The organism is Escherichia sp. HH26CH, from assembly GCF_009820205.1.
GTDB lineage: Bacteria > Pseudomonadota > Gammaproteobacteria > Enterobacterales > Enterobacteriaceae > Escherichia > Escherichia coli_F.
Genome location: NZ_VNXM01000066.1, coordinates 57,672 through 115,342 on the forward strand (window position 1 = coordinate 57,672; position 57,671 = coordinate 115,342).

49 protein-coding genes and 3 pseudogenes (2 of these 52 cut by a window edge) are annotated in these 57,671 nt (G+C 50.9%); 27 read left to right on the plus strand and 25 right to left on the minus strand.

Annotated features, from left to right (window positions below; genetic code table 11):
• Nucleotides 1-938, plus strand: the 3' portion of a protein-coding gene (locus FQ015_RS21385; protein ID WP_160524473.1) for a phosphoadenosine phosphosulfate reductase. 283 nt of this gene lie to the left of the window's left edge; 938 of the gene's 1,221 nt are visible here — the last part of the coding sequence; its start codon lies off the left edge, out of view; the stop codon is at nt 936-938.
• On the plus strand, nt 911-1,540 hold the full coding sequence (locus FQ015_RS21390) for an IbrB-like domain-containing protein (protein ID WP_000528558.1): 630 nt from the start codon (nt 911-913) through the stop codon (nt 1,538-1,540). The genes FQ015_RS21385 and FQ015_RS21390 overlap by 28 nt, the downstream gene beginning before the upstream one ends.
• On the opposite strand, the gene ybdL is transcribed toward FQ015_RS21390, so the two are convergent.
• Nucleotides 1,541-2,701, minus strand: a complete 1,161-nt coding sequence (gene ybdL, locus FQ015_RS21395; RefSeq protein WP_039021068.1) for a methionine-oxo-acid transaminase — start codon at nt 2,699-2,701, stop codon at nt 1,541-1,543.
• Between the two features lie 108 nt (nt 2,702-2,809).
• Between ybdL and hcxA the strand changes: the two genes are divergently transcribed.
• Entirely contained in the window at nt 2,810-3,898 is a 1,089-nt protein-coding gene (gene hcxA, locus FQ015_RS21400) for a hydroxycarboxylate dehydrogenase HcxA (RefSeq protein ID WP_160524474.1), read from the plus strand.
• Between the two features lie 9 nt (nt 3,899-3,907).
• Here the strand turns inward: hcxA and FQ015_RS21405 are convergent, their stop codons facing one another.
• The 7 genes from FQ015_RS21405 to entC all read right to left on the minus strand — a co-directional run bounded on the left by FQ015_RS21405 (nt 3,908) and on the right by entC (nt 11,353).
• The gene (locus FQ015_RS21405) at nt 3,908-4,105 is read right to left on the minus strand and encodes a YbdD/YjiX family protein (protein WP_000460431.1); all 198 of its coding nucleotides are present in this window, start codon (nt 4,103-4,105) and stop codon (nt 3,908-3,910) included.
• Nucleotides 4,106-4,238: 133 nt separating this feature from the next.
• The gene (gene cstA, locus FQ015_RS21410) at nt 4,239-6,344 is read right to left on the minus strand and encodes a pyruvate/proton symporter CstA (RefSeq protein WP_001043157.1); all 2,106 of its coding nucleotides are present in this window, start codon (nt 6,342-6,344) and stop codon (nt 4,239-4,241) included.
• A gap of 180 nt (nt 6,345-6,524) precedes the next feature.
• Nucleotides 6,525-6,938: a proofreading thioesterase EntH gene (gene entH / locus FQ015_RS21415; RefSeq protein ID WP_160524475.1), complete on the minus strand. Its 414-nt coding sequence runs from the start codon at nt 6,936-6,938 to the stop codon at nt 6,525-6,527.
• Between the two features lie 2 nt (nt 6,939-6,940).
• On the minus strand, nt 6,941-7,687 hold the full coding sequence (gene entA / locus FQ015_RS21420) for a 2,3-dihydro-2,3-dihydroxybenzoate dehydrogenase EntA (RefSeq protein ID WP_160524527.1): 747 nt from the start codon (nt 7,685-7,687) through the stop codon (nt 6,941-6,943).
• Nucleotides 7,687-8,544 (minus strand): enterobactin biosynthesis bifunctional isochorismatase/aryl carrier protein EntB, encoded by an 858-nt coding sequence (gene entB / locus FQ015_RS21425; protein ID WP_160524476.1) that lies wholly within the window; start codon nt 8,542-8,544, stop codon nt 7,687-7,689. The genes entA and entB overlap by 1 nt, the downstream gene beginning before the upstream one ends.
• A 13-nt stretch (nt 8,545-8,557) precedes the next feature.
• The gene (gene entE / locus FQ015_RS21430; RefSeq protein ID WP_160524477.1) at nt 8,558-10,168 is read right to left on the minus strand and encodes a (2,3-dihydroxybenzoyl)adenylate synthase EntE; all 1,611 of its coding nucleotides are present in this window, start codon (nt 10,166-10,168) and stop codon (nt 8,558-8,560) included.
• A gap of 9 nt (nt 10,169-10,177) precedes the next feature.
• A complete protein-coding gene (gene entC, locus FQ015_RS21435) occupies nt 10,178-11,353 on the minus strand; it encodes an isochorismate synthase EntC (protein WP_160524478.1) in 1,176 nt (391 codons plus the stop codon).
• Between the two features lie 188 nt (nt 11,354-11,541).
• Between entC and fepB the strand changes: the two genes are divergently transcribed.
• The gene (gene fepB, locus FQ015_RS21440; RefSeq protein WP_160524479.1) at nt 11,542-12,498 is read left to right on the plus strand and encodes a Fe2+-enterobactin ABC transporter substrate-binding protein; all 957 of its coding nucleotides are present in this window, start codon (nt 11,542-11,544) and stop codon (nt 12,496-12,498) included.
• Nucleotides 12,499-12,501: 3 nt separating this feature from the next.
• Here the strand turns inward: fepB and entS are convergent, their stop codons facing one another.
• Nucleotides 12,502-13,752, minus strand: a complete 1,251-nt coding sequence (gene entS / locus FQ015_RS21445; RefSeq protein ID WP_001041789.1) for an enterobactin transporter EntS — start codon at nt 13,750-13,752, stop codon at nt 12,502-12,504.
• A gap of 110 nt (nt 13,753-13,862) precedes the next feature.
• Here entS and fepD point away from each other — a divergent pair, with 110 nt between their 5' ends.
• From fepD to fepC, 3 genes are read left to right on the plus strand one after another with little or no spacing between them, the layout of a single operon-like run.
• Nucleotides 13,863-14,867: a Fe(3+)-siderophore ABC transporter permease gene (fepD, locus tag FQ015_RS21450; protein ID WP_160524480.1), complete on the plus strand. Its 1,005-nt coding sequence runs from the start codon at nt 13,863-13,865 to the stop codon at nt 14,865-14,867.
• Entirely contained in the window at nt 14,864-15,856 is a 993-nt protein-coding gene (gene fepG / locus FQ015_RS21455) for an iron-enterobactin ABC transporter permease (RefSeq protein ID WP_000640941.1), read from the plus strand. The genes fepD and fepG overlap by 4 nt, the downstream gene beginning before the upstream one ends.
• Nucleotides 15,853-16,668: an iron-enterobactin ABC transporter ATP-binding protein gene (fepC, locus tag FQ015_RS21460; RefSeq protein ID WP_039021062.1), complete on the plus strand. Its 816-nt coding sequence runs from the start codon at nt 15,853-15,855 to the stop codon at nt 16,666-16,668. Before fepG ends, fepC begins: the two co-directional genes overlap by 4 nt.
• Here the strand turns inward: fepC and wzz(fepE) are convergent.
• The 4 genes from wzz(fepE) to fes form a co-directional block, all read right to left on the minus strand.
• Nucleotides 16,665-17,798, minus strand: a complete 1,134-nt coding sequence (wzz(fepE), locus tag FQ015_RS21465) for an LPS O-antigen length regulator Wzz(fepE) (RefSeq protein WP_160524481.1) — start codon at nt 17,796-17,798, stop codon at nt 16,665-16,667. The genes fepC and wzz(fepE) overlap by 4 nt on opposite strands.
• Nucleotides 17,799-18,013: 215 nt before the next feature.
• Entirely contained in the window at nt 18,014-21,895 is a 3,882-nt protein-coding gene (entF, locus tag FQ015_RS21470) for an enterobactin non-ribosomal peptide synthetase EntF (RefSeq protein ID WP_160524482.1), read from the minus strand.
• Nucleotides 21,892-22,110: an MbtH family protein gene (locus tag FQ015_RS21475; RefSeq protein WP_000885808.1), complete on the minus strand. Its 219-nt coding sequence runs from the start codon at nt 22,108-22,110 to the stop codon at nt 21,892-21,894. The genes entF and FQ015_RS21475 overlap by 4 nt, the downstream gene beginning before the upstream one ends.
• A gap of 2 nt (nt 22,111-22,112) precedes the next feature.
• Nucleotides 22,113-23,315 carry an enterochelin esterase gene (gene fes / locus FQ015_RS21480; RefSeq protein ID WP_160524483.1) on the minus strand — a complete coding sequence of 401 codons (1,203 nt, stop codon included), beginning with the start codon at nt 23,313-23,315 and terminating at the stop codon, nt 22,113-22,115.
• Between the two features lie 242 nt (nt 23,316-23,557).
• Between fes and fepA the strand changes: the two genes are divergently transcribed.
• Together fepA and entD are read left to right on the plus strand one after the other, a co-directional pair.
• Nucleotides 23,558-25,798, plus strand: coding sequence for a siderophore enterobactin receptor FepA (gene fepA / locus FQ015_RS21485; RefSeq protein WP_001034939.1), 2,241 nt, complete (start codon nt 23,558-23,560; stop codon nt 25,796-25,798).
• Nucleotides 25,799-25,972: 174 nt separating this feature from the next.
• Nucleotides 25,973-26,593 (plus strand): enterobactin synthase subunit EntD, encoded by a 621-nt coding sequence (entD, locus tag FQ015_RS21490; protein ID WP_160524484.1) that lies wholly within the window; start codon nt 25,973-25,975, stop codon nt 26,591-26,593.
• A gap of 121 nt (nt 26,594-26,714) precedes the next feature.
• Here entD and hokE (FQ015_RS21495) read toward each other — a convergent pair whose 3' ends face one another.
• Nucleotides 26,715-26,867 carry a type I toxin-antitoxin system toxin HokE gene (gene hokE / locus FQ015_RS21495; protein WP_000956467.1) on the minus strand — a complete coding sequence of 51 codons (153 nt, stop codon included), beginning with the start codon at nt 26,865-26,867 and terminating at the stop codon, nt 26,715-26,717.
• Here hokE (FQ015_RS21495) and FQ015_RS24660 point away from each other — a divergent pair.
• A pseudogene (locus FQ015_RS24660) lies at nt 26,836-27,109 on the plus strand (hypothetical protein). The gene hokE (FQ015_RS21495) and the pseudogene FQ015_RS24660 sit on opposite strands and share 32 nt — an antisense overlap.
• Before the next feature lie 107 nt (nt 27,110-27,216).
• On the opposite strand, the gene hokE (FQ015_RS24005) reads toward FQ015_RS24660, so the two are convergent.
• Complete coding sequence (gene hokE / locus FQ015_RS24005; RefSeq protein WP_000956467.1) at nt 27,217-27,369, minus strand: type I toxin-antitoxin system toxin HokE; 153 nt, start codon at nt 27,367-27,369, stop codon at nt 27,217-27,219.
• Between hokE (FQ015_RS24005) and FQ015_RS24665 the strand changes: the two are divergent.
• The 6 genes and pseudogenes from FQ015_RS24665 to ybdG all read left to right on the plus strand — a co-directional run bounded on the left by FQ015_RS24665 (nt 27,338) and on the right by ybdG (nt 31,788).
• Nucleotides 27,338-27,596, plus strand: a pseudogene (locus FQ015_RS24665) (hypothetical protein). The gene hokE (FQ015_RS24005) and the pseudogene FQ015_RS24665 sit on opposite strands and share 32 nt — an antisense overlap.
• A 223-nt stretch (nt 27,597-27,819) precedes the next feature.
• Nucleotides 27,820-28,938: a YbdK family carboxylate-amine ligase gene (locus FQ015_RS21505; RefSeq protein WP_160524486.1), complete on the plus strand. Its 1,119-nt coding sequence runs from the start codon at nt 27,820-27,822 to the stop codon at nt 28,936-28,938.
• A 65-nt stretch (nt 28,939-29,003) separates the two neighbouring features.
• Nucleotides 29,004-29,252 carry a DUF1158 domain-containing protein gene (locus tag FQ015_RS21510; RefSeq protein WP_000682518.1) on the plus strand — a complete coding sequence of 83 codons (249 nt, stop codon included), beginning with the start codon at nt 29,004-29,006 and terminating at the stop codon, nt 29,250-29,252.
• A gap of 64 nt (nt 29,253-29,316) precedes the next feature.
• Nucleotides 29,317-29,685, plus strand: coding sequence for an MmcQ/YjbR family DNA-binding protein (locus FQ015_RS21515; protein ID WP_160524487.1), 369 nt, complete (start codon nt 29,317-29,319; stop codon nt 29,683-29,685).
• Nucleotides 29,686-29,779: 94 nt separating this feature from the next.
• On the plus strand, nt 29,780-30,433 hold the full coding sequence (gene nfsB / locus FQ015_RS21520) for an oxygen-insensitive NAD(P)H nitroreductase (RefSeq protein ID WP_000351455.1): 654 nt from the start codon (nt 29,780-29,782) through the stop codon (nt 30,431-30,433).
• Between the two features lie 107 nt (nt 30,434-30,540).
• A complete protein-coding gene (gene ybdG / locus FQ015_RS21525) occupies nt 30,541-31,788 on the plus strand; it encodes a mechanosensitive ion channel YbdG (protein WP_001153126.1) in 1,248 nt (415 codons plus the stop codon).
• Between the two features lie 80 nt (nt 31,789-31,868).
• Here the strand turns inward: ybdG and pheP are convergent, their stop codons facing one another.
• From pheP to cusC, 5 genes are all read right to left on the minus strand, one after another.
• Entirely contained in the window at nt 31,869-33,245 is a 1,377-nt protein-coding gene (gene pheP / locus FQ015_RS21530; protein ID WP_032183580.1) for a phenylalanine transporter, read from the minus strand.
• A gap of 101 nt (nt 33,246-33,346) precedes the next feature.
• Nucleotides 33,347-36,490: a Cu(+)/Ag(+) efflux RND transporter permease subunit CusA gene (gene cusA / locus FQ015_RS21535; RefSeq protein ID WP_160524488.1), complete on the minus strand. Its 3,144-nt coding sequence runs from the start codon at nt 36,488-36,490 to the stop codon at nt 33,347-33,349.
• Between the two features lie 11 nt (nt 36,491-36,501).
• Nucleotides 36,502-37,725, minus strand: a complete 1,224-nt coding sequence (gene cusB / locus FQ015_RS21540; RefSeq protein WP_039021587.1) for a Cu(+)/Ag(+) efflux RND transporter periplasmic adaptor subunit CusB — start codon at nt 37,723-37,725, stop codon at nt 36,502-36,504.
• Between the two features lie 15 nt (nt 37,726-37,740).
• Nucleotides 37,741-38,073: a Cu(+)/Ag(+) efflux RND transporter periplasmic metallochaperone CusF gene (gene cusF / locus FQ015_RS21545; protein ID WP_000709873.1), complete on the minus strand. Its 333-nt coding sequence runs from the start codon at nt 38,071-38,073 to the stop codon at nt 37,741-37,743.
• Nucleotides 38,074-38,096: 23 nt separating this feature from the next.
• A complete protein-coding gene (gene cusC / locus FQ015_RS21550) occupies nt 38,097-39,479 on the minus strand; it encodes a Cu(+)/Ag(+) efflux RND transporter outer membrane channel CusC (protein ID WP_039021586.1) in 1,383 nt (460 codons plus the stop codon).
• A gap of 156 nt (nt 39,480-39,635) precedes the next feature.
• On the opposite strand from cusC, the gene cusR reads away from it, so the two are divergent.
• The 10 genes from cusR (at nt 39,636) to ompT (ending at nt 52,542) form a co-directional block, all read left to right on the plus strand.
• Nucleotides 39,636-40,319 (plus strand): copper response regulator transcription factor CusR, encoded by a 684-nt coding sequence (gene cusR / locus FQ015_RS21555; protein WP_000770953.1) that lies wholly within the window; start codon nt 39,636-39,638, stop codon nt 40,317-40,319.
• Complete coding sequence (gene cusS / locus FQ015_RS21560) at nt 40,309-41,757, plus strand: Cu(+)/Ag(+) sensor histidine kinase CusS (RefSeq protein WP_039021585.1); 1,449 nt, start codon at nt 40,309-40,311, stop codon at nt 41,755-41,757. Before cusR ends, cusS begins: the two co-directional genes overlap by 11 nt.
• A 263-nt stretch (nt 41,758-42,020) precedes the next feature.
• Entirely contained in the window at nt 42,021-42,452 is a 432-nt protein-coding gene (locus FQ015_RS21565; protein WP_237710163.1) for an SMI1/KNR4 family protein, read from the plus strand.
• 308 nt (nt 42,453-42,760) lie between these two features.
• Nucleotides 42,761-43,129, plus strand: coding sequence for a hypothetical protein (locus tag FQ015_RS21575; RefSeq protein WP_236474927.1), 369 nt, complete (start codon nt 42,761-42,763; stop codon nt 43,127-43,129).
• A gap of 33 nt (nt 43,130-43,162) precedes the next feature.
• Nucleotides 43,163-43,603, plus strand: a complete 441-nt coding sequence (locus tag FQ015_RS21580) for a hypothetical protein (RefSeq protein WP_039021593.1) — start codon at nt 43,163-43,165, stop codon at nt 43,601-43,603.
• A 441-nt stretch (nt 43,604-44,044) separates the two neighbouring features.
• Nucleotides 44,045-46,282, plus strand: a complete 2,238-nt coding sequence (gene nfrB, locus FQ015_RS21585) for a cyclic di-3',5'-guanylate-activated glycosyltransferase NfrB (protein ID WP_000383913.1) — start codon at nt 44,045-44,047, stop codon at nt 46,280-46,282.
• Nucleotides 46,269-49,241 carry a bacteriophage adsorption protein NfrA gene (gene nfrA / locus FQ015_RS21590; protein WP_160524489.1) on the plus strand — a complete coding sequence of 991 codons (2,973 nt, stop codon included), beginning with the start codon at nt 46,269-46,271 and terminating at the stop codon, nt 49,239-49,241. Before nfrB ends, nfrA begins: the two co-directional genes overlap by 14 nt.
• Nucleotides 49,242-50,132: a DUF4434 family protein gene (locus tag FQ015_RS21595; RefSeq protein ID WP_039021583.1), complete on the plus strand. Its 891-nt coding sequence runs from the start codon at nt 49,242-49,244 to the stop codon at nt 50,130-50,132. It begins immediately after the preceding gene.
• Between the two features lie 182 nt (nt 50,133-50,314).
• Complete coding sequence (gene envY, locus FQ015_RS21600) at nt 50,315-51,076, plus strand: DNA-binding transcriptional regulator EnvY (RefSeq protein ID WP_001177464.1); 762 nt, start codon at nt 50,315-50,317, stop codon at nt 51,074-51,076.
• A 512-nt stretch (nt 51,077-51,588) separates the two neighbouring features.
• Complete coding sequence (gene ompT, locus FQ015_RS21605) at nt 51,589-52,542, plus strand: omptin family outer membrane protease OmpT (RefSeq protein WP_001201810.1); 954 nt, start codon at nt 51,589-51,591, stop codon at nt 52,540-52,542.
• Between the two features lie 249 nt (nt 52,543-52,791).
• Here the strand turns inward: ompT and appY are convergent, their stop codons facing one another.
• Together appY and FQ015_RS24415 are read right to left on the minus strand one after the other, a co-directional pair.
• On the minus strand, nt 52,792-53,541 hold the full coding sequence (appY, locus tag FQ015_RS21610) for a DNA-binding transcriptional activator AppY (RefSeq protein WP_000386784.1): 750 nt from the start codon (nt 53,539-53,541) through the stop codon (nt 52,792-52,794).
• 547 nt (nt 53,542-54,088) lie between these two features.
• Nucleotides 54,089-54,255 (minus strand): annotated as a pseudogene (locus FQ015_RS24415) (tail fiber assembly protein); the annotation flags it as partial.
• A 157-nt stretch (nt 54,256-54,412) separates the two neighbouring features.
• Here FQ015_RS24415 and FQ015_RS21620 point away from each other — a divergent pair.
• The gene (locus FQ015_RS21620; protein WP_160524528.1) at nt 54,413-55,072 is read left to right on the plus strand and encodes a methyltransferase; all 660 of its coding nucleotides are present in this window, start codon (nt 54,413-54,415) and stop codon (nt 55,070-55,072) included.
• Here the strand turns inward: FQ015_RS21620 and FQ015_RS24670 are convergent.
• The 3 genes in view from FQ015_RS24670 to FQ015_RS21630 are tightly spaced (each overlapping or abutting the next) and all read right to left on the minus strand, a layout consistent with a single transcriptional unit that may run on beyond the window.
• Complete coding sequence (locus FQ015_RS24670; RefSeq protein ID WP_001309429.1) at nt 55,017-55,154, minus strand: hypothetical protein; 138 nt, start codon at nt 55,152-55,154, stop codon at nt 55,017-55,019. The genes FQ015_RS21620 and FQ015_RS24670 overlap by 56 nt on opposite strands.
• Nucleotides 55,127-55,711, minus strand: coding sequence for a tail fiber assembly protein (locus FQ015_RS21625; protein WP_160524490.1), 585 nt, complete (start codon nt 55,709-55,711; stop codon nt 55,127-55,129). Before FQ015_RS21625 ends, FQ015_RS24670 begins: the two co-directional genes overlap by 28 nt.
• Nucleotides 55,711-57,671 carry the 3' portion of a prophage tail fiber N-terminal domain-containing protein gene (locus FQ015_RS21630; RefSeq protein ID WP_160524491.1) on the minus strand. 1,570 nt of this gene lie beyond the right edge of the window, so the window shows 1,961 of its 3,531 coding nt (coding positions 1,571-3,531); its start codon lies off the right edge, out of view — the gene reads right to left on this strand; its stop codon occupies nt 55,711-55,713. Before FQ015_RS21630 ends, FQ015_RS21625 begins: the two co-directional genes overlap by 1 nt.

Here is a 57,671-nt window from a genome sequence, read left to right on the forward strand (position 1 = left end):
TCCCACTCAAGACGCAAAATTCCCTTTCACAATACCAACCAGAATGGCAGTGCTGGGAATCTGATGTCGAATGGGTGCGTCAGCCCCCGCAAGAAGCGATAACCGATCCTGACTTTTTCTCCTTTTACCAGCCAGGCATGACCTTCGAACAATTTGTACGTGAGTTTGCCGAATGGTTTTCACAAAAACGTCCGGCGGCGATGATGATCGGCATCCGTGCGGATGAGTCCTACAACCGTTTTGTCGCCATCGCCAGTTTAAGTAAACAACGTTTTGCCGATGATAAGCCCTGGACCACAGCCGCACCAGGCGGTCACAGCTGGTACATTTACCCCATCTACGACTGGAAAGTAGCTGATATCTGGACCTGGTATGCTAATCATAAAGCCCTATGTAACCCATTGTATAATATCATGTATCAGGCAGGCGCCCCCCTGCGTCATATGCGAATTTGCGAACCTTTTGGCCCGGAGCAACGGCAAGGATTATGGCTCTATCACGTTATCGAACCGGATCGCTGGGCTGCTATGTGCGCACGAGTTAGCGGGGTAAAAAGTGGCGGCATTTACGCCGGACATGACAATCATTTTTATGGTCATCGGAAAATCCTCAAACCAGAGCATTTAGACTGGCAAGAGTATGCATTATTGCTGCTTGATAGCATGCCGGAGAAAACGGCTGAGCATTACCGCAACAAAATTGCCATTTACTTGCATTGGTATCAGAAAAAAGGTGTCGAGGTGCCACAGACCCAGCACGGGGACATTGGCGCGAAAGATATCCCCTCCTGGCGGCGAATTTGCAAGGTGTTACTGAATAACGATTACTGGTGTCGGGCATTATCATTTAGCCCAACCAAAGCGAAGAATTATCAGCGTTATAACGAACGGATAAAAGTAAAACGTCAGGAGTGGGGAATACTATGCAACAACAATTAACGCAGGATTTAACCCAATTTCTCGCCAGCTTGCCGGAAGACGATCGCATCAAAGCGATTAACGAAATCCGCCTGGCGATCCATCAGGTTAGCCCCTTTCGTGAAGAGCCAGTAGATTGTGTTCTGTGGGTTAAAAACAGCCAACTTATGCCAAATGATTACAACCCAAACAATGTGGCACCGCCCGAGAAAAAACTGTTACAAAAATCCATTGAAATAGATGGTTTTACCCAACCTATTGTGGTTACGCACACAGATAAAAATGCTCTGGAAATCGTAGATGGCTTTCACCGTCATGAAATTGGTAAAGGCTCTAACACGTTAAAAATGCGATTAAAAGGATATTTACCGGTCACCTGTCTGGAAGGAACACGTAACGAACGCATCGCCGCGACTATTCGTCATAACCGCGCTCGTGGACGCCACCAAATCACAGCCATGTCAGAAATCGTTCGTGAACTCAGCCAGTTAGGATGGGACGACAATAAAATCGGCAAAGAGCTGGGTATGGACAGCGACGAAGTGTTGCGCCTGAAACAAATTAACGGCCTGCAAGAGTTATTTGCTGACCGTCAATATTCCCGCGCCTGGACAGTAAAATAATTACAGCTGGCGCAGGCGTTCAGCTGCCGCCAGCAACGTCGATTCCTTCTTGGCAAAACAGAGACGAATGAGCTTATGGGGGAAGGGATCGGCGCAAAATACCGACAGCGGGATCGCCGCCACGCCATGCTCCCGCGTCAGCCACTGGCAAAACTCAACGTCATCCAGCGAAGAAACCGCGCTGTAATCCACCAGCAAAAAGTAAGTGCCTTCGCAGGGTAAAATCTCCAGCCGACTCTCACTTAAGGCGTTCACCAGAATATCGCGCTTCTGGCGATAAAAGTCCGGTAACGCAAGGTAGTGTTCAGGTTCTGCTCGCAGCATATCGGCAAGGGCCAGCTGCGCCGGGGTATTCACCGAAAAAGTCAGATACTGATGCACTTTGCGGATCTCGGCGCTGATGGGCGCAGGCGCAACGCAATAGCCCACTTTCCAGCCGGTCATATGATAGGTCTTGCCAAACGATGACACCGCCACCGCCCGCTCACGCAGTTGCGGATGCGCCAGCACACTGGCATGGCCCTGCTGTGAAAAGTTGATATGCTCGTAAACTTCATCGCTAATGACAAAAATCTCGTGCCCGGCAATTACCTGCCACAAAGCGGAAAAATCAGTCTGCTGCCAGACAGTAGCACTGGGGTTATGCGGGGTGTTAAGGATCACCAGTCGGGTGCGCTCGCTTAACAATGCGGCAAATTCCTGCCAGTCCACGCGAAAATGCGGTGGTTGCAGTGCAATACGTTTCACTATTCCACCCGCAAGCGCGACGGCGGGGGCGTAGCTGTCATAGCTGGGATCAAAGCAAATCACTTCATCGCCATTGCGCACCAATGCAGTAATCGCTGCGTACAGCGCTTCCGTCGCCCCTGCTGTTACGGTGATATCGCTGTCGGCATCTGGTTGATAGCCATACAGCCGTTCCGTTTTCTGAGCAATCGCCTCGCGCAAGGCCTGCACGCCAGTCATAGGCGCGTATTGGTTTGCTCCCTGGGCAACGTGGTACCCCAGCCGTTCCTGCAAATAGGGCGGACCATCAAAATCAGGAAAGCCTTGTGACAGGTTAATCGCCTGGTGTTGCTGCGCCAGTGCGCTCATCTGGGTGAAAATAGTGGTGCCAAGTTGTGGAAGTTTGCTTTGTGGAATCAGAGGGTTATTTGTCATTTTTATTGTGCCTGACAAAGTTGCGTGTTGAAGCCACTATAACACGATGCTAGTATTTGGCAATCAAGACGTTTAGATGTCTAAATAAAACAATAAGGACAACACAACATGCCTCACAATCCTATCCGCGTCGTCGTTGGCCCTGCTAACTACTTTTCTCATCCCGGCAGTCTCAATCACCTGCATGATTTTTTCACTGATGAACAACTTTCTCGCGCAGTGTGGATCTACGGTGAACGTGCACTTGCCGCGGCGCAAACCAAACTTCCATCGGCGTTTGAACTGCCAGGAGCAAAGCATATTTTGTTTCGCGGTCATTGCAGTGAAAGCAATGTGCAACAACTGGCGGCTGAGTCCGGTGACGATCGCAGCGTGGTGATTGGCGTCGGCGGCGGCGCACTGCTCGACACCGCGAAAGCCCTCGCCCGCCGTCTCGGTCTGCCGTTTGTTGCCGTTCCAACGATTGCCGCTACCTGCGCTGCCTGGACACCACTCTCTGTCTGGTACAACGATGCCGGACAGGCGCTACATTATGAGATTTTTGACGACGCCAATTTTATGGTGCTGGTGGAACCGGAGATAATCCTCAATGCGCCGCAAGAATATCTGCTGGCAGGAATCGGTGACACGCTGGCGAAATGGTATGAAGCGGTGGTGCTGGCTCCTCAGCCAGAAACGCTGCCGCTAACCGTACGGCTGGGAATCAATAATGCGCAGGTCATTCGCGACGTCTTGTTAAACAGTAGCGAACAGGCGCTTGCCGATCAGCAAAATCAGCAGTTAACGCAATCATTTTGCGATGTGGTCGATGCGATTATCGCCGGAGGCGGAATGGTCGGTGGTCTGGGCGATCGTTTTACGCGTGTGGCGGCGGCCCATGCCGTGCATAACGGTCTGACTGTACTGCCACAAACCGAGAAGTTTCTCCACGGCACCAAAGTCGCCTACGGAATTCTGGTGCAAAGCGCCTTGCTGGGTCAGGATGATGTGCTGGCGCAATTAACCGGGGCGTATCAGCGTTTTCATCTGCCGACTACGCTGGCGGAGCTGGAAGTGGATATCAATAATCAGGTGGAGATCAACAAAATGATTGCCCACACCCTACGTCCGGTGGAATCCATTCATTATCTGCCAGTCACGCTGACACCAGATACCTTGCGTGCAGCGTTCGAAAAAGTGGAATCGTTTAAAGCCTGACGTACAAATTTAGCAGCAGCGCGCGCCGCCTTTTCCACCGTAGCGCGCGTCCTGCCGCTCCCGGAAAAACTCTTCGTAGGTCATCGGTGTTTGATCAGGATGGTTAACCCGCATATGTTCGACATAGTTGTCGTAATCAGGCATACCAATCATCAGTTTCGCCGCCTGACCTAAATATTTTCCGGCTTTTGCCAGTGAATCAAACATCAATACCTCCGGTAAACAGGTTGCTGAGAGAGTGCTATCAACGCGCTCGGTCAGTCCCCTCGCCCCACCGGGGAGAGGGTTAGGGTGAGGGGGAACCCCAGGCACTACGCCAACATCCCCCCTCACTCTGACTTTAGTGTGCGCCTTTCGCCTGCGCCACGATCTCTTCGACATTTTCCGGCATCGGCTCATACGGCGTTTCTTTCGCCGTTGGCTTCGGCTCTTTCAATGCCGCCAGTGCCGTCTTAATCGAGAACAGCGCCAGAACCACCACAACCACCATAAAGAAGATGGTTAATCCGGCATCCAGACGGTTGTTGAACACCAGTTGCGCCAGTTGTGACTCAGTATACTGCGACGGAATATTGCCGCTGTCGATCATTGCCTGGAACTTGTTAGCAATCGCCAGGAAACCGACTTTCGCATCCGGGCTAAACGCTTTCTGCCAGCCTGCGGTCAGGGTACAAATCAGCAGCCAGGCCGTTGGTACCAGCGCCACCCAGGCGTAACGTTGACGTTTCATTTTGAACAGCACCACAGCACAAAGCATCAGCGCCATCCCTGCCAGCATCTGGTTGGCAATACCAAACAGTGGCCACAGAGTGTTAATACCGCCCAGCGGATCGACCACGCCCTGATGCAGAAAGTAACCCCAAGCCAGCACGCACAGCGCCGTTGCCAGCAGGTTAGCAGGCAGTGAATCGGTCCGTTTCAGGCCCGGAGAAACCACGCCCAGCAGATCCTGCAACATAAAGCGCGCAGCACGCGTACCCGCATCCACCGCCGTCAGAATAAACAGTGCTTCAAACAAAATGGCGAAGTGATACCAGAACGCCACATCCATCATGCCACCCAGCGCGCCGTGCAGAATGTAGGCCATCCCCACCGCCAGGGTCGGCGCACCGCCCGCACGGGAAATGATCGACTGTTCACCCACTTCGCTGGCAATCTGATTTAACGTATCTGGCGTAATGCTAAAGCCCCAGCTACTCACTACCTGCGCAGCAGATGCCACTACATCCGCCGTCCCCGCCGGAGCCAGCACCGCCATCGGGCTGTTCATCGCGAAGTACACGCCCGGATCGATGATACAGGCAGAAACCAGTGCCATAATCGCCACGAAGGATTCCATCAACATCCCACCGTAGCCGATAAAGCACGCCTGACCTTCGTTCGCCAGCATCTTCGGTGTGGTGCCGGAAGAGATCAGCGCATGGAAGCCAGACACCGCGCCACAGGCGATAGTAATAAACAGGAACGGGAACAGATTACCGGTCCATACCGGACCAGTGCCATCTACAAACTTGGTCAGCGCAGGCATGGTCAGCGTCGGACGCATAATCAAAATGCCTACCGCCAGACCGACGATAGTCCCGATTTTCAGGAAGGTAGAGAGGTAGTCACGCGGAGCCAGCAGCAACCACACCGGCAGAACCGCCGCCACAAAACCGTAACCCACCAGCATCCAGGTCAGCTGCACGCCGGTAAAGTCAAAGTACGGTGCCCAGGTCGGGCTTTCTGCCACCCAGCCGCCAGAGATAATGGCGAAAATAAGGAATACCAGGCCAATCACCGACACTTCCCCAATGCGGCCCGGACGCAGATAGCGCAGGTAAATCCCCATGAACAGCGCCAGCGGAATGGTGAACGCAACGGTATACGTTCCCCACGGGCTATGAGTCAGGGCTTTCACCACGATCATCGCCAGTACTGCAAGGATAATGACCATGATCATAAAGCAGGCCACCAGCGCAATCACCCCGGCGGTTGGCCCCATCTCTTCTTTAACCAGCTCGCCCAGCGAGCGACCGTCACGGCGCGTGGAAACAAACAGCACCATGAAATCCTGCACCGCACCGGCGAGAACCACCCCGGCAAGTAGCCAGATCATCCCCGGTAGGTAGCCCATTTGCGCCGCCAGTACCGGCCCCACCAACGGGCCTGCTCCGGCAATAGCCGCAAAATGGTGACCGAACAGCACTTTCTTGTCCGTCGGCACATAGTCCAGCCCGTCGTTATGGCGCACCGCTGGCGTCATACGCGTCGGGTCAACCGCCAATACATTTTTGGCAATATAAAGACCATAAAAACGGTAAGCGATCAGATAGATACAGACCGACGCCACCACAATCCACAGCGCGTTGATCTGTTCCCCACGATTTAAAGCAATGTATCCCAGAGCAAATGCTCCCATTACAGAGAGCACTGTCCAGACGAGGTATTTCCCTGATTTGTTCATAGTTGTTATCCGTGTGCGTGTCCATAGAGATGTTACATTTTGTTTCTATAACATCTTTGTGCAATTTAACAACACGGCAACTATGTAAATCGGAGTTGAAACCAATATTTAACTTAACAATGTTAACTTGATCACTTCGTTAACTGAGTTTTCCTGCAATCTCATTTCATTCTGTCGGGTTCATCCCAAAACCGCCGTACCCAGCCGACAAGTACAGCAACGCCGCCCCTGCTCATCGAAAACAACGATTTCCCAGCTCTGATTTTGCCGCCCAAGATGCAGCGGCTGGCAGATGCCGCGTACCTTTCCCTCAGACACCGGGCGATGATGTGTGGCGTTAAGCTCCGTGCCCACCACGCACTGTCCGTCGCGAGTCATCATAAATCCGGCCATCGATCCCAGGGTTTCCGCCAGCGCCGCCGACGCGCCGCCATGCAGCAGGCCAAACGGCTGATGAGTACGGGTATCAACCGGCATTTCGGCTTCCAGCACATCATCGCCCAGACGGGTATACACAATTCCAAGATGCGCCACCATTGTGTTATCGCTGGTGGCGTTCAGTTCGTCGAGCGTTATATGGCGTTTCCAGATCATGCTTATGCCCCCAGTGTTGAGCCGCCATCTACCACAATATCCTGTAGGGTGATATGGCTGGCGAGGTCAGAGGCGAGGAACAAAATCGTGTTGGCGATCTCTTGTGGACGGGCGATTTTCCCCAGCGGAATGCCGAGTTTAAACTGCTCGCCAAAGCCGAGAATACGCTGCTCTTCGGCGTCATCACTCACCCACAGCGTGCGTTGCATATCGGTGTCGGTGGACCCCGGGGAAACCACATTACAGCGCACACCGCTACCCGCCAGTTCCAGCCCGACGCTCAACGCCAGGCTTTTCAGCGCCGCTTTCGACGCACCGTAAGCACTCATACCAATACGCGGCGTGTGTGCAGCGTCGGACGCCACAGTAACAATCGCCCCGCCCCGCTGACGGCGAAACTGGTTCATGGTCTGCTGGAACAAGTTAAATGCGCCACCGACGTTGACCGAAAAAGTCTGCTGCCAGTCCTCTTTACTGAGCTGATCGGTCGCGCCCATGCGCAAAATTCCCGCCGCATTGACCAGCACGTCCAGTCGCTCCGTTTGCGCTAACAGTCGCTGACACACTTGCGCCACCTGCGCAGCGTCGGCTACATCCATTACTTCGGTCGCAAAGGGATATTGCTCCAGAGTGAACGCTTGATCAAAACCTGTAACTTTCGCTCCGGCCTCAACAAATGCCAGCGCCGTGGCGTAGCCAATACCTTTCCCCGCGCCGGTTACCCAGACATTTTTGCCGCTGAAATCCATCATTTCACCTCGCGGGAGAGTAGCTTCCACCAGGCATCGATGGTCGGATTTTTCGCCAGCATGACAAAATCGATATCGCCATGCACTTTGCGCCAGCGCGCCGCCAGCGCCATCATGCGCACCGAATCCAGACCGTAATCAATTAGGTTGTCGTCATCGAACGGCTCATCGGACTCGTCCAGCAACGGCAGGATCACCTCACGCAGCGCCGATTTGCTGGCGGGGATAGGTGCTGGCAGCAATTCTTCGGTCATCACCACCCGGCCAGAACGTCCGGCCACATATTTCAGCGACATCAAATGCTCGTCACGGCTGAAATCGGCCAGCGCATCTGCCACCATAAACGGTTTAATATCGCGCATAAATGCGTCGGTTGCGGTGGTCATACAGCCAATGTGGGCGTACACCCCGGTTATAATCAGTTGGTTACGTCCACTCTCTTTGAGCATTTGTTCCAGCGGAGAACGATGAAACGCGCTGTAGCGCCACTTCACCAACACCGTGTCGTCAGCATCTGGCGTCAGGCGATCCACCACCTTTTGCTGTTCCGGTGAACGGGTCAGGCCCGGCCCCCACATATCATTCAACAGCGCCCGATCTTCATCGCTCTGCTCTTTCGGCTGGGCGGTGTAATAAACCGGAATATTGTGCTGTTTGCAGTAGTCGCGTAGTGCCGCAATATTCGCGATCACCTGCTCCATCATCGGGCAGTTCTCGCCCCAGAAGCTAACAAAATAGTCCTGCATATCATGGATTAACAACGCGGCACGTTGCGGCTCAAAGGCCCAGTTGACTTTATTCTGCGGAATATCGTGAGACTCCGGCAGTGCGTAAGCCTGTAATTTTGGAATAGCCATCGTGTTCTCTCCTTCAGACTGATGCGCGTGACGCCAGCCACTGACGTAATTGTTTTTTATCGACTTTCCCGACCGCCGTCAGCGGAAGTGAATCTACACACTCCACGCGATCCGGTAATTTAAATTCGGCAATACCCTGTTCACGCAGGAAACGACGCACCTGTACCGCACGCAGTGGTTCTTTTACCACCAGATAAGCACAGCTTTTTTCGCCCATCAGCTCATCTTCCATACTCACCAGTGCGGCGTAGATCACCGCCGGATGGCGCAGCAACAGGTTTTCGATCTCTTCGGCAGCGATCTTCTCGCCGCCACGGTTGATCTGATCTTTCTCGCGCCCCTGCACGGTGATGTACCCCTCTGGATCAATAGAGATCAGATCGCCGGAACAGTAAAAACCGTTGGCATCAAAGGCGCTGGCATTGTGCTGTGGACTTTTGTAATAGCCGCGGAAGGTGTACGGCCCGCGCGTCATCAGGCGTCCAACTTCCCCTTGCGGCAGTGGATTTCCGTCAGCATCGGCAACCCACACTTCATCATCCGGACACATTGGATAGCCCTGGGTATGGATAATTTTTTCCGCGCTATCATCAAGACGGGTGTAGTTCACCAGCCCTTCCGCCATGCCGAATACCTGCTGTAACTGGCAGCCAATCTCTGCGGGAATACGCGCCGCAAGCGTGGCAGAAAGACGTGCGCCACCGACCTGTAACAGTTTCAGCGAGGCAAGCTGCGCCCGGCTTTCACCTTCGGTCAGCGCCTGTAACCACAGGCTGACTGCTGGTGGCACCAGCGCGGTGACGTTCACCTGATGTTTTGCAATCAATGGGAAGCAGAGCGTGGCGCTGGGGTCGGCAGCCAGAGCGACCGTGCCGCCAGCGAGAAAGACGCCCAGCGATCCTGGCGAACTCATGGCGTAGTTGTGGGCCGCAGGAATCGCGCACAGGTAGCGTGTCTGTTGCGTGAACTGACAAATCTCGACGCTACGACGTACGCTGTAGTAATAGTCATTGTGAGTGCGTGGGATCAGTTTCGGTGTGCCGGTGGTACCGCCGGAGAGCTGAAAATAGGCCACTTCATCGGCAGGTGACGGTGTGGCAATAAAATCCTCTGCCGGATGGTTAATCGCATCCTGCAAGTTATGCTCACCGCTGTCGTTCAGCAGCTGCACCACGCGAATGGAGGAGTGCTCTGCAACAAATGTATTGAGGAAATCATCCCCGCTAAACAGCGCATGTTGGCGATCGGCAATCAGTAACACCGGTTCAATCTGGCTGGCGTATGCGTTCAGCTCACTACGCTGATGGCTGAACAGTGCCAGCACCGGCGCAACGCCCAATTTTAGCAGTGCGAAAAAGGTAATATACAATTCAGCGACGTTACCCAGTTGTACCAGTGCGGTTTCACCGGGTTTAATGCCCTGACGACGCAAGCTACAGGCGAGATTATCCGCCGCCTGATTCAGTTCCCGGTAACTCAACTGACGCTCGCCGTCGATGACCGCGATGCTGTCGCTTGCGGCATGACGGTTCAGAATGTCGGTCAGCGGCAAATCCTGCCAGTAGCCTTTTTCCCGATAGCGACGGGCAAACTCTTCCGGCCAACGGGTGAATGGAATGCTCATCCTCGCTCCTTAATGCAATCCAAAAACGTTCAACATGGTAGAAAGTTTGACGCCCGTTTCGCGCCATTCACCCAACGGTGAGGACGCAGGCACAATCCCCGCTCCGGCAAACAGACGCACCTGATTTTCCCGCAGCTTCGCGCAGCGGATGGTCACCACCCACTCGCCGTTACCTTCGCTGTCACACCAACCGACAATGCCGCCAAACAGTTCGCGGTCGAACGGTTCCAGCTCAGCAATCACCTGGGTCGCGGCCTGATGCGGGAAACCGCTCAGCGCGGGGGTCGGGTGCAGCAGACAGGCCAGAGTCAGTGCGTTTTCTTGCGAATTCGCTTTGCCTTCAAAGGGTGTTGCGAGATGCCACAGCGTCGGCGTGGTGATCAATTGTGGGGAGGATGGAACGTGTAACTCACTACTGCGTTCGCGCAGTACCTCTTTCATCGCCTGAGTCACCAGTTCATGTTCATGGCGATCTTTTTCTGACGCCAGCAGACGATTACCCGCTTCGCGATCAAGCACGTCATCCGGCTGACGACGCGCGGAACCGGCTAACGGAATTGAGCTAAAACGCTCGCCGTCTTTACGCAGCAGCAGTTCCGGGCTGGCTCCCAGCAGGACGCCACCATCAGCTAACGGCACATGGAAGTTGTAACTAACCGGGTTTTGCGCAATCAACCGTTCCAGCAATACGCCACTATCAATGGCGGCGTCAGTGGTGATATCAATCAACCGTGACAACACCACTTTGTCGACTTGCGGCGTGGCGGTAAGTGCGGCGGCGCGGGCAACCATCTGTTCAAACGTAGTTTGTTCCGGAATTGCCTGACGTTCCACCACGTTCAGCGACTGGCTGCGGGTGAAACGGCGGGCTGAAGTCTGTTTTTCCAGCCGGGAGAACGACTGCCAGGATTCGGGAATATACAGCGACGAAGGCTGACGTGGATCGAAGGGAATCGCCCCAACCATCACCGGATTTTTAATGCCCTGCGCTTTGGCATCGGCAAACAGTGCGGCGAGTTTTTGCTGGAAGGGACTGTCTGGCGAATCCCCGTTCACAGCCGGTTCATCGAAGCGGGCGAAACATCCTGACGTCGTAAAACTGCGGTACGGCGACATAAAGAAAAAGCGATTGGGCGCAAGTGTTGCCATGGTCTGCTGTACTTCCTCAGCCAGTGACGTATCCATATCATCCTCCACAAAATGATAAAGGCTTTAATAATGATTATCATTTATATTTTCGGTCGCTAACCTAAAAGCAAACGAGCACTATGTCAACTCTTGAGGTAACGCAATCTGCAAGTCGGGGTTGCATCTGCTTGTGGTTACAATGAAAATGAGAAGCATTAACTTCATTAATAACAGGAAGCTGATTTGTGAGACTCGCCCCGCTCTACCGCAACGCCCTTCTTTTAGCAGGACTTTTGCTTTCAGGAATATCCGCAGTTCAGGCTGCCGACTGGCCGCGTCAGATTACTGACAGTCGTGGTACTCATACCCTGGAAAGCCAGCCGCAACGTATTGTTTCCACCAGCGTCACCCTGACCGGCTCACTGCTGGCGATTGATGCTCCGGTGATCGCCAGCGGCGCGACCACGCCGAATAACCGCGTAGCAGATGACCAGGGCTTTTTACGCCAGTGGAGCAAGGTGGCGAAAGAACGCAAACTGCAACGGCTCTATATCGGTGAACCAAGTGCCGAAGCGGTGGCCGCGCAAATGCCGGATCTGATTTTAATTAGCGCAACCGGCGGTGATTCGGCGCTGGCGCTGTACGATCAGCTTTCCACCATCGCCCCGACGTTAATCATCAATTACGACGACAAAAGCTGGCAGTCACTGTTAACGCAGCTTGGCGAAATTACCGGGCATGAGAAACAAGCGGCAGAGCGGATTGCGCAGTTTGATAAGCAACTGGCGGCGGCGAAAGAGCAAATCAAATTACCTCCGCAGCCGGTCACTGCCATTGTCTATACCGCCGCTGCACACAGTGCCAATCTCTGGACGCCTGAATCAGCACAAGGGCAGATGCTGGAACAACTCGGCTTTACGCTGGCCAGGTTGCCCGCAGGCTTAAACGCCAGCCAAAGCCAGGGCAAACGCCATGACATCATTCAGCTTGGTGGGGAAAATCTGGCGGCAGGGTTAAATGGCGAGTCGCTATTCCTGTTCGCCGGTGATCAGAAAGACGCCGATGCGATTTATGCCAATCCACTGCTCGCGCACCTGCCTGCAGTACAAAACAAGCAGGTTTATGCGCTGGGAACCGAGACGTTCCGACTGGATTACTACAGCGCCATGCAAGTGCTGGATCGGCTTAAGGCGCTGTTCTAAGCATTAACTGTCAGACGCTGTCACCTGCGGCGGCGTCTGGCGAAAACGACGCAACTCCACCAGTACCAGCAACAACAACACGCCGATAATCAACAAACCAAAACCACTCGCGCTTGCGGAGGCCACCGGCGTCATCATCGCTCCCAGACCGCCCAACAGCGCTGCGCCTATAGCATCGCCCGTCACGTTTTGTGCCGTCCACAAACCGTTAATCCGCCCTAACATCGCTTCCGGGGTTTGCGTTTGCAGCATTGTGTATTGCAGCAACGAACTAACCGCGCTCAACCAGCCGAACAGCGCCAGACAAACCACGCCTAAAATCCACATCGGCATCAGGCCAAACAAACCAATGGCGAGGAACGATCCCAGTGTGGAAAGCAGCATCAATAACCCTGGTCGCGCGCTATGTGCCAGCTTACCGCTGGTTAACGCGCCAATAGCCGCGCCGAGCGGGATCGCCGCATAGAGAAAACCAATCTGTGCCGCCGACATCTGCCAGTTGTCAGCCAGCGCCGGATACAGTACCCGCACCGCGCTCGCCATCGTCAATAAACCACCCAACAGCGCAATCCCTCCTACCAGCGGGCTGGCGAGCAGAAAACGAAATCCTGCCAGTAATGATTTCAACGGATGCTCACGCGGCTGCGGTGGCGGAGGTAGCGCCGGAAGGCTTAACAACGGTAGCAAGGTAATAAACGTGCCCGCCGCCGCCAGCCCGTAGTTCCAGGCTACGCCGCCAGTCGCCAGCAGTAAGCCGCCAATCATGGGCGAAATTACCGATCCCAGCCGCACGGTCAACATGGTGATTGCCCCGGCCTGCATTAAATTTTCACGCCCAACTAATGCCGGAGTCGCCGCCAGAAGCGCCGTAACGCCAAGTGACGCGAAAAAGCCATCCCATAATCCGAGTAAATAGATTGCCAGCAAAGACGGCTCCGGCAGTAACGCGTTCAGGCACAGACCAATGAAGCCAATGCCACAGGTGCCGCGCGCCAGCAAAATCACTTTTTTGCGCTCATAGCGATCCGCCAGCACACCGCCGACCATCAAGCCGACAAACATCGCCCCGCCGGTCAGCGTCACCGAAAGCCCCACCTGCCAGGTAGAATGCGTCATCATCTGGATCTGCACTGGCACCGCGACGCCGAGCAAACCCAGAGAAACAATAGAGATAAAACGAGCGAGGAATACTGCGCGAAACGCCGGGTGCGTTTTCAACAGGCTGAGGTTAAGCAGCCAGGATTGTTTATTCATTACAATGCCTTGCCATCAAATATTTTAAATACCTATTCTTAGGCTGCACATGCTAACATATCCAAATAAGATCGATAACGATAATTAATTTCATTATCATGGAAGTTCGTATGTCTGGTTCTGTTGCCGTGACACGCGCCATTGCCGTGCCCGGATTGCTGTTATTACTGATTATCGCGACGGCATTAAGCCTGCTCATTGGAGCAAAATCACTCCCCGTCTCCGTAGTGCTGGAGGCCCTCTCCGGCACCTGCCAGAGCGCCGACTGCACCATCGTGCTCGACGCGCGACTGCCGCGTACCCTTGCCGGTTTGCTGGCAGGCGGCGCGCTTGGCCTTGCCGGGGCGTTAATGCAAACCCTCACCCGAAACCCACTTGCCGACCCCGGCTTGCTTGGCGTGAACGCCGGAGCCAGCTTTGCCATTGTGCTGGGCGCGGCGCTGTTTGGTTACTCATCCGCGCAGGAACAACTGGCGATGGCCTTCGCCGGGGCGCTGGTGGCCTCGTTGATTGTTGCCTTTACCGGCAGCCAGGGCGGCGGGCAGTTAAGTCCGGTGCGTTTAACCCTGGCGGGCGTGGCACTGGCGGCGGTGCTGGAAGGGCTGACCAGCGGCATCGCCCTGCTTAATCCCGACGTCTACGATCAACTGCGTTTCTGGCAAGCCGGTTCGCTGGATATTCGTAATTTACACACCTTAAAAGTGGTGCTGATCCCGGTGCTGATCGCTGGAGCAACTGCGCTATTACTGAGCCGCGCGCTGAACAGTTTAAGCCTTGGCAGTGACACCGCGACGGCGCTGGGCAGTCGCGTAGCACGCACACAGTTGATTGGGCTGCTGGCGATTACCGTGCTTTGTGGTAGTGCGACGGCGGTAGTTGGCCCGATTGCCTTTATTGGCCTGATGATGCCGCATATGGCGCGCTGGCTGGTAGGTGCCGATCATCGCTGGTCGCTGCCCGTCACGCTGCTCGCCACACCTGCCCTGCTGCTGTTTGCCGATATTATCGGGCGAGTGATTGTTCCCGGCGAACTGCGCGTTTCTGTAGTCAGTGCCTTTATTGGCGCACCAGTGCTGATCTTCCTTGTACGACGTAAAACGCGAGGTGGCGCATGATTTACGTCTCTCGTCGATTAATTATCACCTGTCTGCTGTTGCTAATAGCTTGTGTGATGGCAAGCGTGTGGGGATTACGCAGCGGTGCCGTCACGCTGGAAACCTCTCAGGTATTTGCCGCGCTGATGGGTGACGCACCGCGCAGTATGACAATGGTGGTCACCGAATGGCGTTTACCGCGGGTACTAATGGCACTGTTGATTGGTGCGGCACTGGGCGTCAGCGGCGCGATTTTTCAGTCGTTGATGCGTAACCCACTCGGCAGCCCTGACGTAATGGGCTTTAACACCGGAGCGTGGAGCGGCGTACTGGTAGCGATGGTGCTGTTTGGTCAGGACCTGACGGCTATCGCGCTGGCAGCAATGGCGGGCGGCATTATCACTTCGCTGCTGGTCTGGTTGCTTGCCTGGCGTAACGGTATCGACACCTTTCGGTTGATTATTATCGGCATCGGCGTTCGCGCCATGCTGGTGGCCTTTAATACCTGGCTGTTGCTGAAAGCGTCTTTAGAAACGGCGTTAACAGCGGGTTTGTGGAATGCCGGATCGCTCAATGGCCTGACGTGGGCAAAAACCTCGCCCTCCGCGCCCATCATTATATTGATGCTAATTGCCGCCGCCTTACTGGTAAGGCGGATGCGCTTGCTGGAGATGGGTGATGACACCGCGTGTGCGTTAGGCGTCAGCGTCGAACGTTCACGGCTGTTAATGATGCTGGTCGCCGTAGTACTTACCGCAGCTGCCACTGCCCTGGCGGGGCCGATTTCCTTTATTGCTTTAGTCGCGCCACACATTGCCCGCCGTATCAGCGGCACCGCTCGCTGGGGTCTAACCCAGGCAGCGCTGTGCGGTGCGCTGTTACTGCTGGCAGCCGATCTCTGTGCTCAACAACTGTTTATGCCGTATCAACTTCCGGTTGGCGTCGTTACCGTCAGCCTCGGCGGTATTTATCTTATCGTCTTGTTAATTCAGGAGTCTCGCAAAAAATGACCGAATCAGTAGCCCGTTTGCGCGGCGAACAGTTAACCCTCGGATATGGCAAATATACCGTTGCGGAAAATCTGACTGTAGAAATTCCTGATGGTCACTTCACAGCGATTATCGGGCCAAATGGCTGCGGTAAATCCACGTTACTGCGTACCTTAAGCCGCCTGATGACACCTGCTCACGGGCATGTCTGGCTGGATGGCGAGCACATTCAACATTACGCCAGTAAAGAGGTCGCACGCCGGATTGGTTTACTGGCGCAAAACGCCACCACGCCGGGAGATATCACCGTGCAGGAGTTAGTAGCGCGCGGGCGTTACCCGCATCAACCGCTGTTTACCCGCTGGCGTAAAGAAGATGAAGAAGCGGTAACGAAAGCGATGCAGGCCACAGGAATAACTCATCTGGCAAATCAAAGCGTTGATACCCTCTCCGGTGGGCAACGTCAGCGAGCGTGGATCGCGATGGTGCTGGCCCAGGAAACGGCGATTATGCTACTCGATGAACCCACCACCTGGCTGGATATCAGTCATCAGATTGATCTACTGGAACTGCTAAGCGAACTGAACCGCGAGAAAGGCTATACCCTGGCGGCAGTGCTGCACGATCTTAATCAGGCCTGTCGTTACGCCAGCCATTTGATTGCATTGCGGGAAGGGAAAATTGTTGCTCAGGGAGCACCAAAAGAGATTGTCACTGCTGAACTGATTGAGCGTATTTATGGTTTGCGTTGCATGATCATTGACGATCCGGTAGCCGGAACTCCGCTTGTGGTGCCGCTCGGACGAACGGCACCTTCAACCGCGAAGATTTAAACTAAGTGGTCTGCCATCATGGCATCCTGTTTTCTGGATGCCATGGCATGGCGCAACAGCACGCTACCACAAGCCACCATACCGCCGATCAACGCAGAAAGGATCACGATAATCGCCTTACCCGGACCATCTTTTTTTACCGGTAATGACGGACGCAACTGATATTTAAACGGCGTAAAATTCACATCGTTGACATTTGTTTTTGTTAATTGCTCGACTAGATACTGACGATTACGTAATTCACCATTCAGCTCCGCAACGTCAGTGACCGCTTTTTCAATTTCCAGTTTACGTTCAATACCGTCTGCGCCGAGAGAAATAGAAAAGTCGGGGTCATCTTTAACTGCCTGACCATTGCTATAAACGGGCTTTTTAATTCCTGCCGCGTTGGCAATGTCGAGTGAATAATTGAGGCGCTGAATGTTTGCATCAAGTTGGTTTTTCGTTTTAATGCGATCCTGAGCCAGTTTTTCTTTTTCAAACTGGGTTTTGATTTCCAGTTTATTACGGACGTTTTCTAGCGACTCTCTCACCACCAACGCAGAGATATAATCGATATACCCGCTCAAAACGGTCTGCGCCTCTTCACTGGTTGGCGCGGTGAAACTTAGCGTCCAGGAGGTATACAGTGACGGTTCATCCTTTTTCTTACTGGCATTGTCATCAACCGCTTTCATTTTTTCGCTCAATGCGACGATAGCGCGATGCAAATCCAGTTCGTCTATTTTCGCCTCTTTTAATTGGTCCATCACATAAGGTGATGAGCGCAGGTACTCTTCCAGTAAGCTAATAGACTGAAACTTCTTGATAAATAGATTAAATACTCCATTACGATCGAGATTAACATCAAGATCCAGAACGCGCAGTTTAGTAAAGTTTTTCTCCAGGTCCTGCCACTGAATAGCCTCAGCGGGAGTAATGACGGCGGAGCTGGTCCATTTTTGCGGCAGGATGAAAGAGAGCGACAATCCTGCGCAGGCAAACGCAAAAACGACCGCCATGACCGTTTTTTTGGCCCGCCATAAAACTTCAATTAGATTAAGTAAATCAATTTCATTATTACTGGGCGACGCCAGAGGATACTCGGGAAAATGAGCGTCACTTCCCTGTTTAATATTCATTGATGACATGGGGTATAACCTGAAAATGAGTCCAATAGGGGGAAATCTCCACGGCGCTCACTTTACCAGTTGGTGAGAATTATCCGAAGCTGAAGTTTGTAAATTCCTCTCACTGAATGCAACATTCACTCTATTTCAGAGAAATATCCGTTAAATTGATAAATTAAATAAATAATAAACCCATAATCATTTATTGTAATTATGGGTTTATAGATAATATAAATTTACTTATTTAGCGCCGCACGAATAATTGGCCCTATTTTTTCAAACGCCATCGGCGAGATAATATCCACATGTGCGCAATCCTGACGATAGATATCCAGCTCCGCAATCCATGGTGCCCAGGCCCGTTCGGGAGTCATCCCCTCCTGAAGCGTGCGTTCGGCAACAAACAGCGTCGCTTTTCCATCAAACGGAACACTATGGGCAGTGGTCAACAAGCGCACTGCATCAGCGTAGTTGCCTTCAATGGTGGTAAACAGCTCCGTTGAAGTATTTCCCTGCTGTGCCGCCAGGAAAGCTTCACGTTCGCGGTTAATCTCCGCCAACACTTCCGGGTCCAGACCATTAGCTTCTTTTTCCTGCCAGTTTTGCGTTTCTGGCGGCCAGGTATCCAGCAAGCCAAGAAATGCCACCTGTTCGCCACGCGCACGCAGCCGTGCCGCAATCCCTTGCGCCAGCGTACCGCCCAGCGAATACCCCAGCAGGTAATAAGGGCCTTGCGGTTGTTGTTCAAGTAACGTTGCCAGATGCGCTTCGCAGACTTCATCCAGGTTTGCCGCCGTCTGCATGGGGCCATGAGGGCGCGGAGACTGGATGCCAATAATCGACCATTGAGGATCGAGATAACGCGAGAGCACGCTAAACTGCCAGGCAAAACCAGATGCTGGATGGAAACAAAACAGCGTCGGGCCATTACCTTCACGCAACGGCAGGATGGTTTCAAATCCCATGCGCCGGGAGCTGTCTTCTTCACCATCAATAACCGTTGCCAGTTTGGCGACGGTTGACGCGACCATCACCTGCCCCGGCGTCACCTGACGGGCAAACTGTCGACTGAGTTGTGCTGCCAGTTTCATTGCCAGTAGCGAATGACCGCCAAGCGCGAAGAAATCAGCGTCAGCATCCTGCACGTCACAACCCAGCAATGACGAGAACGCCGCGGCGATAATCGTTTCACTGCCCGCTTTCGGCGCACGCCCCGACGCTTGTGCCTTCAGTTCCGGCAACGGTAAGGCTTTGCGATCCAGCTTACCGTTGGCGCTAAGTGGTAACTGCGGCAGTTGCAGCAGAACCACGGGCACCATATGCGGTGGCAATTTTTCGCGAAGCTGCGCCTGCAATGCGCTGGTATCCAGCGGCAGGCCCGATTGCGACACCAGATAGCCCACCAGTTGACGCGCATCCCCCCCGGTGGCTGCCGCCTGATTAATCACACAAGCATGGGTAACTGCTTGCTCGACATCCGGCAGCGCCTGCATCACACGATCGATTTCGCCCAGTTCAATCCGCTGACCACGAATTTTTAGCTGATCATCACTACGCCCGAGATACTCCACCGCGCCGTTATCCAGCCAGCGGGCAACGTCTCCGGTACGGTACATCCGTTCGCCAGGGGCAAAAGGATCGGCAATAAAGCGGCTGGCGGTCAGATCGGGTCGTCCAAGATACCCCTGCGCCAGTTGAATACCGGTCAGATAGAGATCGCCTGCCACACCCGGCGGCACCGGATGCATCATCGCATCGAGAATGCGCAGGCCCGTGTTCCACACCGGGTAGCCAATCGGCACACTGCTGCCGCGTACCGCTGCAAGTTCAGCACCAAAGGCTGGATACCAGCTCACATCCACCGCCGCTTCTGTCGGGCCATAAAGATTATGTAACGGCGCGCCGGTTAACTGTTGCCATTCGCGACATAAATCGGCTGGTAAGGCTTCTCCGCTACAGAAAACCTGTTTCAACGTCGCGCAACTCTGGCGAGCGGTTTCCGGCGTCAACGAAGCAACAAACGCCGCCAGCATCGACGGTACAAAATGCGTGGTCGTTACGCCATATTCGGCAAAGAATTGCTGCATAGCGAGCGGATCGCGGTGCGCTTCCGGTTCAGCCATCACCAGTTTCGCCCCGGCAATAAACGGCCAGAAAAACTCCCACACCGAGACATCAAAACTGCACGGCGTTTTTTGGGCAACAACATCTTCGCCTGTGAGCGTGTAGTGGTTTTGCATCCATAACAGGCGGTTAACGATAGCCGTCTGCCCGACCATCACCCCTTTCGGCCTGCCGGTGGAACCGGAGGTGAAGATGATATAAGCCGTGTGGTGCGGTTGTGAAAGTTGCAGCGGCGCACTGACCTGCGGTGTAAGCGGGGCGTTATAGCAAAGACTGGTTAAATTGGGGATATCGCTAAAGCGCGGCAGTTGATCATCGGTGGTGATTAACAGTGACGGACACGCATCTTCCAGCATCATTTTCAGGCGATCGTCCGGATAGCCCGTATCCAGCGGTAGCCAGGCCGCACCTGCTTCAACTATCGCATGTAGCGCCATAGTCAAAAAGACCGAGCGCGGTAGTGCCACCGCTACGCTGTCGCCAGGTTTAACGCCGCGCTCACGCAGCAGATTCGCCAGCGCCACCACCTGCTCGCGCATTTCCCGATAACTGAACTGGTAACGCACATCTGCCAGTGCCGGAGCATCCGGCGTTTTTGCCGCCTGTTCTGCCACCAGCGCGCTCAGTGTGGTTTCTGGAATCTCAACCTGAGTGGCATTGATCTGCGCCAGCTGTGCATACTCTTCTGGCAGCATAATATCGACATCGCCGCACAACCGCGCCGGATCCGCGGCAAACTGCGCCGTCAGCATTTTCAGCCGTTCAGCATGCTTGATTAACGTTGGCTCATCGTAACGCTGTTTATTGGCGAGGATCTCAATACTCAAATCACCGTTTTCATCCGGGAAAAGGGCCAGTTCAAGGTCATTAACCGGACCGGTTGCCAGGGTATGGGTTTGCGCCTGTACCCCCGGAATATCTAACTGATAATCAAATACTTTAATATTGAGCACCGGACCGAACAGCGGTTCCTCTCCCGCCGCGCGCCCGCTGTCACGGACAATTTGTTCGGCATCGTAACGTTGATGACGACGCATTTTTTTCAGTTGTGCCGCTAGTCGGGCTGCCAGTTGCGGCAATGTTTCTTGTGCCTCAATGTGAATACCCAACGGCAACACGTTGAGCACGGGTCCGGTAGCCGTCAGCGCCGCTGAGCCCAGTCGACGCATAAAGATAAATCCGGCGGCGTAGTCCATGCGGTTGCACAATCGCCCCAGCCACAAAGCCGCCAGCGCAAGGGCTATATCGGTACGCTGCACACCTGAAAGTTGCGTAGCCAACTGGCGGAATTCCCCGCCGTTAAATTCCAGTTTCAGACGCAAAATATCTGCCGAGGCGCTGCGCCCCGGTAAAGGGGCTGGAGAAAGTGACGCGGGCGGTGGTAGTTGACGACGTTGCTCCGCCCAGAATGCCGCATCACGCTGCCAGGCTTCGCTTTCGCGGTACTGCTGGTACTCTTCCACGACATCAGCGAAAGGCGTAAACGGCGAAGCCGGTGTTGGTTCGCCACGCATCCATGCACAGTAAATGTTGGCGATCTGGCGGGTAATGACCGGGAAACTGAAGCCATCGACCAGCAAATGGTGGTAACGCTGATACCAGTACCAGCGGTTATCTGCCACCTGTATCAGTTGATGAAAAACCAGAGGTTTACCGCTATCGACGCGCAGATCTTGTTGCAAATCCGCCTGCATTAATGCCTGCGCAGTACCGTGCGGATCAATGTTGGTTCGCAGGTCGATAATTTCTGGCAGTTCGAACGTCAGCGCATCATCGACCCATTGCCAGACTTCGCCGTTATCTTCCGTAAAACGCATCCGCAGCGTATCTGCTTGCGCTAATCCGGCAACCACCGCGCGAGCCAGTAATGGCGCATCAACATCTCCGGTTAACTCAACGTAATGCGCCACGCTCCAGGCGGAGGGTAAATCCGACAGTTTTTCTGCCATCCAGATGCCGGGCTGTGCGGCAACTAAAGGTAAATGCTGGCTCATTGCGCCTCCTGCTGCTGAATGAAATTCGCCGGTGTCAGAGTACGCCAGTGGGCGTCCAGCCACTGCTGGCAGGACGCCTGTGACTGCGGCTGACACACAACATCCCAGCCTGCCGGTAAGGCGCACTGTTGCGGCCACAGACTGAATTGCCCCTGCGCATTGCGTAAAATGTAAAACACGCCCTGCGGATCATCGAAGGGATTACTGAATGCCATATTCAACTCCTGTCATGGAAAAGTGGTTGCCAGAGGTCGATTAGCCCCTGCATCAAGCCACCGCGCCAACAAAGCGCATCATGTCCGCCGTCAACCTGACGCCAGAAAATGGATTCTTTTAGGGGGGCTAATTGCGCATACAGCGCCTGATTGGCCCGCATAATCATCGGCTCGCGAATACCTGCTTCCAGCACAATGCGCAGACCTTCGGCGCTAACTTCACCAGCTTTGAGCTGTTCAAGTAACACGCCCTCTTGCTGCCCGCCCCGATGCGGCCACCAGTACGATCCCGACTGGCTTAATACACAGCCAAAGCGTTCAGGCCAGTGCAGTCCGGCATACAGCGCGGAAAGTCCACCAAAACTCTGCCCTGCGACCACGGTGCGATCGGCGTGATCGCTAAAGGGGGCGATAGTTTTCACCTGGGGTAATAACTCTTGCTGTACTGCCAGCCAGAAATCCGCATTACACGGCAGTTCGTGGGCACGTTGCGTGGTGTCGATAGCGTCGATCAACACGTACACGGCGGGAGGAAGTTGCTGACGATGGGTCAACGAAGTCAGCACAGGCCAGACGGGCATACTCTGCGCCCAAAATTCGCCATCAAGTAAAACTGCCAGCGGACGTTCTTCTGCTGTTGCATCGCCGGTGGTAAAAATCCATACACGGCGTGAATTTTTCAACCGTTCACTTTTCCAGATAATTTCTTTGGCAGGCGTTTCTGGCGCTTGCGGACAATCCCATCCTGGTTGCAGGGGCGCTTGCGGCATTTCGAGTGCAGAAACAGCGTGCCCTCGCCCGCCTTTCCAGCTTTGTGGATTCAGCGGATCGGCTATCGCCTGGGGTAATAGTTTTCGCCAGCCTTCGCGCAATTCGAGGCGATCAGGTGATGGTGCAGAAAAAATGTCATCACGTTCGGTAGGAATAAAACAGTAGCTGCCGCGCCAGTTGGCATTGAGTTGTGTCGTCCACTGCCAGACATCGGTCCCTGCAATTCGCTGCATCGACTGGGGCTGGCTGTTCTGATGGTGATCGGTCACGCCAGTGATATAGACCCATACGCGCTTTATCGTCGAGTGGTCTTCAGAACCTTGTGGATCACGCCACCAGAAAGTGACCTGATACATTTCGTCATTCAGACGCTGACATTCCGGGCCATGTTTCGACTGCCACCAGCTCTCACTTCCTACTTTTAACGCCGTCACACCATAACCCCATGTTTACTGTGCAATTTTTCATTGATTGCAGAAATATATTGATAATATTATTGATAACTATTTGCATTTGCAATAGCGTAATGGCGCGCCGTGGGAAGCGCGGACATTAATTAATCAACTGCACTGCGTGTCTTTCAGGATCAAAGGTTTTCGCGGTAGCGGGATACGTCGTATTGATGACGACTACGCCCGACAGTTGCAATTCGTGGCAAAAATGCAGGAATAAAACAATGAACAAGAAGATTCATTCCCTGGCCTTGTTGGTCAATCTGGGGATTTATGGGGTAGCACAGGCACAAGAGCCAACCGATACTCCTGTTTCACATGACGATACTATTGTCGTTACCGCCGCCGAGCAGAACTTGCAGGCGCCTGGCGTTTCGACCATCACCGCAGATGAAATCCGCAAAAACCCGGTTGCCCGCGATGTATCGGAGATCATTCGTACCATGCCTGGCGTTAACCTGACAGGTAACTCCACTAGTGGTCAGCGTGGTAATAACCGCCAGATTGATATTCGCGGCATGGGTCCGGAAAACACGCTGATTTTGATTGACGGTAAGCCTGTCAGCAGCCGTAACTCGGTGCGTCAGGGCTGGCGTGGCGAGCGTGATACCCGTGGTGATACCTCCTGGGTGCCGCCTGAAATGATTGAACGTATTGAAGTTCTGCGTGGTCCGGCAGCTGCGCGTTATGGCAACGGTGCGGCGGGCGGCGTGGTTAACATCATTACCAAAAAAGGCAGCGGCGAGTGGCACGGCTCATGGGATGCTTATTTCAATGCGCCAGAGCATAAAGAGGAAGGTGCCACCAAACGCACCAACTTCAGCTTGACCGGTCCGCTGGGCGACCAATTCAGCTTCCGTTTATATGGCAACCTCGACAAAACTCAGGCTGATGCGTGGGATATTAACCAGGGCCATCAGTCCGCGCGTGCCGGAACCTATGCCACGACGTTACCAGCCGGGCGCGAAGGGGTGATCAACAAAGATATCAATGGCGTGGTGCGTTGGGACTTCGCCCCTATGCAGTCACTCGAACTTGAAGCGGGCTACAGCCGCCAGGGTAACCTGTATGCGGGTGACACCCAGAACACCAACTCTGACGCTTACACTCGCTCTAAATATGGCGATGAAACCAACCGCCTGTATCGCCAGAACTACTCGCTGACCTGGAACGGTGGCTGGGATAACGGCGTGACCACCAGCAACTGGGTGCAGTACGAACACACCCGTAACTCGCGTATTCCGGAAGGCCTGGCGGGCGGCACCGAAGGGAAATTTAACGAAAAAGCGACACAAGATTTCGTCGATATCGATCTTGATGACGTGATGTTGCACAGCGAAGTTAACCTGCCGATTGATTTCCTCGTTAACCAGACGCTGACGCTGGGAACTGAGTGGAATCAGCAGCGGATGAAGGACTTAAGTTCCAACACCCAGGCGCTGACCGGAACGAATACCGGCGGTGCTATTGATGGTGTAAGTGCCACTGACCGTAGCCCATATTCAAAGGCAGAAATTTTCTCGCTATTTGCCGAAAACAACATGGAGCTGACTGACAGCACCATCGTAACGCCGGGGCTGCGTTTCGATCATCACAGCATTGTCGGCAATAACTGGAGTCCGGCGCTGAATATATCGCAAGGTTTAGGCGATGACTTCACGCTGAAAATGGGCATCGCCCGTGCTTATAAAGCGCCGAGCCTGTACCAGACTAACCCGAACTACATTCTCTACAGTAAAGGTCAGGGCTGCTATGCCAGCGCGGGCGGCTGCTATTTGCAAGGTAATGATGACCTGAAAGCGGAAACCAGCATCAACAAAGAGATTGGTCTGGAGTTCAAACGCGACGGCTGGCTGGCGGGTGTCACCTGGTTCCGTAACGATTATCGCAATAAGATTGAAGCGGGCTATGTGGCTGTAGGGCAAAACGCAGTCGGCACCGATCTCTATCAGTGGGATAACGTGCCGAAAGCGGTGGTTGAAGGTCTGGAAGGATCGTTAAATGTGCCGGTTAGCGAAACGGTGATGTGGACCAATAACATCACTTATATGCTGAAGAGTGAAAACAAAACTACGGGCGACCGTTTATCGATCATCCCGGAATATACGTTGAACTCAACGCTGAGCTGGCAGGCACGGGAAGATTTGTCGATGCAAACGACCTTCACCTGGTACGGCAAGCAGCAGCCGAAGAAGTACAACTATAAAGGCCAGCCAGCGGTTGGACCGGAAACCAAAGAAATTAGCCCTTACAGCATTGTTGGCCTGAGCGCGACCTGGGATGTGACGAAGAATGTCAGTCTGACCGGCGGCGTGGACAACCTGTTCGACAAGCGTTTGTGGCGTGCGGGTAATGCCCAGACCACGGGCGATTTGGCAGGAGCCAACTATATCGCGGGTGCCGGCGCGTATACCTATAACGAGCCGGGACGTACGTGGTATATGAGCGTAAACACTCACTTCTGATGCTAACGTCAGATTGTTGACAAAGTGCGCGTCGTTCATGCCGGATGCGGCGTGAACGCCTTATCCGGCCTACAAAAATCTTGCCAATTCAATATATTGCAGGATAGTGTAGGCCTGATAAGCGTAGCGCATCAGGCAGTTTTGCGTTTGTCATCAGTCTCTAATATGGTCGATATGAAAACTACGCATACCTCCCTCCCCTTTGCCGGACATACGCTGCATTTTGTTGAGTTCGATCCAGCAAGTTTTCACGAACAGGATTTACTCTGGCTGCCGCAATACGCTCAACTGCAACACACTGGACAGAAACGCAAAACAGAGCATTTAGCCGGACGGATCGCTGCTGTTTATGCCTTGCGGGAATGTGGCCTTAAATGTGTGCCCGCAATCGGCGATCTACGCCAACCTATGTGGCCTGCGGGGGTATTTGGCAGTATCAGCCACTGCGGGACTACGGCATTGGCAGTGGTATCCCGTCAACCCATTGGCATTGATATCGAAGAGATTTTCTCTGTACAAACCGCAAAAGAATTGACAGACAACATTATTACACCAGCAGAACACGAGCGACTCGCAGAATGCGGTTTAACCTTTTCTCTGGCGCTGACACTGGCATTTTCCGCCAAAGAGAGCGCATTTAAGGCAAGCAAGATACAGGCCGCTCAAGGTTTTCTGGATTATCAGATAATTAGCTGGAATAAACAGCAGATCATCATTCGACTAGAGGATGAGCAGTTTGCTGTGCACTGGCAGATAAAAGAAAAAATAGTCATAACGCTGTGCCAACACGATTAATTGACAACATCTGGTACGATTCGCCCGCAGCCATCACTGACCACGGGCGAAAGTGTAAAGCAGGTGCCTTACCATCCTGACCTGACAACCGGATATGCGGGGATTACTCCCCGCACAACGGCTACTTCTTCGGTTCGTAAGCGAGAACAGCCCTGAACTCAATATTACGTTCCTTTACGGTGAACTCACACAGCGAGTCGCCGACCAGAAGCGTAAATCCCAGCACTGTCAAACACAGCACTATGACTGCCACAAGGGCATATTTCGTCAGCATGTTTATATTGCCTCCATGCGAAGAAGGGACTACCATCCAAATTGTCTGGTTTGGAGTGGCGGCCCCAGGGTTGATAGAAATATCTCCTGGGGCTTCATCTTTCCAGACCTCAGAGTTAACCTGAAACCGGAAAGCTTCAGGCACCCGCCGTTATCTTACCCTTCCTTAGCAAAATGGCTGTTTATTTATACAGTAAATCCTGTTCCGGACTTTTCATTGGTATTATCGCCCATGCCAGTTAAACGAAATCGCCCGCAGCCATTGCTGACCGCGGGCGAAAATGTAAAGCAGGTGCCTTACCATCCTGACCTGACAACCGGATATGCGGGGATTACTCCCCGCACAACGGCTACTTCTTCGGTTCGTAAGCGAGAACAGCCCTGAACTCAATATTACGTTCCTTTACGGTGAACTCACACAGCGAGTCGCCGACCAGAAGCGTAAATCCCAGCACTGTCAAACACAGCACTATGACTGCCACAAGGGCATATTTCGTCAGCATGTTTATATTGCCTCCATGCGAAGAAGGGACTACCATCCAAATTGTCTGGTTTGGAGTGGCGGCCCCAGGGTTGATAGAAATATCTCCTGGGGCTTCATCTTTCCAGACCTCAGAGTAAACCTGAAACCGGAAAGCTTCAGGCACCCGCAGTCATCTTACCCTTCCTTAGCAAAATAGCTGTTTATTTATACAGTTGGTCTTATTTCGGACTTCTCACTACGCATTAGATCAACCGAAACTAAGCCAGTTTTTCCTTCGCCCCTCAATCGTCAAAATTCTCCGCCGCCAGCCAGCTATGCCATAACTTGGCACATTGCAAAAGTAGCCAAATTGCTTCAGTCACAATCAGTTCACCATCACCAAAAAAAAGAAACATTCCAGAACTTCCGCATCTCCCCCGGCCGCTCCCACTTCTATACTGAAATGAAAACGCCAACATAAGAGAAACCTATGCCATTACCCGATTTTCATGTTTCTGAACCTTTTACCCTCGGTATTGAACTGGAAATGCAGGTGGTTAATCCGCCGGGCTATGACTTAAGCCAGGACTCTTCAATGCTGATTGACGCGGTTAAAAATAAGATCACGGCCGGGGAGGTAAAGCACGATATCACCGAAAGTATGCTGGAGCTGGCGACTGATGTTTGCCGTGATATCAACCAAGCTGCCGGGCAATTTTCAGCGATGCAGAAAGTCGTATTGCAGGCAGCCGCAGACCATCATCTGGAAATTTGCGGCGGTGGCACGCACCCGTTTCAGAAATGGCAGCGTCAGGAGGTATGCGATAACGAACGCTATCAACGAACGCTGGAAAACTTTGGTTATCTCATTCAGCAGGCGACCGTTTTTGGTCAGCATGTCCATGTTGGCTGCGCCAGTGGCGATGACGCCATTTATTTGCTGCACGGCTTGTCGCGATTTGTGCCGCACTTTATCGCCCTTTCTGCCGCTTCGCCGTATATGCAGGGAACGGATACGCGTTTTGCCTCCTCAAGACCGAATATTTTTTCCGCCTTTCCCGACAATGGCCCAATGCCCTGGGTCAGTAACTGGCAACAATTTGAAGCCCTGTTTCGTTGTCTGAGTTACACCACGATGATCGACAGCATTAAAGATCTGCACTGGGATATTCGCCCCAGCCCCCATTTTGGCACGGTGGAAGTTCGGGTGATGGATACCCCATTAACCCTTAGCCACGCGGTAAATATGGCGGGATTGATTCAGGCCACCGCCCACTGGTTACTGACGGAACGCCCGTTCAAACATCAGGAGAAAGATTACCTGCTGTATAAATTCAACCGCTTCCAGGCTTGCCGTTATGGGCTGGAAGGTGCCATTACCGATCCGCACACTGGCGATCGTCGGCCACTAACGGAAGACACCTTGCGATTGCTGGAAAAAATCGCCCCTTCGGCACATAAAATGGGTGCATCGAGCGCGATTGAGGCCCTGCATCGCCAGGTCGTCAGCGGTCTGAATGAAGCGCAGCTGATGCGTGATTTCGTCGCCGATGGCGGCTCTCTGATTGGACTGGTGAAAAAGCATTGTGAGATTTGGGCCGGAGAATAAGTCGGGAATTGCCTTACAGAAGAATATCCCTGACAATGGTGTTTTAACTTACATTTAACAATGTTATGAAACACCCTTTAGAAACCTTAACCACCGCAGCAGGCATTTTGCTGATGGCTTTCCTCTCTTGCCTGCTGCTGCCCGCCCCCGCACTGGGGCTGACGCTGGCACAAAAACTGGTGACCATGTTCCATCTGATGGATCTTAGCCAGCTTTACACTTTATTGTTTTGTCTGTGGTTTTTAGTGCTGGGCGCTATTGAGTATTTTGTTCTGCGCTTTATCTGGCGACGCTGGTTCTCGCTGGCGGATTAAACGTCGATTATCGCCGTACTTCACGGCATACTTTGCTTATTCTCCTTCGCCTAAAGGAACGTTTATGGATAAGCAATCACTGCACGAAACGGCGAAACGCCTGGCCTTTGAGTTACCCTTTGTCGAGCTTTGCTGGCCTTTTGGCCCGGAGTTCGATGTCTTTAAAATTGGCGGCAAGATTTTTATGCTGTCGTCGGAGCTGCGCGGCGTCCCCTTTATCAATTTGAAGTCCGATCCACAAAAATCCCTGTTAAATCAGCAAATATACCCGAGCATTAAGCCAGGGTATCACATGAATAAAAAGCACTGGATTTCAGTGTATCCAGGCGATGAGATCTCCGAAGCGTTACTGCGCGATCTTATCGATGATTCATGGAATTTAGTGGTTGATGGCTTATCTAAACGCGATCAAAAAAGAGTGCGCCCAGACTAAAAGCGAAAATCTATAGCGCATTTTTCTCGCTTACCATTTCTCGTTGAACCTTGTAATCTGCTGGCACGCAAAATTACTTACACATGGAGTCTTTATGGATATCATTTCTGTCGCCTTAAAGCGTCATTCCACTAAGGCATTTGATGCCAGCAAAAAACTTACCCCGGAACAGGCCGAGCAGATCAAAACTCTTCTGCAATACAGCCCATCCAGCACCAACTCCCAGCCGTGGCATTTTATTGTTGCCAGCACGGAAGAAGGCAAAGCGCGTGTTGCCAAATCCGCCGCCGATAATTACGTGTTCAACGAGCGCAAAATGCTTGATGCCTCGCACGTCGTGGTGTTCTGCGCGAAAACCGCGATGGACGATGCCTGGCTGAAACAGGTTGTTGACCAGGAAGATGCCGATGGCCGCTTTGCCACGCCGGAAGCGAAAGCCGCGAACGATAAAGGTCGCAAATTCTTCGCCGATATGCACCGTAAAGATCTGCATGATGATGCTGAGTGGATGGCAAAACAGGTTTACCTCAACGTCGGTAACTTCCTGCTGGGCGTTGCGGCGCTGGGTCTGGACGCGGTGCCAATCGAAGGTTTTGACGCCGCCATCCTCGATGAAGAATTTGGTTTGAAAGAGAAAGGCTACACCAGCCTGGTGGTTGTTCCGGTAGGTCATCACAGCGTCGAAGATTTCAACGCTACACTGCCGAAATCCCGTCTGCCGCAAAACATCACCATAACTGAAGTGTAATTCTCCTTTGCCGGGCATCCGCCCGGCTATTTCCCCTCAGATTATCCTGATTTGCATAACCCTGTTTCAGCCGTCATCATAGGCTACTGTTGTATAAAGGAGACGTTATGCAGGATTTAATATCCCAGGTTGAAGATTTAGCGGGTATTGAGTTTGATCACACCACCTCGATGGTGATGATTTTCGGTATTATTTTTCTGACTGCCGTTGTAGTGCATATTATTTTGCACTGGGTAGTACTACGGACCTTCGAAAAACGTGCCATCGCCAGTTCACGGCTATGGTTGCAAATCATTACCCAGAATAAACTCTTCCACCGTTTAGCTTTCACCTTGCAGGGGATTATCGTCAATATTCAGGCGGTATTCTGGCTGCAAAAAGGCACCGAAGCGGCTGATATTCTAACCACCTGCGCGCAGTTGTGGATCATGATGTATGCACTGCTTTCAGTCTTCTCGTTGCTGGATGTTATTTTGAATCTGGCGCAGAAATTCCCGGCGGCGTCTCAGTTACCGCTGAAAGGGATATTTCAGGGGATTAAACTGATCGGCGCGATTCTGGTCGGCATTTTGATGATCTCGCTGCTGATTGGTCAATCGCCAGCGATTCTGATCAGCGGTCTTGGTGCAATGGCTGCCGTGCTGATGTTGGTATTTAAAGATCCGATTCTTGGTCTGGTGGCAGGTATTCAGCTTTCCGCGAACGATATGCTGAAACTGGGCGACTGGCTGGAGATGCCGAAATACGGCGCGGATGGCGCGGTGATCGATATTGGGTTAACCACCGTCAAAGTGCGTAACTGGGACAATACCATTACCACTATTCCCACCTGGTCGCTGGTCTCTGACTCCTTTAAAAACTGGAGCGGGATGTCAGCATCCGGCGGGCGACGTATTAAACGCAGTATCAGCATTGATGTCACCAGTATTCATTTTCTTGATGAAGACGAAATGCAACGTCTGAATAAAGCGCATTTGTTAAAACCTTATTTAACCAGCCGCCATCAGGAAATTAATGAGTGGAATCGCCAGCAAGGTTCTACAGAGTCGGTATTAAACCTGCGTCGAATGACCAATATTGGAACCTTTCGCGCCTATCTGAACGAATATCTACGTAACCATCCGCGGATTCGTAAAGATATGACCTTAATGGTACGCCAACTGGCTCCTGGCGATAACGGTTTACCGCTCGAGATCTATGCGTTTACCAACACCGTGGTGTGGCTGGAATATGAAAGTATTCAGGCTGATATATTCGACCACATATTTGCGATTGTCGAAGAGTTTGGTCTGCGGCTTCATCAGTCACCAACCGGCAATGATATTCGCTCTCTGGCGGGTGCATTTAAGCAGTAATTAAAAAATCCGCTCTCATCGAATGGATGAGAGCAGATTCAGATGGTTGACTTCGTTTTGTCGGATGCGGCGTGAACGCCTTATTTCCGACGCAGCGTTTTAAACACCACAAACAGGAACACAATCCACACTGGCAGCAAAATCGCTGACAAGCGCATATCATCCATCGTGCACATCAGCAGCAAAATCATGCCGAGGAAGGCAATGCAGAGATAATTGCCGAATGGATAAAGCAGCGCTTTAAACTGTGTTTCACGCCCCTGACGTCGCATCGCCGCGCGAAAACGCAGATGCGCCAGACAGATCATAATCCAGTTCAACAGCAACGTTGCCACCACCAGCGCCATCAACAGACCAAACGCTTTTTGCGGCAGCAGATAGTTGATCAACACCACCAGCGAAGTGATAGCCCCAGAAAGCATCAGCGAGTTGATCGGCACACCGCGATGGCTAACGCGGGTAAGAAACTTCGGCGCATTACCCTGCACAGAAAGGCCAAACAGCATGCGGCTGTTGGAGTAAACCCCACTGTTATAGACCGACAACGATGCCACCAGAATGACGAAATTCAGCGCAGAAGCCACCACATTGCTGTCGAGATTATGGAAAATCATCACAAACGGGCTACTGTTAGATTTCACTTCCACCCACGGGTAGAGTGCCAGTAATACCACCAGCGAACCGATATAAAACAGCAGGATGCGATAAACCACCTGATTTACCGCTTTTGGAATACTTTTTTCCGGATCGCGCGCTTCAGCGGCAGTAATCCCAATCAGCTCCAGCCCGCCGAAGGAAAACATGATCACCGCCAGGGACAAAATCAGCCCATTCCAGCCCGTGGCAAAGAAACCACCGTAGCGCCAGAGGTTGTCGATACTGGCTTTCTCACCGCCGTGACCAGAAAACAGCAGCCACAGGCCAAAGCCGATCATACCGATGATCGCCAACACTTTAATCAGCGCAAACCAGAACTCAGTTTCACCATATAAGCGCACATTCACCAGGTTAACAGCGTTGATGATAATAAAGAAGGCGGCAGCCCAAATCCACGTTGGAACATCCGGGAACCAGTACTGCATATAGATGCCCGCAGCGGTCAGCTCAGCCATCCCCACCAGTACGAACATCACCCAGTAGTTCCAGCCTGAGAGGAAGCCCGCAAACGGTCCCCAGTATTTATAGGCAAAGTGGGCAAACGAACCGGATACCGGCTCCTCAACCACCATCTCGCCAAGCTGGCGCATAATCAGGAAAGCAATGATCCCGGCGACGCCGTAGCCCAACAATACAGCCGGACCTGCCATCTGAATCGCCGGGCCAATGCCAAGAAACAGACCAGTACCAATAGCGCCACCCAGCGCAATCAGTTGAATATGACGGTTATGTAATCCGCGATGAAGCGTCGGCTCTTTATTCGACGCAGTATCTTCCGATACGGTTGACGCGTTTTTCACGCCTTTCCCCTGTGTGTCTTTTTTGTTGAGGGGCACCTTTTAACATTTAGTGCCCATCGTCGCAAGACACAATCCACGCGGTTAAACCGGGTATCCTGCTTTTATTTCCGTACCCGATGTCGGTGCAGCCACATCAGCTTATACGCCGCCGGGATAATAAACAGCGACAGCAAAGGTGCGGTGATCATGCCGCCAATCATCGGCGCGGCAATCCGGCTCATCACCTCTGAACCTGCCCCCGTTCCCCACAAAATCGGCAGCAGACCCGCGATAATCACCGCCACCGTCATCGCTTTCGGGCGCACACGCAGCACTGCGCCGTGATACAACGCCTCATCCAGCTTCTGCTCGCTGAATGTTTGCGGATTATCCAGGGATGGATCTGCCTCTATGGCGTGACGTAAATACATCAACATCACCACGCCAAATTCGGCGGCGACCCCGGCGAGGGCGATAAAGCCAGTGCCCGTCGCCACGGAAAGATGAAAGCCCATCCACCACAGCAACCAGATGCCGCCCACCAGCGCAAACGGTACGCTGCTGATAATCAGCAACGCTTCGCCCACCCGACGGAACGCCAGATACAACAGCACGAAGATGATCATCAACGTCATCGGCACCATGAGTTTCAGCTTGTGGTTGGCACGCTCCAGCAACTCGAACTGCCCGGAGAATGCCACGCTGGTGCCCGGTTTTAACTGCACTTTCTCGGCAATCGCTTTTTGCAAATCGTGAACCACCGACACCATGTCACGATCGCGGGCATCGATATAAATCCAGCTTGTCGGGCGCGCATTCTCGGTTTTCAGCATCGACGGTCCGGTAGAGACTTTAACGTCGGCCACATCCGCCAGGGTGATTTGCTGCTTCATCGGCGTCAGGATCGGTAGCTGGCGCAGCGCCTGTGGGCTATCGCGCCAGCTTTGCGGATAACGCAGATTAATTGGATAACGGGCAATCCCTTCCACCGTTTCACCAACCATCGCCCCACCCACCGCAGATGTCACAAACAACTGCACATCCGCCACCGTCATACCGTAACGGGCGGCTTTTTCACGGTTGATCTCAACGTTGATATAGCGCCCACCTTCCAGACGTTCAGCAAGGGCTGAAGCCACGCCTGGCACCGTTCGCGCCACTTCTTCAATTTGCTCCGCCATCGCGTCGATATCCGCCAGCACAGTGCCGGAAACTTTAATGCCGATAGGGCTTTTAATGCCGGTCGAGAGCATATCGATACGGTTACGGATTGGCGGCACCCACAGATTCGCCAGCCCCGGCAGACGCACGGTGTTGTCCAGTTCCTCAATGATTTTGTCCATCGTCATGCCTGGCCGCCACTGATCCTGTGGCTTAAGCTGGATGGTCGTTTCTACCATCTCCAGCGGTGCGGAGTCGGTGGCGGTTTCCGCTTTCCCGGTTTTGCCAAACACCCGCGCCACTTCCGGCACGCTCATAATCAGCTTGTCGGTTTTTTGCAGCATACTCGCCGCCTCCGCTGCGGAAATCCCCGGCAGCGTCGATGGCATATACAACAAGTCGCCTTCATTGATCTGCGGTAAAAATTCCCCGCCAACTTTATTGAGCGGCCAGAGAACCGTAAGCACCGAAAGCGCTGCCACCAGCAGCGTGGTTTTCGGCCAGTGTAGTACTTTCAGCAACAGCGGATGATAAACACGAATCAAAAAGCGATTGAGCGGGTTACTGCTTTCTGGCGGAATTTTGCCACGGATCCAGTAGCCCATCAGGATGGGGATCACTACGATCGCCAGCAGCGCCGCGCCCGCCATCGCATACGTTTTGGTGAACGCCAGCGGGCCAAACAGACGCCCTTCCTGCCCTTCCAGGGTGAAGATCGGGATAAACGACAGCGTGATAATCAGCAGACTGATAAACAGCGCTGGCCCCACTTCAACAGATGCATCGGTGATCACCTGCCAGCGCGTTTTATTATCCAGCGTGGCGTCAGGATGCTGGTGCTGCCACTCTTCCAGCCGTTTATGCGCATTCTCGATCATGACGATAGCGGCATCGACCATCGCCCCGACGGCAATCGCAATACCGCCCAGCGACATAATATTGGCATTCAGTCCCTGGAAGTGCATGACAATAAAAGCAATACACAACCCCAGCGGCAACGAAATAATCGCCACCAGCGCCGAGCACACATGCCAGAGAAACAGCGCGCAGACTACCGCCACCACAATAAACTCTTCCAGCAGCTTGCCGCTGAGGTTGTCGATGGCACGGTCAATAAGCTGGCTGCGATCGTATGTTGTAACTATCTCCACGCCTTCCGGCAGACTGCTTTTCAGCGTTTCCAGTTTGTCCTTCACGGCGGCGATCACTTCACGGGCGTTTTTGCCGGAACGCAGGATCACCACCCCGCCCGCCACTTCGCCTTCACCATTGAGTTCGGCAATGCCCCGGCGCATCTCCGGGCCAACCTGGACCTTCGCAACATCACGCAGATAAACGGGCACACCATTTTCGCTGGCTTTTAAAACGATGTGATTAAAGTCGTCGAGCGTTTGCAGATAGCCGCTGGCGCGCACCATATATTCCGCTTCCGCCAGTTCGATCGACGAACCGCCCGCTTCCTGGTTTGAAGCATCCAGCGCATTTTTCACTTCGGCGAGACTGATGCCATACTGCGCCAGGCGCTGAGGATCGATAACCACCTGATACTCTTTCACCACACCGCCCACCGACGCCACTTCCGCAACGTCAGGGATGGTTTTCAGCTCATATTTGAGAAACCAGTCCTGCAATGAACGTAAATCGGCCAGATCGTGCTTACCGCTGCGATCCACCAGCGCGTATTCATAGATCCAGCCAACACCCGTGGCATCTGGCCCCAACTCGGCGCTGACTCCCGCAGGCAGCTTACCCTGTACCTGGTTGAGGTACTCCAGCACCCGCGAGCGCGCCCAGTACGGATCGGTGCCATCTTCGAAAATGACATATACATAAGAGTCGCCAAACTGCGAGAAACCGCGCACAGTCTTCGCGCCAGGTACTGACAACATGGTGGTGGTTAGTGGATAAGTCACCTGATTTTCAACGATTTGCGGTGCCTGACCGGGATAGCTGGTTTTAATAATCACCTGCACATCGGAGAGATCCGGCAGCGCATCCACTGGCGTGTTAATGATAGTCCAGGTGCCCCAGATACTCAGAAACAACGCGCCCATCAGCACCAGAAAACGGTTCGCCACCGAGCGACGAATAATCCATTCAATCATTGGTTATTCCCTCAATGCGCATGGGTAGCACTTTCAGAGCGCATCCGCTCCAGTGCGCCAGAAATATTGGCTTCAGAATCAATCAGGAACAGGCCGCTGGAAACCACCTTTTCACCTTCCGCCAGACCAGAACGTAGCGCGGTGACGCCTTGCGACGCCTGGAAAACAGCAACGCGTTTCGGTACAAAGCGCCCGTCGGCATCAACGGTAATCACCCGCTGTTCGTTACCAGTATCAATCAGTGCCTGTGACGGAATGAGCAGCATCGGTTCGCTGGCGGTGTTGAGTTGCAACCAGGCGTTCATTCCCGGTTTTAGCGCTTCGTCAGCGTTGTCGACTTCCAGACGCAGTTGCAGCGTGCGGGTCGCAGCATCCACGCCGGGTAACAGCGTCCATTTGCGGATGGTGAGAGTTTTATCCGGTCGCGCCGGAACGGTGAGCGTAAACTGCGAGGCATCTTTCACCAGCCAGGCGATGGACTCCGGGATCGCAGCAGTGACCCACACCGGGTCCATACCCTGAATTTTCGCGACCACGTTATCTTTGGCGATATTCATTCCCGCACGCAGATCAAACGCAGTGATCACGCCATCAATAGGGGCTTTGAGCGTAAAGCGAGTCTGGATTTTTTGCGTGGTAATCAGGCGGCGAATATCGGCCTCCGGCATTCCCGCCAGTCTCAGCCGCTCAAGAATGCCTTCAGTCTGGGTCGCCGTCCCGCCGGTTTCGCGCAGCAGTAAATACTCACTCTGCGCTTCCACCCAGTCGGGAATGGTCAGGTCGAGAAGCGGTGTGCCCTTTTGCACTTTATCGCCCACGGTGAGCGGATACACCTTGTCGATAAACCCGGCGGCGCGGGCCTGCACAATGGCAAACTGATACTCGTTGTAACTCACATTCGCTGGGAAACTCTGGGCAAAAGTCAGCGGCCCGCGCGTGACGGTCGCCATTTTCACCCCCAGATTTTGCGTCTGGGTCGGGTCAATGCGCACACCAGACGCAGAACTCTCTTCATCGGCATATTTCGGCACCAGATCCATATCCATAAACGGCGATTTACCTGGTTTATCGAACCGCGTATTGGGATACATTGGGTCGTACCAGAATAAGACTTTACGTTCTGCGGTCGACGTTTTTTCTGCGGGCGGTTCAGCCTTTGCAAACCAGGTAAAACCTGCCGCAGAAATAATACCGCCCGCGATCATGCTGCCGATAATAAGCGCGATTTTTTTCATCTCATTAAACCTGGGTTACTGGCTGACTTTAATATCCTGTAATAAAGAAAGGTTGCCCTGCTGGACAAAATTAAACGCTACTTTGTCGCCAGTTTTAATTTCACTCATTTTCGTCTGCGGGGTGATGGTAAAGCGCATGGTCATCTCCGGCCAGTTCACGGCAGCAATCGGATCGTGATGGATGGTGATTTTTTTGCTTTCCAGATCAACACCTTTTACCACACCGGTGGCGCTAATAACCTGTGGTTGTGCTTCGCTCATGGTTTCATGGTGATGTTCGTTAGCCTGGGCATTAAAGCCAATAACAGTAAACAGACTGAACATTGCAACTTGCAGTGCTTTTTTCATTTATTCTCTCCTGGAGTTAAAATTTATTGCTGCCAACCGCCACCCAGGGCGGTATATAAGGAAACTTCGTTAACCTGACGGGCATAATTCAGGTCGAGTAAAGTTTGTCGGGTTGCAAATAAGGAACGCTCGGCATCCAGCACTTCCAGATAACTTACCGCGCCGTGCTGATATAATGCCCGCGCCCGTTGCAACGTAATTTGCAGCGACGCCAGATAACGCTGCTGGGCGCTGATTTGATCGTTCAGGCTTTTACGTAATGCAAGCGCATCTGCCACTTCTTTAAAGGCGTTCTGAATTTTCTGTTCATAATTCACCACCGACTGCTGCTGGCGAATTTCGGCGATATCCAGATTGGCCTGGTTGCGTCCGGCATTAAAAATGGGGATCTCAATTTTAGGAATAAAATTCCACATCCCGCTGCTGGCGTTAAATAATGACGACAGATCGCTACTGGCGGTTGATATTCCGCTGGTCAGGCTTATAGACGGGAAAAATGCCGCACGCGCAGCACCAATATTGGCATTAGCCGCCATTAATGCGTGTTCAGCTTCCATAATATCCGGGCGCTGCAATAAGATTTGCGACGACAAGCCCGCCGATAATTTAACGCTTTGCAGGCTGTCGCTGTTTACTGTCTGCGCTTGCGGCAGCTTGCCGTAGTTTCCCAATAACAGTTGCAATGCATTATTCGCCTGCGCCAGTTCCCCCTGACGTTTAGCGATATCACTGCGGGTACTTTCTATCACCCCGCGAGCCTGTTCCAGCGCCAGAACATTGCTGCTACCGGTCAACAGTTGTTTTTCAACAAACGCATATGACTGCTGATAATTACGCAGCGTTTCTTCGGCTATTTGTAATTGCGCATAAGCCAGTTGCTGATTGAAATAGCTTTGCGCGACATTAGAAACCAGCAGAATATGCACCGCGCGCTGAGCTTCCTCAGTGGCTAAATAATTTTGTCGCTCGGCTTCGCTCATGTTCTTTAAGCGACCGAAAAAATCGAGATCAAAGCTGGCGTTAAGGCCAGTCGAGAACTCCCGCGTCGTGGCTGAATCGCCTTTAAGATTGCCGCTCCAGCTGCCGCTGCCCTCGCCATTGAGCTGTGGGTAGCGGTCGGCATCGGTCAGACGATATTGCGCCCGTGCTTCCTGCACTTTCAGCGTCGCCATGCGCAAATCCCGATTATTCACCAGCGCCTCGCTAATCAGCGTCTTCACCTGATTATCAACAAAAAAGGTGCGCCAGCCCGCGTTCTGGTAGTTATCTACCGCGTTAACCAGGCCGTTCTGGCTGAGTGAGAACTGCTGCGGCACAGGCATTGCCGGACGCTGATATTCCGGTGCCAAAGAACAACCGGTTAACGCAAGGGCCACACAAAATGGCAGAAGTTTACAAGGAAACATAGGCACATAATTTCTGGTGATTTTATGCCGCCAACTTTACTCGCCAGGCTCTGATTTTCCGGTGACAGGAAAATGACAATACTGTCATTTTGCCAATAAGCGATTGCCATCTGATCCCGCTACTCTAGAATTGCCCGGGCAACATGCGGAGGAAATATGAAACTGTTGATTGTCGAAGATGAAAAGAAAACCGGCGAATACTTAACCAAAGGGTTAACCGAGGCCGGTTTTGTGGTTGATTTGGCCGATAACGGGCTGAATGGATACCATCTGGCGATGACAGGTGATTATGACCTGATAATCCTAGATATTATGCTGCCGGACGTGAACGGCTGGGATATCGTGCGTATGTTGCGTTCCGCCAATAAAGGGATGCCGATTCTGTTGCTTACCGCGCTTGGCACCATTGAACATCGCGTCAAGGGGCTGGAGTTGGGGGCAGATGACTACCTGGTGAAGCCGTTCGCTTTTGCTGAACTGCTGGCACGGGTGCGCACTCTACTGCGGCGCGGGGCGGCGGTAATTATCGAAAGTCAGTTTCAGGTTGCCGACCTGATGGTCGATCTCGTTAGCCGCAAAGTCACCCGCAGCGGCACGCGCATCACTTTGACCAGTAAAGAATTTACTCTGCTGGAGTTTTTCCTCCGCCATCAGGGTGAAGTGCTGCCCCGCTCGCTTATCGCCTCGCAGGTGTGGGACATGAATTTCGACAGCGACACTAACGCTATTGATGTGGCGGTGAAGCGGCTACGCGGCAAAATCGACAATGATTTCGAGCCAAAGTTAATTCAGACCGTACGCGGCGTAGGTTACATGCTTGAGGTGCCGGATGGCCAGTAAGCCGTTTCAGCGCCCGTTTTCGCTGGCAACCCGCCTGACCTTTTTTATCAGCCTTGCCACCATTGCAGCGTTTTTCGTCTTTGCCTGGATCATGATCCACTCGGTAAAAGTGCATTTTGCCGAGCAGGATATTAATGATTTAAAAGAGATTAGCGCCACATTCAAGCGCGTTCTTAATCATCCCGAAGAGACACAAGCCCGACGCTTAATGACGCTGGAAGATATCGTCAGTGGTTATTCCAACGTGTTGATTTCTCTGGCAGATAGCCACGGTAAAACGGTGTATCACTCCCCCGGTGCGCCGGATATCCGCGAGTTTGCACGTGATGCCATACCCGATAAAGACGCTCGGAGCGGCGAGGTGTATCTCCTTTCCGGCCCGACAATGATGATGCCAGGCCACGGTCACGGGCATATGGAACACAGCAACTGGCGGATGATTAACTTGCCGGTTGGCCCGTTGGTGGACGGCAAACCGATTTATACGCTCTACATCGCGCTGTCTATCGATTTTCATCTTCATTACATTAATGATTTGATGAATAAACTTATTATGACAGCATCGATCATCAGCATCCTGATCGTCTTTATCGTGCTGTTGGCGGTACATAAAGGCCACGCGCCAATTCGCAGCGTCAGCCGTCAAATCCAGAACATTACCTCGAAAGATCTCGACGTTCGCCTCGATCCACAGACCGTGCCCATTGAACTGGAACAACTGGTGCTGTCGTTCAACCATATGATCGAGCGTATCGAGGATGTCTTTACCCGCCAGTCCAATTTCTCAGCGGATATCGCCCACGAAATTCGCACGCCGATTACGAATCTCATAACGCAAACGGAAATCGCCCTCAGCCAGTCGCGCAGCCAGAAGGAGCTGGAAGATGTGCTCTACTCTAATCTCGAAGAGCTGACGCGAATGGCGAAAATGGTCAGCGATATGCTGTTTCTCGCTCAGGCCGATAACAACCAGTTAATCCCCGAAAAGAAAATGCTCAACCTGGCGGATGAAGTTGGCAAAGTGTTCGATTTTTTCGAGGCGTTAGCGGAAGATCGCGGCGTAGCACTACGGTTTGTTGGCGACAAATGTCAGGTTGCGGGCGATCCGCTGATGCTGCGCCGGGCGCTAAGCAACCTGCTTTCTAACGCCCTGCGTTATACGCCGCCCGGAGAGGCAATTGTAGTGCGCTGCCAGACGGTCGATCACCAGGTGCAAGTTACCGTCGAAAACCCCGGTACGCCCATTGCGCCCGAGCACTTACCGCGTTTGTTTGACCGTTTCTACCGCGTTGATCCTTCCCGCCAGCGAAAAGGTGAAGGTAGCGGCATTGGGCTGGCGATAGTGAAATCGATTGTTGTCGCGCATAAAGGCACGGTTGCGGTAACGTCAGATGCGCGGGGGACAAGGTTTGTTATCGGGCTACCGGAGAGGGAGTGATTGGTCAGATAATGCAGTGGATGTTAATTGAATTGAGAATTAGCTATTTCGTCACGAGAAAAAGCGTAAAATCCGTTTCGTGCAGATGGTGAGTTTTATCAGGGTATGGCGCTAGCGCAACTGCCTTCGGATAATATATATAGTGTGAATGTATACCCCAGATAACTTCACCATCCAAATATATTCTTGAGATTAAAATATCGTATATTAATCGTATGGGTGAAAATCCTGTTAATATTTTAACGAATCATGAGTACTATAAAGTGGAAAAAATCATAGAACAGATAAAACCATTCTGGACAAAATATGATTCTTTGTCAGAAAAAGATATGATGTTGTTAGAGTCCAATTTCACGCATCGTTTTCCAGAAGATATGAAAGAGTTTTTTCTGTGGTCTAACGGTGGAGCAGGTAAATTTCACAATATTTACATTTCCTTGTGGCCATTAGACGAAATCAAGGAATTAAATGATGGTTATTTAATCAATCATTATCTAGGTGAACAGTTCATGGCTTTTGGTTCTGATGGTGGGCCGATATGTTTTTTACTGGATTATCGTAATCCAGAACACACCAGAATATCTTCCGTAAATTTTGGTGACCTGGATATAGCTGAAGTAAAACAAATAGCAATTTCATTCGATGTTTTTTTAGAGTTGGCAGGAAATGGAGAAATTATAAGTAATAATTTATAATCAAGTAATTTCCCCTCACGCTGGCGATTGTCGTGGAATGCAGCGAAATTAATTTTATGAATAATAAAGTATTAGGGCAGGATTAAGACATAAGATACGGATAAAATTCTCATATACAAAGGATTACGAATGGCAACTGCAAGGATAAATGTTTTTTGCACGAATGAAGAGCTGTCTGATTGGCTCGCTATTATAGCCTCAAAGTATCAATTACATTCGATTTGGTTTGCGCTACAAGATGAATACTCTCAACAACTAAATATTTTAACAGAAAAAAAATCCCTGTTGTAGCATATCGAATTTATCTTATGCCCAGCATTAAATCTAATAATAGAAAAATAAAGTTTAGTAGCATTGATCGTTGTTGTGGTTGGATTGAAATAAAACCGGGGCATTTAGTTGAGCATACCGGGGTAAAGATGTTACAACTTACTGAAATTAACACTACTGATTCTGAGGATAAATTAATATGTTTATGCAAAGCCATTAACTGGCTTAAACGACAGATTAAAACCAATGAATTCTCCGGTGTAACGGGAAGGAATATAATTTATGGTGGGAAAACTATTTACCCTCATATTTTCTATACGCATCAAGCCAAATCTCTTTTTTATGATAAAGTTATATGGAAACAAGACTTCCTATTCAATTCTGTCTATGAACCATTTTCACCTTAATTCTTTCAGCAAACTATATTAACCACGATGAATATGACTAAAAAAGAAGCATTAGCATTCCTTGCTCTAAATCAATCTATGCCTAATGATTATGACATCACTCAGGAACTTATCGATAAATATGACGACGTAAGACTTTATTTTTGTGCAAATCCTGCTGAAGAGGCCATACCGTTATTTTTACAATCCTTTGGGGAAGGTGATGGCTTAGGAGTATATCAGTTGGTCGAAGATTTTTTGTACAAGTGTGATAAAAACATTGTAGCTTCAAATATAGCCAACATACTGGAAAATCCTCTGACAATAAAAAGTGTCCGATATTGGTGTACATTATTAGCAATGGCTTTTCCCGATAACACCTTAATTAAAGGATTAAATATTTCTCTACAATCTGATGATGAAGATACCCGAGACATGGCTATGTTAAGTTTAAAGATGATTACAGAGGAATATAAAACATTTGAATTCCAATAATTCCCCCTTGCATAAAAGATCACCATCATGACAAAAACACAAGCAAAGTTGCTTATTTATAAAGCATTTGTTATTTTAACGTTCATTATTTCCCGGTTGAATATTAAACTTAATTAATCTAAAGAGAAATGAAGTTAGCCTTCCTGTACCCACAGCAACGCCGTCTTTTTGTTCAGCACGGGGAAAATGTTCTCCCCTGCTCACCTCCTCCAGGCACTTCCACAACATGATGACCTGATCGGTTGCCGCCTATCCTCCTCACTATGACCTTCACCTCCGCGCTTTTGCCTACATCCTGCACAATCGGCAACTTTTATAACCAGTGTAAAAATAACGTGCCGCAATAATCCTACCTATTAATGATAAAAAGCTGTCACAATTCATAAAAAACTTTAATATACGCCACCCTAAACATAACCAGCGTTAATGTAAGGTTTTTGTGTGGACTGGCTTCTTGATGTTTTTGCAACCTGGCTATATGGCTTAAAAGTAATCGCGATAACGTTAGCGGTCATCATGTTCATCAGCGGGCTGGACGATTTTTTTATTGATGTCGTCTACTGGGTACGCCGCATTAAACGCAAGTTGAGTGTTTATCGCCGCTACCCGCGAATGAGTTACCGCGAACTGTATAAACCAGATGAAAAACCGTTAGCGATTATGGTTCCGGCGTGGAATGAAACGGGCGTCATCGGCAATATGGCCGAGCTGGCGGCGACCACGCTCGACTATGAAAACTATCATATCTTTGTTGGCACCTACCCCAACGACCCCGATACTCAGCGTGATGTTGACGAAGTGTGCGCTCGCTTCCCAAACGTGCATAAGGTAGTCTGCGCGCGTCCTGGCCCCACCAGCAAAGCCGACTGCCTGAACAACGTGCTGGACGCCATCACCCAGTTTGAGCGTAGCGCCAATTTCGCTTTTGCTGGTTTTATTCTGCATGACGCCGAAGACGTAATTTCACCGATGGAATTGCGTCTGTTCAACTATCTGGTCGAGCGTAAAGATCTGATTCAGATCCCGGTATACCCATTCGAACGCGAATGGACGCACTTCACCAGCATGACTTACATTGATGAGTTTTCAGAACTGCATGGCAAAGATGTTCCGGTGCGTGAAGCCCTCGCCGGACAGGTGCCCAGCGCAGGCGTCGGTACTTGTTTCAGCCGCCGCGCCGTGACCGCACTGTTAGCTGACGGTGACGGTATTGCTTTCGACGTGCAGAGTCTTACTGAAGATTACGACATTGGTTTCCGCCTGAAAGAAAAAGGTATGACGGAAATTTTTGTCCGTTTTCCGGTGGTGGACGAAGCCAAAGAACGCGAGCAGCGTAAATTTTTACAGCACGCGCGGACGTCAAACATGATCTGCGTGCGCGAATATTTCCCCGATACCTTTTCGACGGCGGTTCGACAAAAATCTCGCTGGATCATCGGCATTGTTTTCCAGGGCTTTAAAACCCATAAATGGACCTCCAGCCTGACACTCAACTACTTTCTCTGGCGTGACCGCAAAGGGGCAATCAGTAACTTTGTCAGCTTCCTCGCGATGCTGGTGATGATCCAGCTTTTGCTGTTGCTGGCGTATGAAAGTTTCTGGCCCGATGCCTGGCATTTCCTTTCTATTTTTAGCGGCAGCGCATGGTTAATGACCCTGCTGTGGCTAAACTTTGGCCTGATGGTTAACCGTATCGTACAGCGGGTGATTTTCGTCACTGGCTACTACGGCCTGACGCAGGGGCTGCTATCTGTCCTGCGTCTTTTCTGGGGCAACCTGATTAACTTCATGGCCAACTGGCGCGCGTTAAAACAGGTACTTCAACACGGCGATCCACGTCGCGTCGCGTGGGATAAAACAACGCATGACTTCCCCAGCGTCACTGGCGATACCCGCTCGTTGCGCCCGTTAGGTCAAATTCTGCTGGAAAATCAGGTCATCACTGAAGAACAACTCGATACAGCACTGCGTAATCGCGTCGAAGGTCTACGCCTGGGCGGTTCAATGCTGATGCAGGGGCTGATTAGCGCCGAGCAACTGGCACAGGCGCTGGCAGAGCAAAACGGCGTGGCGTGGGAATCTATCGATGCCTGGCAGATCCCTTCTTCGCTGATTGCCGCGATGCCGGCCTCCGTGGCGCTGCATTATGCGGTGCTACCGCTGCGTCTGGAAAATGATGAGTTAATTGTCGGCAGTGAAGATGGTATTGACCCGGTTTCGCTGGCAGCCCTGACGCGTAAAGTTGGACGCAAAGTGCGTTACGTCATTGTTCTGCGAGGACAAATTGTCACCGGATTACGTCACTGGTATGCACGTCGACGCGGTCACGATCCACGGGCAATGTTGTACAATGCGGTTCAGCATCAGTGGCTCACGGAACAACAGGCCGGTGAAATCTGGCGGCAGTATGTGCCGCATCAGTTCCTGTTCGCCGAAATACTGACCACGCTCGGTCATATTAATCGTTCAGCAATTAACGTGTTGTTATTGCGCCATGAACGCAGTTCTCTGCCGCTCGGCAAGTTTTTGGTCACCGAAGGCGTTATCAGCCAGGAAACGTTGGATCGCGTCCTGACAATTCAACGCGAATTACAAGTTTCGATGCAATCACTATTACTCAAAGCAGGTTTAAACACAGAACAGGTTGCGCAACTGGAGTCCGAAAATGAAGGAGAATAACCTTAATCGCGTCATCGGATGGTCTGGTTTACTGCTGACGTCTTTATTGAGTACCAGCGCACTCGCAGACAATATCGGCACCAGCGCAGAAGAGCTGGGGCTGAGCGATTATCGCCATTTTGTTATTTATCCCCGTCTCGATAAGGCGCTGAAGGCACAGAAAAATAACGACGAAGCAACCGCCATCCGCGAATTTGAATATATACACCAGCAGGTGCCGGATAATATTCCGCTGACTTTATACCTTGCGGAAGCCTATCGCCATTTTGGTCATGATGACCGGGCGCGGCTGTTGCTTGAGGATCAACTGAAACGTCACCCAGGAGATGCCCGACTTGAGCGCAGTCTGGCGGCTATTCCAGTTGAAGTGAAAAACGTTACGACTGTTGAAGAACTGCTTGCCCAGCAAAAAGCGTGCGACGCTGCGCCGACCCTGCGTTGTCGCAGTGAAGTCGGGCAGAATGCCCTGCGGCTGGCACAATTACCTGTCGCCAGAGCGCAACTGAACGATGCGACGTTTGCTGCATCGACGGAAGGAAAAACGCTGCGAACCGATCTGCTGCAACGCGCAATCTACCTGAAACAATGGTCCCAAGCAGATACGCTATACAATGAAGCACGCCAGCAGAACACATTAAGCGCGGCAGAACGCCGTCAGTGGTTTGACGTGCTTCTTGCCGGGCAGCTGGATGATCGGATCCTGGCGCTGCAATCACAGGGGATCTTCACCGATCCGCAGTCATATATTACTTACGCGACCGCGCTGGCTTATCGTGGCGAGAAAGCACGCCTCCAGCATTATCTCATTGAAAATAAGCCGCTGTTTACCACGGACGCACAAGAGAAAAGTTGGCTCTATCTGTTATCTAAATACAGCGCCAACCCCGTTCAGGCGTTGGCGAATTATACGGTACAGTTTGCCGATAACCGCCAGTATGTTGTTGGCGCGACGCTACCGGTGCTGTTAAAAGAAGGTCAGTACGACGCAGCGCAAAAACTGCTCGCCACCCTCCCCGCCAATGAAATGCTTGAGGAGCGTTATACCGTTAGCGTAGCGACCCATAACAAGGCTGAAGCTCTGCGTCTGGCACGATTGCTGTATCAGCAAGAACCGACAAATCTTACCCGCCTGGATCAACTGACCTGGCAACTGATGCAGAACGAGCAGTCACGCGAAGCTGCCGATTTGTTGCTGCAACGCTATCCCTTCCAGGGCGATGCGCGCGTCAGCCAGACTTTAATGACGCGACTGGCGTCTCTGCTGGAAAGTCATCCTTACCTGGCAACTCCGGCGAAGGTGGCGATTTTATCGAAACCCTTACCGCTGGCGGAGCAACGTCAGTGGCAAAGTCAGTTGCCGGGTATTGCAGATAATTGCCCGGCAATAGTTCGCTTGCTGGGCGATATGTCGCCTTCCTACGATGCCGCCGCCTGGAACCGTCTGGCAAAGTGTTATCGGGACACGCTACCCGGTGTGGCGTTGTATGCATGGCTTCAGGCCGAACAACGGCAACCGAACGCCTGGCAACATCGTGCGGTAGCCTATCAGGCGTATCAGGTTGAGGATTACGCCACCGCACTGGCGGCCTGGCAGAAAATCAGTCTTCACGACATGAGCAATGAGGATCTGCTTGCTGCTGCCAATACCGCCCAGGCGGCAGGAAATGGTGCGGCTCGCGATCGCTGGCTTCAGCAGGCAGAACAACGTGGGCTGGGAAACAATGCCCTCTACTGGTGGCTGCATGCGCAACGTTACATTCCTGGTCAGCCGGAACTCGCACTGAACGATCTCACGCGCTCAATCAATATTGCGCCTTCTGCCAACGCTTACGTTGCGCGGGCGACAATTTATCGCCAACGTCATAATGTCCCGGCGGCGGTGAGTGATTTGCGCGCCGCTCTGGAACTGGAACCGAATAATAGCAACACCCAGGCAGCGCTCGGTTACGCCTTGTGGGATAGCGGTGATATCGCACAGTCGCGGGAAATGCTCGAACAGGCGCATAAAGGGCTACCGGACGATCCGGCACTTATCCGACAACTGGCCTACGTGAACCAGCGTCTGGATGACATGCCTGCGACGCAGCACTATGCCCGGCTGGTGATTGATGACATTGATAATCAGGCGCTGATAACCCCACTGACCCCAGAGCAAAATCAGCAACGCTTCAATTTCCGCCGTCTGCATGAGGAGGTCGGTCGCCGCTGGACGTTCAGTTTCGATTCTTCTATCGGCTTGCGTTCCGGCGCAATGAGTACCGCTAACAATAATGTCGGCGGCGCAGCGCCAGGGAAAAGCTATCGTAGCTACGGGCAACTGGAAGCCGAGTACCGCATCGGACGCAATATGCTGCTGGAAGGCGACCTGCTCTCGGTTTACAGCCGTGTATTTGCCGATACCGGAGAAAACGGGGTGATGATGCCGGTGAAAAATCCGATGTCCGGCACCGGTCTGCGCTGGAAGCCGCTGCGCGATCAGATCTTTTTCCTCGCCGTCGAACAGCAGTTGCCGCTGAACGGGCAAAATGGCGCATCCGATACCATGCTGCGCGCCAGCGCCTCATTCTTTAATGGCGGCAAATACAGCGACGAATGGCACCCGAACGGTTCAGGCTGGTTTGCCCAAAACCTGTACCTCGATGCGGCGCAATATGTCCGCCAGGATATTCAGGCGTGGACGGCAGATTATCGCGTAAGCTGGCATCAGAAGGTGGCGAACGGACAGACTATTGAGCCTTACGCTCACGTTCAGGACAACGGCTATCGGGATAAAGGCACTCAGGGCGCGCAGCTTGGCGGTGTCGGGGTCCGCTGGAATATCTGGACCGGCGAGACGCACTACGACGCCTGGCCGCACAAAGTCAGTCTCGGCGTCGAGTATCAACATACCTTTAAGGCGATTAATCAACGTAACGGAGAGCGCAACAACGCGTTTCTCACCATTGGAGTGCACTGGTAAATGCGTAAGTTCATTTTCGTATTGCTGACACTGCTTTTGGTCAGCCCTTTTTCCTTTGCGATGAAAGGTATTATCTGGCAACCACAAAACCGTGATAGTCAGGTTACCGATACCCAGTGGCAGGGGCTGATGAGTCAGTTACGTTTGCAAGGCTTCGATACCCTGGTTTTGCAATGGACCCGTTACGGCGATGCATTCACCCAGCCAGAACAGCGCGCGTTATTGTTTAAGCGTGCCGCAGTTGCGCAACAGGCTGGCCTGAAGCTGATTGTCGGGCTGAACGCCGATCCGGAATTTTTTATGCACCAGAAACAGTCGTCCGCGGCGCTGGAAAGCTATCTTAATCGCCTGCTGGCTGCCGATCTCCAGCAAGCCAGATTATGGAGCGCCGCGCCTGGCGTAACGCCGGATGGCTGGTACATCAGCGCGGAAATTGACGACCTGAACTGGCGCAGCGAAGCCGCCCGTCAGCCCTTGCTAACGTGGTTAAACAATGCGCAGCGGCTGATTAGCGATGTTTCGGCAAAACCGGTTTATATCAGTAGTTTTTTCGCCGGAAATATGTCGCCCGATGGCTATCGCCAACTGCTGGAACACGTTAAAGCAACCGGCGTTAATGTCTGGGTTCAGGATGGCAGCGGCGTGGATAAACTTACCGCTGAACAGCGTGAACGTTATCTACAGGCCAGCGCCGATTGCCAAAGTTCCGCCCCTGCCAGCGGCATTGTTTATGAACTGTTTGTCGCCGGTAAAGGCAAAACCTTTACCGCGAAACCGAAGCCAGACGCAGAAATTGCCTCACTGTTAGCGAAACGTTCCTCTTGCGGTAAAGACACGCTCTATTTCTCTCTGCGCTATTTGCCCGTTGCGCACGGCATTCTCGAGTATTAAATCTCCTCCAGGTAAGTCGGGTACGACCTGGCTTACCTCTTTCGCTCTCGTCAGAATTCCATCAAGATTAATTGCTAAAAAGCGTGCTAAAGAAAGAAGATCGTTATCGGCGAACGGGCCGATCACTCATGCAGGAAGCATAGATCCTTTGAGCGGAGTTTCTGATATCTGAGGAGTGCGAAATGCAATTGAGCAGCAGTGAACCTTGCGTGGTGATCCTGACAGAAAAAGAGGTAGAGGTAAGCGTCAATAACCATGCTACGTTTACCCTTCCGAAAAACTACCTGGCCGCCTTCGCGTGCAACAATAACGTCATTGAACTCTCAACGTTAAATCACGTATTAATCACCCACATCAACCGTAACATCATCAACGATTATCTGTTGTTTTTAAATAAGAACTTAACCTGTGTAAAGCCCTGGTCGCGGCTGGCTACCCCGGTTATCGCTTGTCATAGCCGTACACCGGAAGTGTTCCGGCTAGCCGCCAACCACAGCAAGCAGCAACCCAGCAAACCCTGCGAAGCGGAGTTGACGCGCGCATTGCTTTTTACCGTATTGTCTAACTTTCTTGAGCAATCGCGGTTTATTGCCCTACTGATGTATATCTTACGCAGCAGCGTCCGCGACAGCGTCTGCCGCATTATTCAAAGCGATATTCAGCATTACTGGAATCTGCGAATTGTCGCCAGTTCGCTCTGTTTAAGCCCCAGCCTGCTCAAAAAGAAATTAAAAAACGAAAATACCAGCTATAGCCAGATTGTCACAGAGTGTCGTATGCGTTACGCCGTACAGATGTTATTGATGGATAACAAAAATATCACTCAGGTGGCACAATTGTGTGGGTATAGCAGCACGTCGTACTTTATCTCTGTTTTTAAGGCGTTTTACGGCCTGACACCGTTGAATTATCTCGCCAAACAGCGACAAAAAGTGATGTGGTGAAGGGCAAAGCGGAAACAGATAAGACTGGCATAAATGAAGAAGAAATGGCGCGCCCTGCAGGATTCGAACCTGCGGCCCACGACTTAGAAGTTCCTAGAACGACATTTTAAGTCAACAACTTACCGCGCCATCTCTGCGCTCACACGTCCCACTACCTCAAAACATGTAAAGCCTTGCAAGCCATTGTGAGGCCTTATGTGTCTCAGTTTTGTCCCTCTTTTTTGTACTAAAAAACATAGTAATTGAGGATAAACCTCATGCTATTTTCGCTTATATGCCTCTAAAGGCATGGCACTTAAATAGATAAAAGCACCACAAAAGCATAAAAAACCACACAGTAAAACCGCAATATGAAACAATAACAGATAATTAAACCAAAAACAGATAGCGCATTGTGATAATCATTCAATACTAAACAAAATATAAACAGTGGAGCAATATGTAATTGACTCATTAAGTTAGATATAAAAAATACATATTCAATCATTAAAACGATTGAATGGAGAACTTTTATGCGGGCGAAACTTCTGGGAATATTCCTGACAACCCCTATTGCGATCAGCTCTTTTGCTTCTACCGAGACTTTATCGTTTACTCCTGACAACATAAATGCGGACATTAGTCTTGGAACTCTGAGCGGAAAAACAAAAGAGCGTGTTTATCTAGCCGAAGAAGGAGGCCGAAAAGTCAGTCAACTCGACTGGAAATTCAATAACGCTGCAATTATTAAAGGTGCAATTAATTGGGATTTGATGCCCCAGATATCTATCGGGGCTGCTGGCTGGACAACTCTCGGCAGCCGAGGTGGCAATATGGTCGATCAGGACTGGATGGATTCCAGTAACCCCGGAACCTGGACGGATGAAAGTAGACACCCTGATACACAACTCAATTATGCCAACGAATTTGATCTGAATATCAAAGGCTGGCTCCTCAACGAACCCAATTACCGCCTGGGACTCATGGCCGGATATCAGGAAAGCCGTTATAGCTTTACAGCCAGAGGTGGTTCCTATATCTACAGTTCTGAGGAGGGATTCAGAGATGATATCGGCTCCTTCCCGAATGGAGAAAGGGCAATCGGCTACAAACAACGTTTTAAAATGCCCTACATTGGCTTGACTGGAAGTTATCGTTATGAAGATTTTGAACTCGGTGGCACATTTAAATACAGCGGCTGGGTGGAATCATCTGATAACGATGAACACTATGACCCGGGAAAAAGAATCACTTATCGCAGTAAGGTCAAAGACCAAAATTACTATTCTGTTGCAGTCAATGCAGGTTATTACGTCACACCTAACGCAAAAGTTTATGTTGAAGGCGCATGGAATCGGGTTACGAATAAAAAAGGTAATACTTCACTTTATGATCACAATAATAACACTTCAGACTACAGCAAAAATGGAGCAGGTATAGAAAACTATAACTTCATCACTACTGCTGGTCTTAAGTACACATTTTAAGAACGCCAACTAAAATTTCCCCGAGGTGAAAATCGCCCCGGGGAATAACTAGCCATTTCAATGTAACAATTAACCCTTAAAATAAACCCAGAAGGTTATTAACTAAATCACATAGAAAACCATCAATTATAGTATGTATAAAATAGGCGACAGCAACCCAATTACAAATTAATGGTTCCAGAATATCACATCAGAAAAAACGCTGTATAATATTATAATTAACATGTAGACAACTTGTAATAAACATTATCAGTCAATTGTTTTGTTTATTCCATCTGTGACGCCGATTATTTTCTCAAAATAATGAGATGGCGTGACACCATAATAATCTTTAAATGCACATATGAAATATGAAGTACTGTTATAGCCACATTTCTGGGCTACGACATTGATAGAATAAGAGTTTGAAGTTATGAGTTTTTTTGCATACCTCATCCTAGTATCTCTCAATATTTCAGTAAATGACGTTCCTTCATCCCTTAATCTTTTTTTTATTAAACTTTCACTCGTATAAATCAATTCCGCAATATCTTTTAAATGCCATTGCCGCTCAATATTAAAACTGATTATTCCAGTAATTTTACAGGTAAATGTATTTATATTTGTTAGTATAAAAGAATTTACACTTTCGCGTTTTTTGAACATGGCAAGTAAGGATATACATAGTCTTTCTTTTAACCAAAGGGAGTGTGAGTCTGCTATTTTAATCCCTTCAAACAGAGAAAAAACAAGCGATAATGGAGGTTCCTCTTCAGCAATATAGCCATTCTTATCAAGAGTAAATTTGCCAGGCAGCTCATTATTCACGTCGATAAAAAAGGATAAACATGTTTTCTTATCTATATCAACAATTCTTAGTTTAGAGGGGCATACTGGTAACTCCCTTCTAATTTTGTCGCTTACAATAAACAATGAATTTTTTTTGAACGAGATAACTCTCCTGTTTATAATTAAATCAAATGATTGACAGATGAAAACTACGGAGCAAACATAATCCATCTTGCACCTATCATAAAATTAAAACAAGTTGATAGCAGTCAAATAACAACCAATTAAATACACAATCATAATCAGGATGATGTGCATTTATATTTTTATACACAAAATTATAGTTTGCAAATTTTAATAAATTTCATTTAAGATTAAATTATTATATGTATATTGTTTTTTATTCTAACGTATTTTAAAGTTACATTTTTCAACGCTTACTATACTTTTTATTAACATAAACTCACTACAACGCACCTGAAACCTCTTGCTATATATATATGTCAACCGTTTGAATTTAAAATAAAAAGAGTATCATTTTTACTTGCATTTCTTATCAAGTCACATTCAACAACAGTAAAAAAACATTATTAGAACCATTCAATTAACAAAAAACCAACATCCAGCTTGCTTAATTTTTCTTTATTAAACGATATTGAAAATCAATTGATAAAATACATCTAAACAACCTTTTGGGGCGCAAAAGCATAACATCAAACAAACAAATAACACACAAAAAAAACTCACAATTAATAACCTATGATATACATACTGTTTATTATGGTTGAATAAGCCACTCGATATCTGGTGCTACGGAAGTGTCCACACGGTTTAGCAGCACCCGATACTTTTTCAGGCTTCCAGCAACGATCTTTCTTCCTCCGTTGCGATTTCCAGATCTACAGCATCCTGCAGTGGCGCAATATACTCACTGAATTCCTGGATGTAGAACTGTGTGGTGACGGTCTTCCAGCCATTCGGCTCCTGCTGTATTGAAGCATACCAGGCTATTTCAATATCGCTATGCTGCGGCAGCATTTAACCCCTTGTAATTCATTGCCATAATTGATTTAATTCACAAACAAAACTATAACATTGTGAAATTAATGAAAAAAACACAGATGATGGGGCTAGAATTTACACACCACTTACCCTAAAGCTTTATGACTGGTGGGTTTTGGGAGTATCAAATCGGCTTGCATGGGGATGTCCTACAAAGGAACACCTTCTTCCACACTTTCTGGAACATTTAGGTAACAACCATCTGGATATTGGTGTTGGAACTGGGTTTTACCTTACTCACGTACCTGAGAGTAGTCTGATATCTTTAATGGATTTGAACGAAGCTAGCCTGAACGCGGCATCTACAAGGGCTGGGGAATCAAAAATTAAACATAAAATTAGCCATGATGTTTTTGAACCTTATCCCGCGGCGTTACATGGTCAATTTGATTCCATTTCCATGTTTTACCTTCTTCACTGCCTGCCTGGAAATATATCTACAAAAAGCTGTGTAATACGCAATGCGGCGCAGGCCTTAACTGACGATGGAACTCTATACGGAGCCACAATTCTTGGCGATGGAGTTGTGCACAATAGCTTCGGTCAAAAACTGATGCGCATTTACAATCAGAAAGGCATCTTTTCAAACACAAAAGATTCCGAAGAAGGCTTAACACATATACTCTCAGAGCATTTCGAGAATGTTAAAACCAAGGTTCAAGGTACTGTAGTAATGTTTTCCGCTTCAGGGAAAAAATAGCATCCAACCGCAGCACGTTCTTGCTTAAGACGTGCTGCGGCATAATCCCAATGATTACTCCCTGACAGGGTTCGTAGGCCACTCAATATCAGGTGCAGTTGATGTATCAACACGGTTCAGCAACACCCGATACTTTTTCCATGCTTCCAGCAACGAGATTTCTTCCTCCGTTGCAATTTCCAGATCTGCAGCATCCTGAAGCGGCGCAATATGCTCACTGGCTACCTGCATCAGGCTGTTTTTTGTTTCTTCCGCCTCCCGGATCCGGAACAGTTTTTCTGCTTCCGTATCCTTCACCCAGGCTGTGCCGTTCCACTTCTGATATTCCCCTTCCGGCGATAACCAGGTAACATTTTCCGGTAACGGACCGAGTTCAGAAATAAATAACTCGTCCCCTGACGCTACGTCATAAACCGTTTTACCCCGATGGTCTTCAACGAGATGCCACGATGACTCATCACTGTTGAAAACAGCCACGAAGCCAGCCGGAATATCTGGCGGTGCAATATCGGTACTGTTTGCTGGCAGACCTGTATGAGGCGGAATATATGCGTCACCTTCACCAATAAATTCATTAGTTCCGGCCAGCAGATTATAAATTTTTATGGTCCGTGGTTGTTCACTCATTCTGAATGCCATTATGCAAGCCTCACAATATAGTTAAATGCGATGTTTTTGACGGTGTTTTCCGCATTACCAGCAGCGTTAACGGTGATGGTGTGTCCATGTGAACCAATCGCAACGGAGTGCGTATGAGCACCAATACCGACAGTATGCGCGTGTGCACCTGCAGATGCTGCTGTGCCGGACAGTGAGTGGCTATGATTACCATCTGTACTGGTATTAGCTAACCACCCCGTAGACATACCTACTGAGCCTTGTACACCCCAGGTATTTTGACCTGAGCTTGTATAACCATATTGATAAGTATCTTTAAAAACACTGGGGTTAAATCGACGGCCATCTCTATGGCTGTGATTACCAGCTGCATTCGTGCTGCCACTTAAACTATGAGTATGCGCACCAGTGTTATTCGTGGATTTAGTGCCGTAATCAAACGACGATGTGGTTTTCGTCCCCAAATCCGTACTGGATGCGCTGGCGCTGTGGGTGTGCGATTTAATGCCGTCCTGTTCCTGAGACAATACGGCACGACCACTGGCGGGCTTGCCCTTAATCGTCCAGCCACGCATATCAGGAATAACGCCTGACGGATAAGCCACTGCAAGTTTCGGGTATGCAGATTTGTCAAAAGTCTGCCCCTGCATCAGGGCATAGCCAGACGGAACGGTATCTGATGGCCACGGGATTGGTGCGCCGACTGGGTAGCTTTCTGGTGGAAGATTTTTCGAAGTATAAACTTCTGCCCAGTCATCCTCAAAACCATAACCGTCTCTTGAAGAACGGTAGAACAGACCACCATTTCTGTAATGCGCCTTCATCTGCAGGGTCCGGCAACTTCCGACTCCGGTATAGAAGTTAACCAGAATATAGCTGTCGCCAGAGCGAGTGACATTGTAAGCGCCTGATTCGGCATTCCATGGAACGCCACCATCCGCATCGGCATATGTATCCGTTGCCCTTCTGGCAAAAGCAGCCACATGCGCGGCGGTTAAAGTAATATCTCTGGAACCATCAAACTCAACACCAGAAACCCGTCTTGGCGTTTGCAGCTTTGTTGCTGTTAATGCATTACCGTTCAGACTTGCGGACAGTTTGGTTCCAATAACCAGTTCGCCGGTTGCGTTATCAATAGCAAACGGTCTTAATGTATTCCAGCCACCATAAACATCACCTTGATTGGTAAGCAGCAGGTAAGTTTTAGCGCCATCATTACGCCATAATGCACCATACTCCCCACCTATCATTCGAATCTGATTACCACCACGCGCTACAATTTCGTCTGTGGCAAAAAGTTTTTTGCACGACAAGTTATCGTTAACGATTAACGAATGAGACTCATAAAAACCACGCCCACTCTTAAAATCAAGGATAACGTCCGCCGCGATACATTCAGTCGCTGGATTTGTTGCCCCAAACTTATAGGTCGTATCATTAACAACGAGATCAGCACCAGGTGCGGATATTGACAGGCCATCTTCGATAAACGCAAAAACAGGGAAAGCAGCGCCATCAACATAGAACACAGAGCGCAAATCATCGCCCTTATTACTCATCATTATTGAGTGGATGGCTCGTTCATTGTTTTGATATTGCCAGAACATTCCATAAGCATAACGCCCCCTGTCAGTCCAGCCACCAGGCATAACAAATCCGTTAAACTCGCAGTTATTCATCGGATCGCCTGCGGTTCGCGTTGCCGTGGTGATAATGACCCTTGATGCCAGTTCGCTTACTGAGCCAGCAGAACGCATAACAACAACAGGGTAATATTTTCCAGATGTTGCACCTGCAGGAGCGTTAACCCGCACATAACGCATACCACGCTTATCAGCAAAGTCTGTTTTACTGACCGCGTTAATGTTGTTCAGGAAGCGTCCCTTATCGGGTATATCAGCGCCGTTCTGGTCTTTCTGCAGACGTTTCTCTGCATTGTCATAGGCTGATTTTACTGCCTTTGGCGTTGCCGCCAGCGTTT

Coding starts and splice junctions, on each gene's coding strand:
- FQ015_RS21595 (WP_039021583.1), top strand. CDS start 49,242: ATGCGTAAGTTCATTTTCGTATTGCTGACACTGCTTTTGGTCAGCCCT.
- fepA (WP_001034939.1), top strand. CDS start 23,558: ATGAACAAGAAGATTCATTCCCTGGCCTTGTTGGTCAATCTGGGGATT.
- envY (WP_001177464.1), top strand. CDS start 50,315: ATGCAATTGAGCAGCAGTGAACCTTGCGTGGTGATCCTGACAGAAAAA.
- cstA (WP_001043157.1), bottom strand. CDS start 6,344: ATGAACAAATCAGGGAAATACCTCGTCTGGACAGTGCTCTCTGTAATG.
- fepD (WP_160524480.1), top strand. CDS start 13,863: ATGTCTGGTTCTGTTGCCGTGACACGCGCCATTGCCGTGCCCGGATTG.
- hcxA (WP_160524474.1), top strand. CDS start 2,810: ATGCCTCACAATCCTATCCGCGTCGTCGTTGGCCCTGCTAACTACTTT.
- FQ015_RS21625 (WP_160524490.1), bottom strand. CDS start 55,711: ATGGCATTCAGAATGAGTGAACAACCACGGACCATAAAAATTTATAAT.
- entB (WP_160524476.1), bottom strand. CDS start 8,544: ATGGCTATTCCAAAATTACAGGCTTACGCACTGCCGGAGTCTCACGAT.
- ybdG (WP_001153126.1), top strand. CDS start 30,541: ATGCAGGATTTAATATCCCAGGTTGAAGATTTAGCGGGTATTGAGTTT.
- FQ015_RS21475 (WP_000885808.1), bottom strand. CDS start 22,110: ATGGCATTCAGTAATCCCTTCGATGATCCGCAGGGCGTGTTTTACATT.
- cusR (WP_000770953.1), top strand. CDS start 39,636: ATGAAACTGTTGATTGTCGAAGATGAAAAGAAAACCGGCGAATACTTA.
- FQ015_RS21575 (WP_236474927.1), top strand. CDS start 42,761: ATGCCCAGCATTAAATCTAATAATAGAAAAATAAAGTTTAGTAGCATT.
- entD (WP_160524484.1), top strand. CDS start 25,973: ATGAAAACTACGCATACCTCCCTCCCCTTTGCCGGACATACGCTGCAT.
- entH (WP_160524475.1), bottom strand. CDS start 6,938: ATGATCTGGAAACGCCATATAACGCTCGACGAACTGAACGCCACCAGC.
- nfsB (WP_000351455.1), top strand. CDS start 29,780: ATGGATATCATTTCTGTCGCCTTAAAGCGTCATTCCACTAAGGCATTT.
- appY (WP_000386784.1), bottom strand. CDS start 53,541: ATGGATTATGTTTGCTCCGTAGTTTTCATCTGTCAATCATTTGATTTA.
- FQ015_RS21515 (WP_160524487.1), top strand. CDS start 29,317: ATGGATAAGCAATCACTGCACGAAACGGCGAAACGCCTGGCCTTTGAG.
- ybdL (WP_039021068.1), bottom strand. CDS start 2,701: ATGACAAATAACCCTCTGATTCCACAAAGCAAACTTCCACAACTTGGC.
- entF (WP_160524482.1), bottom strand. CDS start 21,895: ATGAGCCAGCATTTACCTTTAGTTGCCGCACAGCCCGGCATCTGGATG.
- cusF (WP_000709873.1), bottom strand. CDS start 38,073: ATGAAAAAAGCACTGCAAGTTGCAATGTTCAGTCTGTTTACTGTTATT.
- fepG (WP_000640941.1), top strand. CDS start 14,864: ATGATTTACGTCTCTCGTCGATTAATTATCACCTGTCTGCTGTTGCTA.
- hokE (WP_000956467.1), bottom strand. CDS start 26,867: ATGCTGACGAAATATGCCCTTGTGGCAGTCATAGTGCTGTGTTTGACA.
- entC (WP_160524478.1), bottom strand. CDS start 11,353: ATGGATACGTCACTGGCTGAGGAAGTACAGCAGACCATGGCAACACTT.
- cusA (WP_160524488.1), bottom strand. CDS start 36,490: ATGATTGAATGGATTATTCGTCGCTCGGTGGCGAACCGTTTTCTGGTG.
- entE (WP_160524477.1), bottom strand. CDS start 10,168: ATGAGCATTCCATTCACCCGTTGGCCGGAAGAGTTTGCCCGTCGCTAT.
- fepC (WP_039021062.1), top strand. CDS start 15,853: ATGACCGAATCAGTAGCCCGTTTGCGCGGCGAACAGTTAACCCTCGGA.
- FQ015_RS21580 (WP_039021593.1), top strand. CDS start 43,163: ATGACTAAAAAAGAAGCATTAGCATTCCTTGCTCTAAATCAATCTATG.
- FQ015_RS21510 (WP_000682518.1), top strand. CDS start 29,004: ATGAAACACCCTTTAGAAACCTTAACCACCGCAGCAGGCATTTTGCTG.
- nfrA (WP_160524489.1), top strand. CDS start 46,269: ATGAAGGAGAATAACCTTAATCGCGTCATCGGATGGTCTGGTTTACTG.
- FQ015_RS21505 (WP_160524486.1), top strand. CDS start 27,820: ATGCCATTACCCGATTTTCATGTTTCTGAACCTTTTACCCTCGGTATT.
- entA (WP_160524527.1), bottom strand. CDS start 7,687: ATGGATTTCAGCGGCAAAAATGTCTGGGTAACCGGCGCGGGGAAAGGT.
- cusC (WP_039021586.1), bottom strand. CDS start 39,479: ATGTTTCCTTGTAAACTTCTGCCATTTTGTGTGGCCCTTGCGTTAACC.
- FQ015_RS21405 (WP_000460431.1), bottom strand. CDS start 4,105: ATGTTTGATTCACTGGCAAAAGCCGGAAAATATTTAGGTCAGGCGGCG.
- cusB (WP_039021587.1), bottom strand. CDS start 37,725: ATGAAAAAAATCGCGCTTATTATCGGCAGCATGATCGCGGGCGGTATT.
- entS (WP_001041789.1), bottom strand. CDS start 13,752: ATGAATAAACAATCCTGGCTGCTTAACCTCAGCCTGTTGAAAACGCAC.
- hokE (WP_000956467.1), bottom strand. CDS start 27,369: ATGCTGACGAAATATGCCCTTGTGGCAGTCATAGTGCTGTGTTTGACA.
- ompT (WP_001201810.1), top strand. CDS start 51,589: ATGCGGGCGAAACTTCTGGGAATATTCCTGACAACCCCTATTGCGATC.
- cusS (WP_039021585.1), top strand. CDS start 40,309: ATGGCCAGTAAGCCGTTTCAGCGCCCGTTTTCGCTGGCAACCCGCCTG.